The 57,177-nt window shown below is 66.8% G+C and carries 51 protein-coding genes and 3 pseudogenes (2 of these 54 running past the window's edge); 20 read left to right on the forward strand and 34 right to left on the reverse strand.

Going from position 1 to position 57,177, the window contains the following annotated elements; translation table 11 throughout:
- Positions 1-295, reverse strand: partial view of an ABC transporter substrate-binding protein gene (locus HWX36_RS20750; protein WP_175954235.1) — the start only. Its footprint begins 722 nt before the window's first position; only the first 295 of its 1,017 coding nucleotides appear in the window; its start codon is at positions 293-295; the stop codon falls past the left edge of the window.
- A 238-nt stretch (positions 296-533) separates the two neighbouring features.
- Here HWX36_RS20750 and HWX36_RS20755 point away from each other — a divergent pair, with 238 nt between their 5' ends.
- A complete protein-coding gene (locus HWX36_RS20755; RefSeq protein WP_175954237.1) occupies positions 534-1,199 on the forward strand; it encodes a response regulator transcription factor in 666 nt (221 codons plus the stop codon).
- Positions 1,186-2,634 (forward strand): sensor histidine kinase, encoded by a 1,449-nt coding sequence (locus HWX36_RS20760; RefSeq protein WP_175954239.1) that lies wholly within the window; start codon positions 1,186-1,188, stop codon positions 2,632-2,634. Before HWX36_RS20755 ends, HWX36_RS20760 begins: the two co-directional genes overlap by 14 nt.
- Positions 2,635-2,973: 339 nt before the next feature.
- Here the strand turns inward: HWX36_RS20760 and HWX36_RS20765 are convergent, their stop codons facing one another.
- From HWX36_RS20765 to HWX36_RS20795, 7 genes are all read right to left on the reverse strand, one after another.
- The gene (locus HWX36_RS20765) at positions 2,974-3,495 is read right to left on the reverse strand and encodes a hypothetical protein (protein ID WP_175954241.1); all 522 of its coding nucleotides are present in this window, start codon (positions 3,493-3,495) and stop codon (positions 2,974-2,976) included.
- Positions 3,496-3,512: 17 nt separating this feature from the next.
- On the reverse strand, positions 3,513-3,848 hold the full coding sequence (locus HWX36_RS20770) for a hypothetical protein (RefSeq protein WP_175954244.1): 336 nt from the start codon (positions 3,846-3,848) through the stop codon (positions 3,513-3,515).
- 564 nt (positions 3,849-4,412) lie between these two features.
- Positions 4,413-4,859 carry a hypothetical protein gene (locus HWX36_RS20775; protein ID WP_175954246.1) on the reverse strand — a complete coding sequence of 149 codons (447 nt, stop codon included), beginning with the start codon at positions 4,857-4,859 and terminating at the stop codon, positions 4,413-4,415.
- Between the two features lie 75 nt (positions 4,860-4,934).
- Positions 4,935-5,699, reverse strand: coding sequence for an ABC transporter ATP-binding protein (locus tag HWX36_RS20780; protein WP_175954247.1), 765 nt, complete (start codon positions 5,697-5,699; stop codon positions 4,935-4,937).
- Positions 5,696-6,553 carry an ABC transporter ATP-binding protein gene (locus HWX36_RS20785; RefSeq protein WP_175954249.1) on the reverse strand — a complete coding sequence of 286 codons (858 nt, stop codon included), beginning with the start codon at positions 6,551-6,553 and terminating at the stop codon, positions 5,696-5,698. Before HWX36_RS20785 ends, HWX36_RS20780 begins: the two co-directional genes overlap by 4 nt.
- Before the next feature lie 11 nt (positions 6,554-6,564).
- Positions 6,565-8,376, reverse strand: coding sequence for an ABC transporter permease (locus tag HWX36_RS20790; RefSeq protein WP_175954251.1), 1,812 nt, complete (start codon positions 8,374-8,376; stop codon positions 6,565-6,567).
- 22 nt (positions 8,377-8,398) lie between these two features.
- On the reverse strand, positions 8,399-9,592 hold the full coding sequence (locus HWX36_RS20795) for an ABC transporter substrate-binding protein (RefSeq protein WP_175954253.1): 1,194 nt from the start codon (positions 9,590-9,592) through the stop codon (positions 8,399-8,401).
- A 355-nt stretch (positions 9,593-9,947) separates the two neighbouring features.
- Between HWX36_RS20795 and HWX36_RS20800 the strand changes: the two genes are divergently transcribed.
- The 4 genes from HWX36_RS20800 to HWX36_RS20815 are packed head-to-tail and all read left to right on the forward strand — an operon-like array spanning position 9,948 to position 13,566.
- Positions 9,948-10,964 (forward strand): LysR family transcriptional regulator, encoded by a 1,017-nt coding sequence (locus tag HWX36_RS20800; RefSeq protein ID WP_175954255.1) that lies wholly within the window; start codon positions 9,948-9,950, stop codon positions 10,962-10,964.
- On the forward strand, positions 10,961-12,400 hold the full coding sequence (locus tag HWX36_RS20805; RefSeq protein WP_175954257.1) for an NAD(P)/FAD-dependent oxidoreductase: 1,440 nt from the start codon (positions 10,961-10,963) through the stop codon (positions 12,398-12,400). Before HWX36_RS20800 ends, HWX36_RS20805 begins: the two co-directional genes overlap by 4 nt.
- 45 nt (positions 12,401-12,445) lie before the next feature.
- Entirely contained in the window at positions 12,446-12,976 is a 531-nt protein-coding gene (locus HWX36_RS20810) for a hypothetical protein (protein WP_175954259.1), read from the forward strand.
- Entirely contained in the window at positions 12,973-13,566 is a 594-nt protein-coding gene (locus HWX36_RS20815) for a peroxidase-related enzyme (RefSeq protein WP_175954261.1), read from the forward strand. The genes HWX36_RS20810 and HWX36_RS20815 overlap by 4 nt, the downstream gene beginning before the upstream one ends.
- A 108-nt stretch (positions 13,567-13,674) precedes the next feature.
- On the opposite strand, the gene HWX36_RS20820 is transcribed toward HWX36_RS20815, so the two are convergent.
- On the reverse strand, positions 13,675-14,319 hold the full coding sequence (locus HWX36_RS20820) for a methyltransferase (RefSeq protein ID WP_244136486.1): 645 nt from the start codon (positions 14,317-14,319) through the stop codon (positions 13,675-13,677).
- A 420-nt stretch (positions 14,320-14,739) separates the two neighbouring features.
- On the reverse strand, positions 14,740-15,171 hold the full coding sequence (locus HWX36_RS20825; protein WP_175954265.1) for an Lrp/AsnC family transcriptional regulator: 432 nt from the start codon (positions 15,169-15,171) through the stop codon (positions 14,740-14,742).
- Between the two features lie 502 nt (positions 15,172-15,673).
- Here HWX36_RS20825 and HWX36_RS20830 point away from each other — a divergent pair.
- The gene (locus HWX36_RS20830) at positions 15,674-16,753 is read left to right on the forward strand and encodes an ornithine cyclodeaminase (protein ID WP_175954267.1); all 1,080 of its coding nucleotides are present in this window, start codon (positions 15,674-15,676) and stop codon (positions 16,751-16,753) included.
- 62 nt (positions 16,754-16,815) lie between these two features.
- On the forward strand, positions 16,816-17,817 hold the full coding sequence (locus HWX36_RS20835; RefSeq protein WP_175954269.1) for an arginine deiminase-related protein: 1,002 nt from the start codon (positions 16,816-16,818) through the stop codon (positions 17,815-17,817).
- Positions 17,818-17,969: 152 nt separating this feature from the next.
- On the opposite strand, the gene HWX36_RS20840 is transcribed toward HWX36_RS20835, so the two are convergent.
- From HWX36_RS20840 to HWX36_RS20855, 4 genes are all read right to left on the reverse strand, one after another.
- Positions 17,970-20,771 (reverse strand): Hsp70 family protein, encoded by a 2,802-nt coding sequence (locus HWX36_RS20840; protein WP_175954271.1) that lies wholly within the window; start codon positions 20,769-20,771, stop codon positions 17,970-17,972.
- 5 nt (positions 20,772-20,776) lie between these two features.
- Positions 20,777-22,618: an Hsp70 family protein gene (locus HWX36_RS20845; RefSeq protein WP_175954273.1), complete on the reverse strand. Its 1,842-nt coding sequence runs from the start codon at positions 22,616-22,618 to the stop codon at positions 20,777-20,779.
- Positions 22,615-23,202 (reverse strand): DUF2760 domain-containing protein, encoded by a 588-nt coding sequence (locus HWX36_RS20850; RefSeq protein WP_175954276.1) that lies wholly within the window; start codon positions 23,200-23,202, stop codon positions 22,615-22,617. The genes HWX36_RS20845 and HWX36_RS20850 overlap by 4 nt, the downstream gene beginning before the upstream one ends.
- 260 nt (positions 23,203-23,462) lie before the next feature.
- On the reverse strand, positions 23,463-23,903 hold the full coding sequence (locus HWX36_RS20855) for an Rrf2 family transcriptional regulator (RefSeq protein WP_175954278.1): 441 nt from the start codon (positions 23,901-23,903) through the stop codon (positions 23,463-23,465).
- Positions 23,904-24,043: 140 nt separating this feature from the next.
- On the opposite strand from HWX36_RS20855, the gene HWX36_RS20860 reads away from it, so the two are divergent.
- From HWX36_RS20860 to HWX36_RS20880, 5 genes are all read left to right on the forward strand, one after another.
- A complete protein-coding gene (locus HWX36_RS20860; RefSeq protein ID WP_175954280.1) occupies positions 24,044-24,958 on the forward strand; it encodes an NAD(P)/FAD-dependent oxidoreductase in 915 nt (304 codons plus the stop codon).
- 197 nt (positions 24,959-25,155) lie between these two features.
- Positions 25,156-26,082 (forward strand): LysR family transcriptional regulator, encoded by a 927-nt coding sequence (locus HWX36_RS20865; protein ID WP_175954282.1) that lies wholly within the window; start codon positions 25,156-25,158, stop codon positions 26,080-26,082.
- 128 nt (positions 26,083-26,210) lie between these two features.
- The gene (locus HWX36_RS20870; protein WP_175954283.1) at positions 26,211-27,341 is read left to right on the forward strand and encodes a DSD1 family PLP-dependent enzyme; all 1,131 of its coding nucleotides are present in this window, start codon (positions 26,211-26,213) and stop codon (positions 27,339-27,341) included.
- A 109-nt stretch (positions 27,342-27,450) separates the two neighbouring features.
- A complete protein-coding gene (locus HWX36_RS20875) occupies positions 27,451-28,422 on the forward strand; it encodes an ornithine cyclodeaminase family protein (protein WP_175954285.1) in 972 nt (323 codons plus the stop codon).
- A 19-nt stretch (positions 28,423-28,441) separates the two neighbouring features.
- Complete coding sequence (locus HWX36_RS20880; RefSeq protein WP_175954287.1) at positions 28,442-29,164, forward strand: HAD family hydrolase; 723 nt, start codon at positions 28,442-28,444, stop codon at positions 29,162-29,164.
- A 201-nt stretch (positions 29,165-29,365) separates the two neighbouring features.
- On the opposite strand, the gene HWX36_RS20885 is transcribed toward HWX36_RS20880, so the two are convergent.
- The 12 genes and pseudogenes from HWX36_RS20885 to HWX36_RS20935 form a co-directional block, all read right to left on the reverse strand.
- A complete protein-coding gene (locus HWX36_RS20885; RefSeq protein WP_175954289.1) occupies positions 29,366-29,644 on the reverse strand; it encodes a hypothetical protein in 279 nt (92 codons plus the stop codon).
- 305 nt (positions 29,645-29,949) lie between these two features.
- Positions 29,950-30,165 (reverse strand): RHS repeat-associated core domain-containing protein, encoded by a 216-nt coding sequence (locus tag HWX36_RS37275; protein WP_347879225.1) that lies wholly within the window; start codon positions 30,163-30,165, stop codon positions 29,950-29,952.
- Between the two features lie 21 nt (positions 30,166-30,186).
- A pseudogene (locus tag HWX36_RS37815) lies at positions 30,187-30,287 on the reverse strand (hypothetical protein); the annotation flags it as partial.
- 42 nt (positions 30,288-30,329) lie between these two features.
- On the reverse strand, positions 30,330-30,725 hold the full coding sequence (locus HWX36_RS20895; RefSeq protein WP_175954291.1) for a hypothetical protein: 396 nt from the start codon (positions 30,723-30,725) through the stop codon (positions 30,330-30,332).
- Positions 30,722-31,246, reverse strand: a pseudogene (locus HWX36_RS37280) (RHS repeat-associated core domain-containing protein); the annotation flags it as partial. The pseudogene HWX36_RS37280 and the gene HWX36_RS20895, both read right to left, overlap by 4 nt.
- 44 nt (positions 31,247-31,290) lie before the next feature.
- Positions 31,291-31,626, reverse strand: a complete 336-nt coding sequence (locus HWX36_RS20905; RefSeq protein WP_175954293.1) for a hypothetical protein — start codon at positions 31,624-31,626, stop codon at positions 31,291-31,293.
- The gene (locus HWX36_RS20910; protein WP_244136476.1) at positions 31,626-32,870 is read right to left on the reverse strand and encodes an RHS repeat-associated core domain-containing protein; all 1,245 of its coding nucleotides are present in this window, start codon (positions 32,868-32,870) and stop codon (positions 31,626-31,628) included. The genes HWX36_RS20905 and HWX36_RS20910 overlap by 1 nt, the downstream gene beginning before the upstream one ends.
- Before the next feature lie 93 nt (positions 32,871-32,963).
- Positions 32,964-33,356, reverse strand: coding sequence for a hypothetical protein (locus tag HWX36_RS20915; RefSeq protein ID WP_175954295.1), 393 nt, complete (start codon positions 33,354-33,356; stop codon positions 32,964-32,966).
- 3 nt (positions 33,357-33,359) lie between these two features.
- Entirely contained in the window at positions 33,360-38,240 is a 4,881-nt protein-coding gene (locus HWX36_RS20920) for an RHS repeat-associated core domain-containing protein (protein WP_244136477.1), read from the reverse strand.
- Positions 38,241-38,284: 44 nt separating this feature from the next.
- Positions 38,285-41,098, reverse strand: a complete 2,814-nt coding sequence (gene vgrG / locus HWX36_RS20925; RefSeq protein ID WP_175954297.1) for a type VI secretion system Vgr family protein — start codon at positions 41,096-41,098, stop codon at positions 38,285-38,287.
- A 138-nt stretch (positions 41,099-41,236) separates the two neighbouring features.
- Positions 41,237-41,854 (reverse strand): glutathione S-transferase family protein, encoded by a 618-nt coding sequence (locus HWX36_RS20930; protein ID WP_175954299.1) that lies wholly within the window; start codon positions 41,852-41,854, stop codon positions 41,237-41,239.
- Positions 41,855-41,942: 88 nt separating this feature from the next.
- Positions 41,943-42,311 carry a hypothetical protein gene (locus tag HWX36_RS20935; protein ID WP_175954301.1) on the reverse strand — a complete coding sequence of 123 codons (369 nt, stop codon included), beginning with the start codon at positions 42,309-42,311 and terminating at the stop codon, positions 41,943-41,945.
- A gap of 81 nt (positions 42,312-42,392) precedes the next feature.
- Between HWX36_RS20935 and HWX36_RS20940 the strand changes: the two genes are divergently transcribed.
- Positions 42,393-42,857 carry a MarR family transcriptional regulator gene (locus HWX36_RS20940; protein ID WP_175954303.1) on the forward strand — a complete coding sequence of 155 codons (465 nt, stop codon included), beginning with the start codon at positions 42,393-42,395 and terminating at the stop codon, positions 42,855-42,857.
- A gap of 31 nt (positions 42,858-42,888) precedes the next feature.
- Here HWX36_RS20940 and HWX36_RS20945 read toward each other — a convergent pair whose 3' ends face one another.
- Complete coding sequence (locus tag HWX36_RS20945) at positions 42,889-43,482, reverse strand: TetR/AcrR family transcriptional regulator (protein WP_175954305.1); 594 nt, start codon at positions 43,480-43,482, stop codon at positions 42,889-42,891.
- Positions 43,483-43,600: 118 nt separating this feature from the next.
- On the opposite strand from HWX36_RS20945, the gene HWX36_RS20950 reads away from it, so the two are divergent.
- The 4 genes from HWX36_RS20950 (at position 43,601) to HWX36_RS20965 (ending at position 46,987) form a co-directional block, all read left to right on the forward strand.
- A complete protein-coding gene (locus HWX36_RS20950; RefSeq protein WP_175954307.1) occupies positions 43,601-44,647 on the forward strand; it encodes a saccharopine dehydrogenase NADP-binding domain-containing protein in 1,047 nt (348 codons plus the stop codon).
- Positions 44,644-45,405, forward strand: a complete 762-nt coding sequence (locus HWX36_RS20955) for an isocitrate lyase/phosphoenolpyruvate mutase family protein (RefSeq protein ID WP_175954309.1) — start codon at positions 44,644-44,646, stop codon at positions 45,403-45,405. Before HWX36_RS20950 ends, HWX36_RS20955 begins: the two co-directional genes overlap by 4 nt.
- A 130-nt stretch (positions 45,406-45,535) precedes the next feature.
- Complete coding sequence (locus HWX36_RS20960) at positions 45,536-46,093, forward strand: carboxymuconolactone decarboxylase family protein (RefSeq protein ID WP_175954311.1); 558 nt, start codon at positions 45,536-45,538, stop codon at positions 46,091-46,093.
- A gap of 48 nt (positions 46,094-46,141) precedes the next feature.
- Complete coding sequence (locus HWX36_RS20965; RefSeq protein WP_175954313.1) at positions 46,142-46,987, forward strand: helix-turn-helix transcriptional regulator; 846 nt, start codon at positions 46,142-46,144, stop codon at positions 46,985-46,987.
- Positions 46,988-47,017: 30 nt separating this feature from the next.
- Here HWX36_RS20965 and HWX36_RS20970 read toward each other — a convergent pair whose 3' ends face one another.
- Entirely contained in the window at positions 47,018-48,229 is a 1,212-nt protein-coding gene (locus tag HWX36_RS20970) for an MFS transporter (protein ID WP_175954315.1), read from the reverse strand.
- Between the two features lie 70 nt (positions 48,230-48,299).
- Here HWX36_RS20970 and HWX36_RS20975 point away from each other — a divergent pair, with 70 nt between their 5' ends.
- A complete protein-coding gene (locus HWX36_RS20975; RefSeq protein ID WP_175954317.1) occupies positions 48,300-49,349 on the forward strand; it encodes an AraC family transcriptional regulator in 1,050 nt (349 codons plus the stop codon).
- 121 nt (positions 49,350-49,470) lie between these two features.
- On the opposite strand, the gene HWX36_RS20980 is transcribed toward HWX36_RS20975, so the two are convergent.
- Positions 49,471-49,638 (reverse strand): hypothetical protein, encoded by a 168-nt coding sequence (locus HWX36_RS20980; protein ID WP_175954319.1) that lies wholly within the window; start codon positions 49,636-49,638, stop codon positions 49,471-49,473.
- Positions 49,639-49,687: 49 nt separating this feature from the next.
- Positions 49,688-51,607, reverse strand: coding sequence for a DUF3857 domain-containing protein (locus HWX36_RS20985; RefSeq protein WP_175954321.1), 1,920 nt, complete (start codon positions 51,605-51,607; stop codon positions 49,688-49,690).
- 220 nt (positions 51,608-51,827) lie between these two features.
- On the opposite strand from HWX36_RS20985, the gene HWX36_RS20990 reads away from it, so the two are divergent.
- Positions 51,828-51,986 (forward strand): hypothetical protein, encoded by a 159-nt coding sequence (locus HWX36_RS20990; RefSeq protein WP_175954322.1) that lies wholly within the window; start codon positions 51,828-51,830, stop codon positions 51,984-51,986.
- A gap of 69 nt (positions 51,987-52,055) precedes the next feature.
- Here the strand turns inward: HWX36_RS20990 and HWX36_RS20995 are convergent, their stop codons facing one another.
- From HWX36_RS20995 to HWX36_RS21010, 4 genes and pseudogenes are all read right to left on the reverse strand, one after another.
- Positions 52,056-54,026 carry an APC family permease gene (locus HWX36_RS20995; protein ID WP_175954324.1) on the reverse strand — a complete coding sequence of 657 codons (1,971 nt, stop codon included), beginning with the start codon at positions 54,024-54,026 and terminating at the stop codon, positions 52,056-52,058.
- 351 nt (positions 54,027-54,377) lie between these two features.
- Positions 54,378-55,376, reverse strand: a pseudogene (locus HWX36_RS21000) (glucokinase); the annotation flags it as partial.
- Between the two features lie 39 nt (positions 55,377-55,415).
- Complete coding sequence (locus tag HWX36_RS21005; RefSeq protein ID WP_244136478.1) at positions 55,416-56,339, reverse strand: aldo/keto reductase; 924 nt, start codon at positions 56,337-56,339, stop codon at positions 55,416-55,418.
- A gap of 5 nt (positions 56,340-56,344) precedes the next feature.
- Positions 56,345-57,177: the 3' portion of a carbohydrate porin gene (locus HWX36_RS21010; RefSeq protein WP_208457809.1), read on the reverse strand. The gene runs 586 nt beyond the window's last position; the window shows 833 of its 1,419 coding nt (coding positions 587-1,419); its start codon lies off the right edge, out of view; it ends in the stop codon at positions 56,345-56,347.

Below are 57,177 nucleotides of genomic sequence, written 5' to 3' on the forward strand. Positions count from 1 at the left end.
CGATGAAACCCGGCGCGCCGGCGCCCGCGAAATCGAGCGTGCCGGCCATCATCGCGTCGTTGACGGAATTGCCGCCATCGAGCAGCACCCAGTCGACCGCGACGTCGCGCACGCCGTGGCGCGCCGCATGCCGCTCGAACAGCCGCTGCTTCTCCATCACGAGCAGCGGCAGGTACAGCACGCCATAGCCTTTGGAAATCCGCACCGTGCGCGGCTTCGCGCGCACGAGCGCCGGCGCGGCCAGCACGCCGAGCCCGGCGGCGATCAACGCGCGGCGGCGCGGCGACGTCGTCATGCGCGCGCCGCCGTACGGCGGGCGGCAAACGGCCACGCGAAGCCCAGCGTCGCGCCACGCCGCGCGTTCGTCGTGCCCATGACATGCTGCATGTTGCCGTCTCCTTGAATATTTCTGGTATTAATGCCGTCCTTGCATGCTGCATCCGGCTCGACACAGGTTATCGATCGAGTCTGAGAAAATGCTGACATCCCGGCCCCGGGAAAACCCCTAACCCACCCACCTGCGAAACGGCACCATGCGCATTCTCGTCGTGGAGGACGATGCCGAAATCGGCGCGGCGATCCGCAGCCGCCTCGTGCGTCTCGGCCATGCCGTCGATCTCGAAACCGACGGCGCGACCGCGCACGGGCTGCTGCGCGTCGAGCACTTCGATCTCGTCGTGCTCGACGCGAACCTGCCCGGCATGGACGGCTTCACGGTGCTGCGCCACCTGCGCGCATCGGGCAGCACGACGCCCGTGCTGCTCGTCACCGCGCGCTCGGCGATCGACGACCGCGTGAGCGGCCTCGGCCTCGGCGCCGACGACTACCTGGTGAAACCGTTCGATTATCGCGAGCTCGATGCCCGCGTGCAGGCGCTCCTGCGCCGCAACAGCGGCCATGCGAACGACGTGCTGACGCTCGGCGGCCTCGTGATCGACCGCAGCAGCCGCCTCGCGGAACTCGACGGCCAGCCGCTGTCGCTGTCGCGCCAGGAATTCGCGCTGCTCGAAATTCTCGCGAGCCGCCCGCAGCGGATCTTCTCGAAGGACGAACTGCTGAACCAGCTGTTCAGCTTCGGCAACGAGCCGACCGCGAACGCGGTCGAGCAGTACGTGACACGCGTGCGCAGGAAACTGCAGGGCAGCTCGGTCGAGATCCGTACCGCGCGCGGGATGGGGTACCAGATTGCGGCGCATTGACTGGTTCCCGAAGACGCTGTTCGGGCGCACGCTGCTGTTCATCGCGCTCGTCGTCGCGACCGGCGCGCTCGCGCTCGCGGCGATCGCGCGCTACTACGCGGGCGTCGCGGCCGAACGCGCGTACGACCAGTTGCTGGCGGGCGCATCGATCCAGGTCGCGGAAAACCTCTACGTACAAGGCGGCGTGCTCGCGCTGAATCCGCCGGTGGCCGCGCTGTCGACGCTGTCGCGCTACGACCTCGTCTACTACAAGGTGGTCGATTCGCGCGGCATCGTCGTGGCCGGCTACAACGATCTCGCGAGCCCCGCGACGCTCGCCGCCGCGAAACAGGGCCCCGCGTTCGCGAACGGCATGTACCAGGGCCACCGGATCCGCACCGCGACCATCGCACGCTACATGCCCGAGGAAAGCACGCCCGGCTGGGCGCTCGTGACCGTTGCGCAAACCACCAACGCGCGCCAGCAGCTCACGAACGACATGAGCATCAAGGTCTGGACGCTGATCCTGCTGATGAGCGTGCTCGCGATCGGTGCGAGCGGCCTCGCGATCCGGCGCGGCCTGCGCCCGCTCGCGCAGATCGGCGCGATCATCGCCGCGCGCGACCCGGCCGACCTGCGGCCGGTGGCCGTCGATACGCCGAGCGAGATCGACGCGATCATCGGGGCGATCAACGGGCTGATGCGCCGCCTGGCCGAGCGCATCAATGCGATGCAGCGCTTCATCGCGGATGCCGCGCACCAGATGCGCACGCCGCTCGCGCGGCTCGACGCGCAGATCGAGCTGCTCGACGGCGAAGCCGATCCCGCGCGTCACGCGGCGCGACTCGACGCGTTGCGCGCGACCTGCTCGGATGTCGGCCGGCTCACCGGCCAGTTGCTCAATCACGCGATGGTGATCCATCGCACCGAGGCCGTGCCGCTGCAACCCGTCGAACTCGTCGCGCTCGCGAAGGTCGTGCTCGGCCGCACGATTCCGCTCGCGGGCGAGCGCGACGTGGCCGTCGCGTTCGCAAGCGACGCGCCGCTCGCCTGGATCGACGGCGACGCGATCAGCCTGCAGGAAGCGCTGTCGAACGTGCTGCACAACGCGTTGCTGCACGGTCACGCGGACGACATCGTCGTCTCGGTCGCGACGAAGGGCAACGCCGGCGATGCCGTGACGCTGACCGTCACCGACAACGGTCGAGGAATTCCGCGCGAGCACTGGGATGCCGCGCTGCAGCCGTTCGTGCGGATCGCACCGGACGGCAGCGAACGGCGCACCGGGTCGGGCCTCGGGCTGGCGATCGTGCAGGAAGTGATGAAGGCGCACGGCGGGCGCGTCGGGTTTGCGTTCCCCGATGCGGGCGGGTTCGCGGTGGTGTTGACGTTTCCGCGCGCGACGGGAGTGGCAGTCGATAACATCGAAACCGGCGAACTGCCGCCGCGTGGATGACCGGAGAAGCAGGCGCCAACAGACAGTCAATCGCCTCCACTTCTCTCGCGGACAAGCAGAAACCGTCGGGAGTCGTCACTCGGAAATCTGCGACGGCAATGCGTCGGCTCTCACGAGCAACTTCTGACAAACTTATATTGAGCTCAACCGCGGCGCTTTTGATTCACCCACATCGCCGATTCCAATTTCGCTCTTTGACGTCCTATAAAATACCGACGACCACACGGGTGGTCGTCGGTTACTGGACCATACTGAACAATCTTGGTGAATCCGTCACCAGGATCAGCCAACGCATCTTCTCAACCACATCGGAATTGCGCTAGCCATTTTCAGTCAAGCTCATTGACTCAAGAGCAGATGGATGGCGCCGACTGGTGCCGAGGATCCACTCTTAACCGTCGTCGGGCCGGAAGTTGAGCCAGCCGAAAAACGGTCGCCATCGAAGGTCGCATAGACACGAATGGATTTTTCTGATTTTGGCATTACCACGTTATGTGACGCCTCAACCTGAGACGTATTCAGAAAAACCAATTGAACCAACTCACACGCCCCACTCGGCCCGCATCTTTGGGTTGTATCGTATCTATAGTAAGTGGATCCACGCGGCAAATCCGAAACCAAATAACTCCCCACCTCGGTATTATTTACATAAAAATGCAATCGGGAACTGGAGTTTTGAGAATTTGGCGATACCCGCTTGACAACGATGTCTCCCGTCAATTTAGCTTTAATCGTTACCGGTGCTCCCGGGCGCGGTGAGCTAGGCGTCACGGAGAGCTGAATATTAGTCGCGCTTGCGGCAAACACTGCTGCCGAACAGCAAAACGACATCACTGTTGCAATAATTAACTTGATAGGCATGATCTCGTGCCCATCTTTTAATTCGGGCTGGCAGAGATACCCAAAATTGCCGGGCGATCCGCAATACATCCTTGAACCGTGACGTAGATCGGCAGATCCGCGCTCAATGCGGTCAGCAAGAATGCTTGCTGGGAACGTCCCGATGCATCCCCGGCGGTCGCATATCCGTCACTCATACGGCACCCGTCCGGGTTCACGACAGGGGCAGCGGTCGACACGATCATTTGATCAGCACCCCAGTTAGTAAGCAGGCGCGTGATTTTCGCCGGTGCCGTGGATTGCGCTGAAAATGCGCTCAAAGATGTCGATGCAAGTGCCAGAGCAACTACCGATTTTACGATCGAATTATTCATATTTAAAATTGGTCAATTTGATTGGATTAATTGAATCGACACCTCCGATTCGGAAAATATTCTACTTTCATTACATGATCATTACAAGAAAATTTCACGCCGCTCCCCGGGGATCGTGCACCGAGTAAGCGTGGCCTGTACCAACGCCCGATGACAGCCTGACGGCCAGCAGTTGAGGGGGCTCGACACGCGATCACCCGGGCTCCACCGGCGAACGCAGTGCCTGTCAGGAAAAATTGGCTTTATCAATACTGCAACGGATGGTATCGATCAGCCTGAATACGCGTGCGGAGGAAGCCACCTCACAACAGATACCCACACATACGGCGATGCAAACGTTAAATCGATTGAATCGAGCAACTGTCGGATCTCTCGACAATGCATTGACAGAGCGCGATAGCGACGCAGTGCGGCCAAGTACGATGGGTATCGACACGATGTTCCAAACGAATTCGCTGCCTGCAAAATCCACCCACGCATGGGTGAACTTGACTGCACCGGGGTGCCACCCATGTTACGGGTGACGTTCCCGGCGAGACGTTCAATATCCGGCTGCGTACGTCCTCAATCGTCGCTGTCGTCATCGAAGCGGTTGCGCTCCATGTGCCGCGCGACCACCCGGTCCAGCTCGTCGTACTGACGATCGCAAAACAGCCGGCACAACGTATCGACGTCCGCGCGCGCGTCGACGTCGATCGTGTCGACATGCCGCTCCAGCTTGCCCTTGCCGATCCCGAACAGCCCCTTTTTCATCCGCATGGAAACGGCATTCAGCTGGAAGCCGCCCGCATGCGCATCGCTCAACGCGGTCACCCACAATTCCCGCCGATCGTCGGCATGCTGCAGCACGAGGGCCGGCAACGGGCCTTCCTGCGTATCGTCCCATTCGGCATGCTGCGCCGCCCACGGGAATGCATCGAATGCCTGCATGAATGACGGGTAATCCGTCGCCCCCTGCGGATCGAGTTGCTCGAAATCGTAGCCGACCTTCTGAATGGAATAAGTCAACATGGCGCGGTAGCCCCCGTGGCGTTCGAGTTCAGGAGAACGTCAATTTACGCTGAAATATAAGAAACGCCACACCCGCTACGCCGCTACGGCCTCCCCGCCGAGATACGCATCGCGCACGCGCTCGTCGTCGAGCAGCGTCTTCGCGGGCCCTTCGAGCACGACGCGCCCCGTCTGCAACACGTACCCGTAATGCGCGATCTCCAGCGCAAGGCTCGCGTTCTGCTCGACCATGAACACGGTCACGCCCTGCCGGTTGATCGCATCGATCAGTTCGAGCACCTTGTCGACGTACAGCGGCGACAGCCCCATCGTCGGCTCGTCCATGCAGATCAGCATCGGTCGCGCCATCAGCGCCCGCGCCATCGCGAGCATCTGCTGCTCGCCACCCGACAGCGTGCCCGCTCGCTGCGTCAGCCGCTCGCGCACCCGTGGAAACAGGTCGAGCACGCGTTCGTAGTCTTCCGCCACCGCCGTGCGGTCGCCGCGCGTGTACGCGCCCATCAGCAGGTTCTCGCGCACGCTCATGTCGCCGAACAGCCGCCGCGCCTCGGGCACGGCCGCGATTCCGCGTCGCACGCGCTGCGGCGTCGCGAGCGCCGTGACGTCGTCGCCGTCGAAGCGCACGACGCCGCGGCGCGGCCGTATCAGCCCGAGAATCAGTTTCATCGTCGTCGACTTGCCGCTCGCATTGCCGCCGAGCAGGCTGACGATCTGCCCGCGCCCGACCTCGAAGTTCACGTCGAAATGCACCTGCACCGGCCCGTAGAACGTGTCGAGGTGTTCGAGTGTCAGCAGCGCGTCGGTCATGGTCGTGTGGAGCCCTGAAGAAAGTGCGGTCATGCGGCCGCCTGTGCCGCGCGGTCGGCCGGCGCGCCGCCCGCATGGCGGCGGCCGAGGTACGCCTCGATCACGCGCGGATCGTGCCGCACGTCGTGCGGCGCGCCTTCGGCGATCTTCACGCCGTTGTCGAGCACCATCACGCGGTCGGACACGCGCATCACGAGTTCGAGCTTGTGCTCGATCAGCAGGATCGTCAGGCCGCGCGCCTTCAGCGACTGGATCAGTTGCAGCATCTCGGCCGTCTCCGTCTCGTTCATCCCGGCCGTCGGTTCGTCGAGCAGCAGCAGGCGCGGATGCAGCGCGAGCGCGCGGCCGATCTCCACGCGCCGCCGGTTCGCATACGACAGGCTGTGCGCCGGATGATCGATGCGCGGCGTGAGCCGCTCGCCGAACCCGGCGACGATCGCGCGCGCCTCGTCGCGCAGCGCGGCTTCCTCGCGTCGCACGGCCGCAGGCCGCACGAGCGCGCGCAGCACCTCGGCCGCCGCGCCGAGCGCGGGCCAGCCCGGCCGCGCCGCGCGCAGCCGCGCATGCGCGCCGATCAGCACGTTGTCGAGCACGCTCAGGTTGCCGAACACGCGGCCGTGCTGGAACGTGCGCGCGATGCCGAGCGCCGCCAGGCGTTCGGGCGCCGTGCCCGTGATGTCGCGGCCGTCGAACGTCACGCGGCCGGCATCGGGCCGGTCGGCGCCCGCGATCAGGTTGAACAGCGTCGACTTGCCCGCGCCGTTCGGCCCGATCACGCTCAGCAGTTCACCATCGGCGAGTGACAGGCTCGCGCCGTCGAGCGCGGTCACGCCGTCGAAGCGGCGCGTCAGGCCCTGCACGTCGAGCAGGGGTCGATGGGTGGTCATCGTGTTCCTCCTTACACCGTGCCGAGCAGGCCCTGTGGCCGGAACCGGACGAGCAGCAGCAGCACGAGGCCGTAGATCAGCATCCGGTAGTCGGCCGCCCAGCGGAACAGCTCGGGCAGCCCGATCAGCGCGATCGCGCCGGCGATGCCGCCGAGCACGTTGCCGAGCCCGCCGAGGATCACCATCGTCAGCGCGAGGATCGACACCTGCGAATCGAAGGTCTGGTGATTGATGTAGCTGTACAGATGCGCGGCGATCCCGCCGCTCACACCGGCCGCGACGCCGCCGACCGCGAACGCGATCGCCTTGTAGCGGTTCGGCGCGATACCGTGCGCACGCGCGGCGACGTCGTCCTCGCGCACCGCGCGCAGCGTGCGGCCGAGATGCGAGCGCAGCAGCCGCACCTGCACGAGCGCGAACCCGACGAGCACCGCGAACGTGAACCAGTACGCGGCACGGGCGGTCGTCGCCCATGGCAGCGGTGCGATGCCGGTGATGCCGAGCGGGCCGCGCGTGAGGCCGTCCCAGTTCAGGATCACGAGGCTCACCACTTCGCCGATGCCGAGCGTCGCGATCGACATGTAGTGCCCGCGCAGCCGGAATGCCGGATAGACGAGCAGCGTGCCGAGCACGGCCGTGATGACGCCCGCGCACGGGATCGTCACGGCCGGCGACCAGCCGAGATCCGACGACAGCAGCGCCGACGCATACGCGCCGATCACGAGCAGCGCCGCGTGACCGAGCGAGATCTGCCCAACCGTGCCCGCGACGAGCGTGAGGCTCAGCGCGAGCAGCCCGTAGAGCCACGCGTTGGTCAGCGTCTGCAGCACGTACGGCGACGCGCCGAGCCACGGCAGCACGGCCGCCAGTGCGGCCAGCACGACGAGTACCGGGCGCGGCACGCGCACGGCCTTCGCGGCCGCGAGGAAGGTGCCGGTCATCGGCTCGGGCGGCAGCATGCGGTTCGCACTGAACAGGCCGTTCGGCCGCCATACGAGGAACACGATCAGCAGCCCGAACGCGAACAGGTCGCGATAGCTGGTGCCGAACAGCGCGACGCCGTAGCTTTCGACGAGGCCAAGCAGCAGGCTGCCCGCGATCGCGCCCGGCACGTTGCCGAGCCCGCCGATCAGCAGTGCGACCACGCCCTTCAGCGTCGCCTGGAAGCCCATCGCCGGATCGATGCTGTTGTAGTACATGCCGACCAGCAGCCCGCTCACGCCGCCGAGCGCGCACGCAATCGCGAACACGGCCTGGTTCACGCGGTCGACGTCGACCCCCATCTGCAGCGCCGCGTCGCGATCCTGCGCGGTCGCACGCACGGCCCAGCCGAGCCGCGTGAAGCGCAGGAAGCCGTACAGCAGCGCGGCCGCCGCGATGCCGATGCCCGCGATCAGCAAGTCGAGCGAGCCGAGCGTCGCGCCGGCGATCCGCAGATGCCAGTCGGGCAGCGGCGTCGGCACCGCGCGCGGGTCCGCGCCGAACGCGAGCTGCGCGAGCTGGTCGAGGATGAAACTGATGCCGATCGTCGCGAGCAGCGGTGCGATGCGCGCCGCGTGGCGCAGCGGCCGCAACCCGATGCGCTCGATTGCGACGCCGAGCGCGCCGCAGCCGATGACGACCGCGGCGAGCGCGACCGGCAGCGGCAGCCCGAAGCGCGTCAGGCACAGCCAGCCGATGAACGCGCCGGCCATGTAGACCGAGCCGTGCGCGAAGTTGATCAGGTGCGACACGCCGAAGATCAGGGCAAGCCCGACCGCGAGCAGCGCGTAGATGTTGCCGACGATGAGGCCGTTGAGCGTGTAGTCGAGCCAGGAAGCCATCACGATGCGTCCGGGTTCCGAATCAGCGCGCCGCGAGCTGCGGTTTCGCGCCGTCCCACAGCGCCCACTGCCCCTGCTTCACGACGAGATAGACGGTGCGTGCGCCCGCGACGCGGCGCTTCTGCGGATCGAAGCGCACCTTGCCGAAGATCACGCTCGGCACGTCGCTGATTTTCGCGAAGCCGTCGTGCGCGGCCTGGCGCGTCGTGCCGTAGCGACGCAGCACCTCGGCCGACAGGATCAGCGCGTCGTATGCGCGCGCCACGAACGAATCGGGATCGGCATGGAATTTCGCGCGATAGCGCTGCACGAACGCCTGCACCTCGGGGCGCGGCTCGGCCGGGAAGAAGTTCGATTCCGTATAGACGCCGTCGACGGCCGCGCCGCCCAGCTCGAGGAATTTCGGCGAATACACGGAGCCGACCGCCGCGATCGGCAGCGTGACGCCGGACGTGCGCGCCTGCCGCACGATCTGCGCGCCGTCCGCGTAGTACGAGATCAGCACGATCGAATCGGGTTTCGATGCGCCGATCCGCACGAGCGTCGAGCGGAAATCCTTCTCCGTCGGCTGATAGCCTTCGGCCGCGACGACCTGCGCGCCGAGCCCGGCCACAGCCTTCGCGAAGATGTCCTTGCTGGTGCGGCCCCAGTCGGTGTTCAGGTACAGCACCGCGATCCGCTTGAAGCCGAGTTCCTTCACCGCGTAGCGCGCGAGCAGCGGCTGCTCCTCGGCCTGGCTCAGCGCGGTGCTCCACAGATAGTCGCCGCCCTTCGTGAAATCCGGATGCGAGTTCGTGAAGCCGAACTGGATCAGCTGCCCGCGCTGGTAGATCGGCGACGCGGCCATCGAAGTCGCGCTGGAAAAGTCGCCCAGCTCGATCGCGATGCGCGGATCGGCGACGAACTTCTGCGCGATCGCCACGGCCTGGCGCGGGTCGCTGCGGCTGTCCTGGAAGTCGACTGCGAGCGGCCGGCCGTGAATGCCGCCGCTGCCGTTGATCTCGTCGAGCGCGAGATCGAAGCCGCGCTTCCATTGTTCGCCGTACTGCGCGTCCTGGCCCGTGAGCGGCCCGCTCACGCCGATCACCACCGGCTCGCCCGACACGCCCGCCGCGAGCGCGCCGCCCGTCGACAAGCCCCATGCGGCAGCGAGCGCCGCCACCGTGCCCAGCACGCGCCGCCATGCACCGCGCGCGTCGTTCTCCGAAACGTTCATGCGTCCCCCAGCTTCAGTCAGTCAAAAAGAGTGAGGGCATGTAACCATCCGGTTCAGGACGATCCAACGAAGTTTTGCGCATATCGATATCGTGCGCGGCGCGAACGGGTGGCGGCTCGCGAACGCCCGCCTGCATGCCCCGCATCGCCCGACGCATCGGCATGCATCGCATCACGTTGATTCGATTGGCGTTTCGTTCTCGTCACCCGTCGCAGCCGACGCACGCACACGCACCACCGGCGATCGCAACGATCGGGCCTTTCGCAGTTTTCGCGCTGTCGATAGCAAGAATCATTATATGAATCACGCATGCTCGCACTCCTACAATGCGCAGATCGCATCATCGGAAGGTGTCATGGAGCTGCATCAACTCGAAGCCTTTTCCGCGGTCATGTCGGCCGGCAGCGTGACCGGCGCGGGCGAACTGCTCGGCCGCTCGCAGCCGGCCGTCACGCGGCAGATCCAGGAGCTCGAAGCCGATCTCGGCTACGCGCTGTTCGACCGGCACGGCCCGCGCGTCACGCCGACGCGGCGCGCGTTCCTGCTCTACGAGGAAGTCGAACGCTCGCTGGTCGGCCTGCGTGCGATCGAGGCGCGCGCACGGGCGCTCGGCGATGAAACCGCCGAACCCGTACGCATCGCGGCAACGCCTTCGCTCGCGGCCACGCTCGTGCCGGCCGCGCTCGCCGCGCTGCCCGACGGCGCGCAGGCGCCCCACTACCAGTTGCGCAGCGAATCGGCCGAGCATGTCGTGCACGAGGTGCTGGCCGGCACGGCCGATGTCGGCGTCGTCACGCTGCCGATGGCGCACGCGGGGCTCGACGTGCACTGGATCGCGCAGACGCCGTGCGTTGCCGTGCTGCCTGCCGGCGACCCGCTCGCGGCGCAGCCACGCATCGCGCTGCGCGATCTCGCACGCCGCCGCATCGTGACGGTCGCGAACCGGCACCGGTTGCGCCAGCGGATCGATGCGGCATTCGCGGCCGCGCGGGTCGACGCACGCGTATTCCTCGAAACCAACGCGTCGCTGAATGCGGTGATGGCCGCGCGTGCGGGCATCGGGATCGGCATCGTCGATCCGGCGACGGGCATGGCACTGCCGGTGGACGGCGTCGTCGCACGCCCGCTCGACGTCGACATCCCGTTCGCGTTCGGTGTCGCGACGCCGGCCGGCAAGGCGCGCACGTCCGCCGTCGATGCGCTGCTCGACGCACTACACCGTACGACGCGCGCGCTGCTCGACGACGTGATCTTTCACGACGCCGCCGCGCACGACGCGCTGCTGCGCGGTGACCGGCTGCGTGCCGAGCGCGCGCCGCGTGGCGCAACCCGCACGACGCGTGCACGCCGTACCCGCCCGGAGGCAGCATGACGACACGGCTCGATGCACTCCACGCGCTCGAAGCCCGGCTCGCGCAGGACCTGCGCTGGCTCGACCTGCCCGCGCCGTCGTGGGTGCCGCCGCGCGAGGCCGACGGCACACGCGTGCTCGACGTCGCGATCGTCGGCGGCGGCATGGCCGGGCTCGCGGCCTCCGCCGAACTGCGCCTGCTCGGCATCGACAACCAGTGCGTGATCGACCGCGCGCCGGCCGGCTACGAAGGCCCGTGGGTCACGTTCGCGCGGATGGACACGCTGCGCTCGCCGAAGCAGCTCGCGGGCCCCGCGCTCGGGCTGCCCGCGCTGACGTTCCGTGCCTGGTTCGAAGCGCAATACGGCCGCGACGCGTGGGACGCGCTCCACAAGATTCCCCGCACGCAATGGATGGACTACCTGCGCTGGTACCGGCGCGTGCTCGGCCTGCAGGTGCGCAACGACACCACGCTCGTCGCGCTGCGCCCGCGCGACGACGGCCTGCTTGCGCTCGACGTGCGCGGCAACGGCGAAGCCCGAACGCTGCTGGCGCGGCACGTGGTACTCGCCACCGGCCGCGACGGGCTCGGCGGACCGTACGTCCCGCCCGTCGCACAACGCGCGCCGCGCACACGCTGGGCCCATTCGTCCGAGCCGATCGATTTCGCGGCGCTCGCGGGCAAGCGCATCGGCGTGGTCGGTGCGGGCGCATCCGCGTTCGACAATGCGGGCACCGCGCTCGAGGCTGGCGCCGCGCGCGTCGACCTGTTCTTTCGCCGCACGGACATTCCGCGCATCAACAAGCTGACGGGCATCGGCAGCCCGGGCCTCGTGCACGGTTACGCCAATCTCGACGATGCGACGAAGTGGCGCTTCATGCATTACGCGCTGACGTCGCAGACGCCGCCGCCGCGCGACAGCGTGCTGCGCGTGTCGCGTCACGCGCATGCGCATGCGCATTTTCATGCGGGCAGCCCGATCGAGACGCTCGCGGAACACGCGGACGGGCTCGACGTGACGACGCCGCGCGGCCACTACACGGTCGACTTCCTGATCTTCGCGACCGGCTTTCATTCGGACTGGACGACGCGCGCGGAATTCGCGTCGTTCGGCGCGCAGGTCCGGCGCTGGAAGGATCGCTATCGACCGGAGCCGGGCATGTGGATCGACGAGCTCGCCGAGTCGCCCGATCTCGGCCCCGCGTTCGCGTTCCAGGAGCGCGAGCCCGGCGCATGTGCGGCCATCACGCGAATCCACTGCTTCAACCATGCGGCGAGCCTGAGCCACGGCAAGCTGTCCGGCGATATCCCGGCCATCAGCGCGGGCGCCAGGCGGCTCGCGCGCGGGATTGCGAGCCGGCTGTTCGACGCGGACCGCGACCGTCACTACGACGCGCTCGTCGCGTACGCGAACGCAGAACTGCAAGGCGACGAATGGCGCGACACCGACGCGTGAGCGCGCGTCCATCGATCACATTGACGACGAAGGGAACCCGAAACGATGACTGAATCCATCTCGCCGGCCGCCGCGCCGGACACGATCGACGCGATCGCCGGCCTGCGCGCCGGCGACGCCGTCGCCGCGCTGCGCCACGCGCGCGACAAGGTGCTGCTTCATACGCGGCTGAGCGAAGCTGCGCTGTTCGATCCCGCGTTGCCCGATCTTGCATTGATCGAAAGACTGCACGCGGCACGGTATGTCGCACACACATCGAACGCGCGGGCATTGGCCGACACTTATCGCGCACGACTGATCGACGCAGGCGGCACGCCCGACGATATCGCACGTGCGGACGCCGATGCATTCGACGCATTGCCCCGCCGCCTCGGCGCGATCCTTGCGCATGCGCGCCTGCTGACGCGCGCCCCCGTCGATGCGCGCCCGTCCGACCTCGACGCGCTGAAATCGGCCGGACTCACGACGCCCGCGATCGTCGCGCTGTCGCAGCTCGTGGCGTTCGTTGCGTATCAGTTGCGGGTTGCCGTTGCCGCGCGAGCGCTTCAGGCACATGTCACCAAGGAGGCCGCATGACGACGGCCACGCACGGCTTCACGTCCGACACGCTCGGCTGGCGTGCCTGGCTCGACACCGTGTCGCTCGACGCCGCGACGCCCGATCAGCTCGCCGTGCTCGAAGCGAGCCACCCGCAAGCGAAGACGTCCGACTATTACCTGCTGCTCGTCCATCTTCCCGAGATCCTGCGGCAGCGTTCCGGCGTATTCAACGCGATCATGTACGGCCCCGGCGGGCTGTCGCGCGCGGAGCGCGAACTGGCGAGCACGGCCGTGTCGCGCGTGAACGGCTGCGTGTACTGCGCGTCCGTGCATGCTCAGCGCTTCACGCAGCTCGCGAAACGCACCGACGCGATCGAGCAGGTGTTCGACGATCCGGCGACGGCCGGCACGACGGCGCGCGAACGCGCGATCGTCCGCTATGCGATCGCGCTGACGGAGCGGCCCGATACGGTCGACGCGAGCGATATTGCGGCGCTGGAAACCGTAGGGTTGACGCATGAGGAGATGCTCGACCTGTCGCACGCGGTCGCGATCTTCGCATGGGCGAACCGGTTGATGCTGACGCTGGGCGAGCCGGTGTTTCCGGAGCCGGCGGCCAGCGCCTGACGATGTGGCGGTACCTGCAGCTTTACACGGGATCGACCCGATCGCGGCGCGATACCCCGCGCCCATGTGTGCATCGGCGACGCGCATGGCGGGCGCCCGGCCTTCGCGTCAAAACACGCCCGGAATCAGCCGGTACCGCACCTTCTCCTTGTACGCGCGATAATCCGCATCTTCCGACAACACGCTTTCCTCCAGACCGATCCGCCCGATCTGCAGCAGCATCCAACTGGTGATCATGAACACGTTTCGTGCGCTGTAGTTGGCGAGCACGAAACCGATTTCGGACAACAAGTAGGCGGCATAGATCGGGTGACGCACGAACCGGTACGCGCCGACCGAAACCACCCCGCGATTGGCGGGCAGCAGACCGAACGAGCGCCCCAGTGACAGTTTCGCGAACAGCTGGCACGCAATCCCGCAAAACTGCACAGCCCCGCCGGCCCATTCAGGAATCAGTTGGGTACTGGCGTCCAGTTGATAGGCGAGGCAGTAGAACGAGCCGCCAAGGGAAAAGCACACCGCGACCGGATGCCAGTCGCGCCGCTTCGGCAATTTCGCGAATGCCGACAAGCCAACGGTCAATGCCGCGGAAACCAGCAGCAGGATCAACGTGATCCGGCCGGGATTCTGGCGCCACGGCAGATATGCCAGATACGCAAATATGCCCAGCGCGGTCACCGAACACACGCGAGCGCCGAGTTCGACCAGATTGATTGGCTCCGACGCCCCTTCCGCATCCGCGGCATGCGGCATCCGGGCACCCTGCGCACATTCTCCCCGCCTCCCGGCATCCTGTGTCATCTTATTGACCCCGTCATTTATCGCGTCTTTTTTTATTGCCGATTCAGATTAGCATGCCGAACCTGTTAAAGCGGACCCAAGTTTTGACTTTGTGACGCGGATTAGTGTAATTCCCGAGAAACCAGCCAAATGGAAAACCGGAAGGGTTGAATACCCCGGTTGCCGAACGGTACGCCGCGCATTCCACGCCACGGGCGGATGAAACGATTCCCGTTCTCCGGAAATTGACCGGCTTGTATTCCGACGGAATGGGGCCCCGGGTCAACGCCGTGTATGCCATGGCTGCGATCGCAACGGAAACGACGCCCGGCCGCGAACTTCGCATCGGCACACCCTTTTGTACGCCGCCGCGGCCTCGCCGGGATACCCGCGTCACGCCTTGTGCGTCGACAGCAAAATACTCGTCTCGGTATTCGCGATCCTGTCGATCAGCCGGATCGCGCCGAGCACCCGATCGAAGTGCTCGAGCGAATCGGCATGCAGTTCGGCGACGAGATCCCAGCGCCCGTTGGTGCTATGGATCGACGCGACGTTCGGATGCCCGCGCAGCACCTTCACCACTTCCGCGCCGCGATTGCCCTGCACGGCGATCGACATCAGCGCGCGGATCCTGTGCCGTTCCGCCGCCGGCTTGAGCCGCACCGTATAGCCGACGATCACGCCGTTCTTCTCCAGCCGCGTCAGCCGGTTCTGCACGGTCGCGCGCGCGACGCGCAATTCCTTCGCCAGCGCGACGACGGGCAGTCGCGCGTTGTCGCGCAGCAGCGCGATGAGCTGCCGGTCGACGTCGTCGAGCGTGATCATGTGTGGCGCTTCCTTGTTGATGAACGCAAACCGGCTGCCAGCGTGCCGGGAGCGGCACGTTCCGACCAGTGGGAATTGATCAAATTGACAAATTCGGCCAGCATTTTGACTAGTCTATCGATAAATCTGCCACTTTTGCCGCCTTTTTGTTGGCTCGACTCGCGGAAATAATGACGCTATCGACCGGCAGGACATGCCGCGCCGCCGCTTTCCAGGAGGCCTGGACACGCACCGATGCACCGCCCGGTCGACCGGAACGCCAGGGGCACCCGGACCGGCACCGAGTATTTAAAGCAGGGGACTCGAGTGGACGCTAAAGCGCCAACTCGAGTCGACCGCAAAAGGCATGCGACTCGAGCAAGCGCTAAAGCGCCAACTCGGATCGACCGCACAAGGCATGGGACCCGAGCAAGCGCTCAAGCGCCAACTCGGGTCGACCGCACAAGGCATGGGACCCGAGTAAGCGCTAAAGCGCCAACTCGGGTCGACAGGAGACAAACATATGACCCGCTTCCTCGACGTTCCCGCCACCGCCCGACTGATCGCCAGGACCGGCGTCACGACGTTCCTCCGCGAGCTCGTCGACACGCTGCGCGCCGACTACCTCCAGTGGGCCGACTTCGACAAGTCACCGCGCGTCGCGTGCCACTCGCGCGACGGCGTGATCGAACTGATGCCCGTCGCGAACGCGTCGCTGTTCGCGTTCAAGTATGTGAACGGCCACCCCGTCAACGCCGCGCGCGGGATGCACACGGTGATGGCGTTCGGCGCGCTCGCCGAAGTCGATACCGGCTACCCACTGCTGCTCGCCGAACTCACGCTGACCACCGCGCTGCGCACGGCCGCCACGTCGGTGCTCGCCGCGCAAGCGCTCGCCCGCCCCGACGCGCGCACGATGGCGCTGATCGGCAACGGCGCGCAGAGCGAATTCCAGGCGATCGCATTCCACACGCTGCTCGGCATCGACGAAATCCGCGTGTTCGACGTCGATCCGCGCGCGACCGACAAGCTCGTGCAGAACCTCGCCGCGTACCCGGCGCTGCGCGTCGTGCGCGCCGCGTCGACCGCCGACGCCGTGCGCGGCGCCGACATCGTGACGACCGTCACCGCCGACAAGGCGTACGCGACGATCGTCACCACCGACATGATCGAGCCCGGCATGCACCTGAACGCCGTGGGCGGCGATTGCCCGGGCAAGACCGAACTCGAAGCGGGCGTGCTGCAGGCGGGCCGCGTGTTCGTCGAATTCGAGCCGCAGTCGCGCATCGAGGGCGAGATCCAGCAGATGCCGGCCGACTTCCCCGTGACCGAGCTGTGGCGTGTGCTGCAACGCGAGACGACCGGCCGCGAACGCGCGGACGAAGTCACGGTGTTCGACTCGGTCGGCTTCGCGCTCGAGGATTACTCGGCGCTGCGCTACCTGTATGCGCTCGCGCAGCGGCACAACGCGGGCGTCGAGATCGCATTGATTCCGCCCGCCGTCGACCCGAAGAACCTGTTCGCGCTGATCGACGACCCGGCCGCGATCGCGCAGGGTCACGCGGCGTACATGACCGAAGCCGTCGCCGCATTCGCGCGCTGACCGTCACACCCGGGCGGCGCGTACCAAGCCGCCCGGCCCGTTGCCTTTCGCTCCCGCCTTCCATGAATCTCGTATCGATCCAGGCGCCGGCCGCCGTCGTGATGATCCGGCCGCACCGTTTCCTGCCGAACCCGCAGACGGCGGCCGACAACGCGTTCCAGCGCACGGCCGAAGGCGGCTCGACCGACACGTCGTCGGTGTCCGCCGCCGCACGCGACGAAGTCACGGCCGCCGCGCAGACGCTCGCCGATGCAGGCGTGCGCGTGCACGTGTTCGACGACCACGGCGAGCGCGACACGCCCGACTCCGTGTTCCCGAACAACTGGTTCTCGACGCATCCGGGCGGCCACGTCGCGCTGTATCCGATGCACAGCCCGAACCGCCGCCGCGAACGGCGTGCGGACATCGTCGAGATGCTGAAGGCCGAGTATCGCGTGCAGGACGTGATCGACTACTCGGGCCTCGAATACGACGACGTGTTCCTCGAAGGCACCGGCGCGATGGTGCTCGACCACGTCGCGCGGATCGCGTACACCGCGCGTTCGCGCCGTGCCGATCCGGTCGCGCTCGAACGCTTCTGCACGCATTTCAATTTCGAACCGGTCTGCTTCGATACGGCCGATGCCGACGGGCGACCGATCTATCACACGAACGTGATGATGAGCGTCGCGACCGAGTTCGCGATGGTCGGCCTCGACCTGATCGCCGACAGCCGGCGTCGCGCCGAGATCGCGCACCGGCTGACCGAAACGGGCCGCACGGTGATCGCGCTCGATGCGTCGCAGATCGCGAACTTCGCGGGCAATACGCTGGAATTGTCGGGAAGCAACGGGCGTGTGCTTGCGCTGTCGCGGCGTGCGTTCGATTGCCTCACACCTGGCCAGCGCGCGACGATCGAGCGCTCCGCACGGCTGCTGCCGCTCGACGTGCCGACGATCGAACTGGCCGGCGGATCGGTGCGCTGCATGCTCGCGGGGATTCATCTCGCGCGGCGGGCAGGCGCGCCGGATACGATCGCCGTCGAATCGGCCGCATTGCCGCGCGAGACGACGCCGCACGCGTGACCAGCAGGCTCGCCAAGCGAAAACGGCTGCCGATGCGATGCAATGGCAGCCGTTTTTCGTTCGAAGGGGATTGAATCGGCGAGCGTCGGCCCGCATCGTCAACGCAGCGGAATGCTCCGGCATCCGAACGATACCGGAGCCCGCCGCGCCGCTCACCCCGCCAACAGCTTCAACCCCGCCGGCAGCGTTTCGCCGAACACGCGCACCGTGTCGGCTTCGTCGAACGCGATCGCCTCGCGCACCATGTCGATCCACGCCGCCGACGCATTCGCGGCCGACAGGCGCTTGATCACCGCGTCGCGCGTATCGTCCGGCAGGTCGCGCGCACGGTCGCCGGTCATCCGTGCGATCTGCGCAGCCGCGAACGCGGCCGGTTCGACCTGTTTCCAGTCGAGCGCGAACAGCGCATCGAGCCAGCCTTTGGCGACTTCCGCCGGCACGACACTGTGCGCGCTGCCATAGAACGGCCGGCGCGCGCCGATGCGCCCGAGCGCCCACGCGCACAGCGCACGATCGGCCGGCTTCTGCAATTGCGCGACCAGCCGCCCGGCCAGCTCGACCTTGCGCGCGACGGGCAGCCGCTCGAGCGACGCGGACAGCCGCGTCATGTCGGCCGGCCCGACCTTGCCCGGATCGAACGGCAGCTTGCGCCGCTTGTCGTCGGTCGGTTCGAGGAACGCGATCGCGTCGCGCACCTGCGCCTGCGCATCGTCGTCGAGACCACCGGCCACGCGCCGCCACAACGTCCACCACTCGGACCACACCTGGGCATCGGTCACATACTGAATCCCGTCGTCGAACAGCGGCCACAGCTGCTCGATGCGCCACGCATCGAGCGGATGCCCGAACCCCGGACGCAGGCAATAGCCGGCGAGGTTCAGCCATGCCCGTTCGTGATCGGCCGAGCGCCGGCGCCGCCGCGCGCGCGCGAGCAGCGCGTCGAACAGTTCGCGCGCGAGCGCAACGTCCCACGCCTCGCGCGCGCCGAGCACCTGTTCGAGCTGCGCGCGCAGCCGGCGCGTGTCTTTCGGCGTGACGCCGGCGGCCTTGCTGCCGAACGAGCGCTCGATCAATTCGATCGCCTGGTCGAGACGCGGATGCCGCGCGAGCGCAGCGTCGTCTCCCTGCGCGGGCGCGTCGCCGCGCAACTGGAATTCGAGCCGCCAGCGGCGCGACGCATCGTCGGTCGCGATGCAATGCATTTCGAGCGTGCCGACCTCGGTCAGCGACGCGGTGAGCTTCACCGGCGTTTCGCGCGCATCGCTGCCCGCCCGCCGCTCGACGACCGTCGCGATCGGCGGCAGCCGCACGAAATCGCCGCCGTCGAGATCGACGAGATCACCGGGCCGGTACGCGGTGTCGGCCACCGTCGACACGAGGTGGAAACGCACCGGCTGCCCGAGTTGCAGCGCGAACGTGCGATCGTCGAGCCGGATCTCGTGCCCCTCCTCCGCGCCGCGCGGCAGCAGGCAAATGCCACGCGCGGCGGCGCCTTCGGCACCGTCGTCGAGCACGAGGAAATAGCTGCGCGCGGAACCGCCGCCGATGCGCGGCGCATGCCCGGCGCGCGCGAGCCCGTAGGCCACCGCGCCGCGCGCGACCGCCACATCCGGATGCGCGTTGTGCAGCACGTCGAGCGGTGCGCCACGCCACGCGCCGAGCGTCTGCGCGAGACGGCCGGCGAGCGCGCCCGCGCGGAACACGCCACCGTTGAGCAGCAGCGTGTCGGGCAGCGGGCCTTCGGCATGACGGTTCAGGAACGCGGCGACGTGCCGCGTGACGGCCGCATCGCTCGCATACGGCAGCCCGAATTCGACGATCGCGGCGCGCGCACGGCGCGGCAACTCGCCGGCCTCGACCTGCGGGAAGAACCCTTCGACGACGATCTGCTCGACTTCCTGCCGCGTCAGCTCGGCCGAACGCGCGCCACCGACGAGCTTGCTGCCCGCGCCGAGCAGCGTGACGTTGACGGATTCGGGTGCGTCGTCGCCGAGCAGCCGCTCCTTCGCGGCGCGGCAACGCTCGACGAGCTGCGACAGGCTCGCGGCGGACAGCCGCGTGCCGGGCTCGGTCAGCCGCGACTCGACCAGGCGCGCGAGCGCGAGATCCATGTTGTCGCCGCCGAGCATCAGGTGGTTGCCGACGCCGACGCGCGTGAACGTCGGCTCGCCGTCGTCGCCCGGCGCGACATCGACGAGCGTGAGGTCGGTCGTGCCGCCGCCGACGTCGCAGATCAGCACGCGCCGCGCGGCCGCGAAAGTGTCGCGCAGCGTGTCGCGCTGGCCGTACAGCCAGTCGTAGAACGCGGCCTGCGGCTCTTCCAGCAGCCGCAGCGCGGGCAGCTTCGCGCGCCGTGCGGCCTCGACCGTCAGTGCGCGCGCGCCGTCGTCGAACGACGCGGGCACCGTCAGGATCACGTCCTGCTTCGCAAGCGGCGCATCGGGGAAACGGGCGTCCCACGCGTCGCGCACGTGCGCGAGATAGCTCGCGCTCGCATCGACCGGCGACACCTTGTCGACGCCGTCGGCCGCGCCCCACGGCAGGATCGCCGCGAGCCGGTCGACCGACGCGTGCGACAGCCAGCTCTTCGCGCTCGTGACGAGCCGGCCCGGCACCTGCGCGCCGAGCGTGCGCGCGTAACGGCCGATCACGGCCGGCAGCGCGTCACCCGCGCCGCTGTCACGACCGGCTGACCCGCCGTCACGGCCGCCGCCCGAACGGGTGGCCGCGTCGCGTGTGCCGGCCGCCTGCCACGGCAACTTCAACGCGTCCGCCGCGAGCTCGCCGGCCGCCGGGTGATAGCGCACCGACGGCAGCAGCGGCTGCGCGGCCACCGCGCCGGGACCGACCAGCTGCTCGACGTCGAACACGCGAATCGCGTCAGAACCGGCCTCGACGTATGCGACGACCGTATTGCTCGTGCCGAGGTCGATCCCGACCGTATAACGCTTCATCGCGCTCAGGCGGCGCCGCGCACGTCGAACTCGACCTTCCAGCGCTCGTTCGTGCCGCTCGGGATCGCCTCGAGCTCGAGCGTGCCGGCTTCGGTCACGCGCGCATGCAGCTTCACCGGCACGACCTCACCGACGGTGCGCCCTTCGGCGGGCAGCGTCGCCTGGATTTCTTCCAGTTCCTGCAGCTCTTCCGGCGACCAGTAGTCGAGCAGCGTGCCGACCTGGTCCTGGCGGCGCACCGACGAACCGAAGAAGCGGAACTGCACCGGTTCGCCGACGACGAGGCCGAACTCCTGCGGCGGCAGCGCCGCGTCCGAGCCTTCCTCCATCCCGAACGGCGCGACGCACAGCGCCTGCACCGGCGGTTCGAGCCCCGGCACCGCGGGCATCGCCGATTCGATCGCGACGTAGTACGCGCGCGCCGTGCCCCCGCGAATGCGCACGCCACGGCCGCGCTTCACGTAGCCGTAGTACGCGGCGCCACGCGCGACCGCGAGATCGAGATCCGCGCCCTCGAGCAGGCGCGCGGGCGGCGCGCCTTCGGCGGCGAGCCAGCCGTTGAGCGTATCGAGCACGCGCTGCGTGAGCAGCGTCGACTTGAACACGCCGCCGTTGAACAGCACGGCCGTCGGATGCAGGAACGTCGCGCCCTGCGGCAGCGTGCGCTGCACGCCTTCGAGCGAGTCGAGTGCTGCAACCTGGCGGCCGAGGAACGCCGCGAGATGGCGCGTGATGCCCGCGTCCTGCGCATACGGCAGGCCGAGCTGCGTCAGGCCGACGCGCGCGCGGCTCACCGGGCGCGCAGCCGCGTCCACCTGCGGGAAGAAGCCTTCGAGGATCGTCTGCGTGAGTTCCGCGCGCGTGAGCTCCGTGCGGATCGACCCGCCGATCAGCTTCGAGCCGCGGCTCGGCACGACGAGCGGCACTGCGTCGGCCGTCGGGTCGGACAGCAGCGTTTCCTTCGCGGAACGGCACGCATACGTGAGCGCGCGCAGTTGCCACGGGTCGGCCTGCGTGCCCTGCTGCGCGAGCTTGCGCGCCACCACGTGCGCAAGCGCGAGGTCCATGTTGTCGCCGCCGAGCAGGATGTGCTCGCCGACCGCCACGCGATGCAGCTCGAGATTGCCTTCGCGCTCGACCACCGCGATCAGCGACAGGTCGGTCGTGCCGCCGCCGACGTCGACGCACAGGATCAGGTCGCCGACCTGCACCTGCTTGCGCCAGCCACCCTGGCTCTTCTGGATCCAGCTGTAGAGCGCGGCCTGCGGCTCCTCGAGCAGCGTCATCCGCGAGTAGCCGGCGGCGCGTGCGGCCTCGGCCGTCAGTTCGCGTGCGGCCGGGTCGAACGATGCGGGGATCGTGACCGTCACGTCCTGGTCGGCGAACGGCGCGTCGGGATGCGCGTGGTCCCACGCTTCGCGCAGGTGTGTCAGGTAGCGGATCGAGCTTTCCAGCGGCGACACGCGCGACACCTCCGGCGGCGCATCGCTCGGCAGGATCGCCGCGCGGCGGTCGACGCCCGGGTGGCACAGCCAGCTCTTCGCGCTCGACACGAGGCGGATCGGCGTGCCGGCGCCGCGCGTGCGCGCCATCTCGCCGACCGCGAAGCCGCGCGAGGCTGTCCACGGCAGCGTCAGGTCGCCCTGCGTGAGTTCGCTTTCATGCGGCAGGTAGAGGAACGACGGCAGCAGGTCGCGCGATTCCAGCGCGCCGGGCGCGGTGAGCTGCGCAATCGGCAGCACCTGCTGCGTGATGGTTTCGCCGTCGCTCGCGGCGCTGTCGACGTACGACAGCGCGCAGTGGGTCGTACCGAGATCGATACCGATCGAATAGCGCGGATCGCTCACAGTTCCACCTCCGCCGGTGCGATCACGGACGCGTCGTGGCTGCCCGTCAGCTTCGGCAGGCGCACGTCGGCCACGCGCCAGCCGCGATGGCTGACCGTGCCCGTGAACGGCGCGGAACCGACCACGTTGCCCGTCACGCGCACGGCCGTTGCGTCAAAGCCGACCGGCAGCGTCACGCGGCTGCCTTCGGCTTCGTCGCGCACCGGCACGATCGTGAAGTGTTCGCGCAGCGCGGCGCGGCAGCCGTCGTGCACGAGGCGCGCGGCCGCGCCGATATCGGCGTCCGCGTAGCCGGCGATGTCTTCCTCGACGAAGTCGATGAAGCGCGCATCGCGCTGCAGCAGGCCGAGCAGTTGCAGCGCGGCCTGCGGGCTCGCTTCGCGCAGCTCGGGCGCCGGCGCCTTCACGGGCGCGGCGGCAGGCGCCGGTGCCGTTGCGGCAGCGGGTGCCGGCGCGACCGGCGCCGGGGCGCCATCGCGCACGCGCAGCACGCCGGCCGCGAACTCGCGGTTGCCGAGCACGGAGAAGAACGTGCCGACGGCAAGCGACAGCCGGCCGAAGAAGGACAGGTTGGATTCGGGCATGGGGTCTGGACTCCTGTGGGCTCGCGACACGGCGAGCAATCTTGCCTGGGCGCCCGGCGGCGGCGTGCGGATTGCGCACTGCCGCCGCCCGGCGCGTGATTCGGTCGCGCCCTCGCGGGTGCGGAAAACCCGTATTTTGCCCTGTGGCGGGCGAACCGGGCAGAAGTTGGGGGACAGAACATTGCGGCACGACGGTTTTGCCCGCGCCGGATCGTGCAGGATTGCTCGTCAGGCGCGATCGATCGGGATGCTGCGGCGCGTCAGCGCGTGTAGCCCCGCAGCGCGGCCTTCGCTTCGAAATCGCGCGACAGCATGCCGAGCGTGACTTCCCCGAAGCGCGCCAGCAGCGACGCTTCGGCATCCTTAAGCGTCGCCGACAGATGCGCGTTGACCGCCTGTTCGACCAGGCATTCGGGCTCGTCCTCGGCTACCAGATCGGAGAACAGCGGCGGCTCGCCCACCGCGCGATAGACGTCGAGCAGCGTGATGTCGTCGAGCGCGACGCTCAGCACCCAGCCGCCGCCGTGCCCTTTCTCCGACTGCACGTAGCCGCAGTCGCGCAAGCCGCCGAGCAGGCGCCGCACGACGACCGGATTCGTGGCCAGCATCGTCGCGATCGCCTCCGACGTCAGCGGACCGTCGGCCTGGTCCATGTGGATCAGCGCATGCAGCATGCGCGACAAGCGGCTGTCGGTTCTCACGGGCGGGGCTCCCCTCTCTCGAAACTTTTGAAGTTGCGTGAATGATACCATCGCCCTATCATGCAACTTCTCGTGTTCCATGAGTTGGGCGCCATCGGGGCATGCCCGTCATTCACGCAGGTTCAGGAAAGGAGCAGGGGATGCATGACCATCATGAAGTGATCGTGATCGGCGGCAGCTTTGCGGGGCTGTCGGCCGCGATGCAGCTTGCGCGGGCGCGCCGCCGCGTGCTCGTGGTCGACGCCGGCCGGCCGCGCAACCGCTTTGCCACGCACGCGCACGGCTTTTTCGGGCAGGACGGCAAGCCGCCCGCGCAGATCGTCGACGAAGCCGCCGCGCAACTCGCCGCGTATCCGACCGTCCAGCGGATCGCAGGCGACGTGCGCACCGCCGAGCGCGATGCGCACGGCCGCTTCCACGTGACGCTGGCCGACGGCCGCCGTGCGAGCGCCGACCGGTTGATCCTCGCGACCGGCATCCGCGACGAACTGCCTGCCCTGCCGGGGCTCGCCGAGCGCTGGGGCGTCAGCGTGCTGCATTGCCCGTATTGCCATGGGTACGAGGTGAGCGGCCAGCGGCTCGGCGTGCTCGCCACGCATCCGCTGTCCGTGCATCAGGCGATCCTGCTTCCGGACTGGGGCCCGACGACGTGGTTCACGCAGGGCCGGGCCGAAGCGAACGACGAAGAGGCCGCGCTGCTCGCCGCGCGCGGCATGCGTATCGAGCGCTCACCGGTCGTGGCAATCGTCGGCGATGCGCCGCGTATCGAAGCATTGCGGCTCGCCGACGGGCAGGTCGTGCCGATCGATGCGCTGTTCGTCGGCGCGCGCACGGTAATGGCAAGCGATCTCGCGCAGCAACTCGGTTGCGCATTCGACGAAGGGCCGCTCGGCATCGCGATTCGCGTCGACGCGTGGAAGCAGACGAGCGTCGCCGGCGTGTTTGCCGCCGGCGACGCATCGAGCCTGATGACCAATGCGACGTTCGCGTCGGCGTCGGGCGTGGCGGCGGGAGTCGGTGCGCACCGGTCGTTGATTTTCGGGCTGAACGCTTGACGGGAATGCGTGCAGCCGGGAGTGACGCGATGCGCGGCGCTGTCGTCGCGTGACAAAGGCCGACCTGTCGGGCCCGACACGGGCCCGCATACGGTCGTGTCATCGCACGCGTTTGCCGCGATCCGCAGCCGCGTCGATGGATTCGCGGCGTGATGTGCTGTTTAATGCTCGGCAACGCCAGCATTAAGAGACATGAAATGCTCGACCTCGACGACCTTCGACTCGTACGCGCGATCGGCACGTCGCGCTCGCTGGCCTCGGCCGCACGGCTGCTCGATCTCACGCCGCCCGCGGTCACGATTCGCCTGCAACGGATGGAAACGCGATTGAACGCACGGCTCGCCGTGCGGCAGCCGAAAGGGATCGCGTTGACCGACGAAGGGCAGCGGCTGTACCAGGAAGCCGTCGACATTCTCGAACGCGTGGAGGCGCTGCCGGTCAGCATTGCGGGCGACCACGGCGACGTCCAGGGCACGCTGCGCGTCGTCGCCCCGCTCGGCTTCGGCAGAAAATACGTCGCGCGGATCGTGCGCGACGTGCAACGCGCGCATCCGAAGCTGGAAATATCGCTCCACCTGTCGGAGAGCCCGTTGACCAGTGCGTCTGGCGCCGACGTGGTCGTCCATGTCGGCAGCCTCAAGTCGTCGTCGTGGATCGGGTATCCGCTCGCGCCCAACGAGCGCTTTCTGTGCGCGAGCCCGGCCTATGCACGTCGCATCAAGCAACTGAACCATCCGTCCGACCTGGCCCGCTACGACTGCCTGTGCCTGCGCGAAAACGACGAGGACATCCCGCGATGGCGCTTCTCGCCAGGCGGCAACGCCAAGGACGAGCCGCGACGGTCTACCGTGATCCGCGTCAGCGGCGCGCTGTCGTCCAACGACGGCACCGTCATCACGGAATGGGCGCTCGCCGGGCTCGGGATCGTCGAGCGCTCCGAGTGGGACGTCGCGCCGCTGCTGGCGAACGGCAAGCTCGTGCGGTTACTGCCCGACTGGCGGCTGCCGCCCGCGCCGGTGACGGCGCTGCTGCCATCGCGCACCGGCCGTTCCGCGCGGCAACGGGTATTTCTCGAAGCCGCGACGCGGTTCCTGAGCCCGCCGCCATGGCGCGGCGACGCATGAGCCGCGCCCCGGCCCGCGCGATCCGGTCGATTAAACCGCATTTAATGCCGGATTAGCCGTGCGTTAAACACGACGCCCGTCGACGCCTCTACAGTGTTCGCATCGGCAACCCTCAGAGGCAACGCATCGTGGACCTTCAAACCCTCAACACCCCGGCCGCCCTGATCGACGTCGGCCGCATGCGTCGCAACATCGGCCGCATGCAGGCGCATCTGGACGCGCTCGGCGTCAGGTTCCGGCCACACGTCAAGACCACCAAATGCGCGCACGTCGTCGATGCCCAGCTCGCGGCCGGCGCGCAGGGCATCACGGTGTCGACGCTCAAGGAAGCCGAACAGTTTTTCGCGCACGGTATCCGCGACATCGTCTACGCAGTCGGCATGGTGCCCGCGAAGCTGGGCCAGGCGCTCGCGCTGCGCCGGCAGGGTTGCGACCTGAAGCTGGTCGCCGACAGCCTGCCGGCCGCGCACGCGATCGCCGAATTCGGGCGCGCGCATGACGAGCGCTTCGACGTATGGATCGAGATCGACGTCGACGGCCACCGCTCGGGGATTGCACCCGACGCCGACCTGCTGATCGACGTGGGCCGCGCGCTGGTCGACGGCGGGATGGTGCTCGGCGGGGTGCTCGCGCACGCGGGCTCCAGCTACGAGTACGACACGCCCGAAGCGCTGGCGGCGATCGCCGAGCAGGAACGCAGCCGCACCGTGCGGGCAGCGGAGCGCCTCCGGGCCGCCGGGCTGCCCTGCCCGGTCGTGAGCATCGGTTCGACACCCACCGCCCTTGCGGCAAAACACCTCGACGGCGTGACCGAGGTGCGCGCCGGCGTGTACGTGATGTTCGATCTCGTGATGCACAACATCGGCGTGTGCGGTCTGTCCGACATCGCGCTGTCGGTGCTGACCACCGTCATCGGGCACCAGGAAGAGAAAGGCTGGGCGATCGTCGACGCGGGCTGGATGGCGATGAGCCGAGACCGCGGCACGCAGCGCCAGGCGCGCGATTTCGGCTACGGGCAGGTCTGCACCGAACACGGCGACGTGCTCGGCGACTACGTGATGAGCGCCGCGAACCAGGAGCACGGGATCGTGTCGTGCGCAGGCTCGCCCGACGCCGGCATCGCGCAACGGTTTCCGATCGGCACCCGCCTGCGCATTCTGCCGAATCACGCGTGCGCCACCGGTGCGCAACATCCCGAGTATCAGGCGATCGGCAACGACGGCGGCGCGTTGACGTGGCCGCGCTTCTATGGGTGGTGAGCCAAACCGTGCGTCCACGCCGCCACGCCGGTTAATTGACTATTTATCCAAATCTGGACAAAATTTACATGATCCCGATTCACCTTGCGCCGAAAGCGCTTGCCTGAACATGCCGACAGACGCCCGACTCCTGCTCCTCGACCGCGATACGGTCGAACCCGCCCTCCAGGCCGCGCAAGTGACGGCGGCGGTTCGCGAAGCCTTCGTGCTGCACAGTCAACGGGCCGGGCGCGTGTTCCCGGTGGTCCGCGAGAAACTGCACACCGGCGGCGTGTTCGGCATCAAGTCGGGCGATGTCGCGAATCAGGATCTGCTCGGTTTCAAGGCGGCCGGATTCTGGCCCGGCAACCGGGCGCTCGGCGGCGAACCGCATCAGGCCACCGTCGCGCTGTTCGACCCGGCCACCGGCCGCCCGCTGTGCATCATGGACGGCAATGCGATCACCACCGCGCGAACCGGTGCCGCCGGCGGCCTCGGGCTGCAACTGCTCGCACGTCGCGACAGCACGCGAATCTGCGTGTTCGGCACCGGCGTGCAGGCGCGCGTGCAGCTCGACTACGCACTCAGGCTGCTGCCGCAACGTTGCGCGGTGCGGTATGTGAACTGCAGCGGCGAGCCGGACCCGGTGTTCGAATCCGCCTTCCGGGAACGATGCGAGATCCGCGTGGCGCGCGACCGGAACGACGCGGTGGCCGATAGCGACGTGGTCATCACGGCAACGCCTGGCGGCGGCCCGCTGTTCGATGCGGATGCGGTTCAGCCGGGCACCCACCTGACCTGCGTGGGCGCCGATACCGCCGGCAAGCGTGAGCTGCCGGCAGGCGTGCTGGAACGCGCGCGCGTCATCGTGGACGATCAGGACCAGGCGCGCAGCATTGGCGAGTGCCAGTGGGCGCCGGATTTGCCAGGCACTGAAATCGGTGACATCCTCGCCGGAACCGCGACGGTCGACCGCGCGCCGCACGAGATCACCGTCTTCGACATGACCGGGCTTGCGCTTCAGGACCTGACCGTCGCACGCTTCCTGTATCGACAGGCCCTCGAAAACGGCACCGGACGCTCCATTCCGTGGCCTTGGTAAACGACCTTTTTCAACCGCCATGCGTCTCGCCAAAGTATCCGCCCTCTCGTTCGACCTGGACGACACCCTGTGGCCGTTCGGGCCTTCCGTCGTACGGGCCGAAGGGGAGCTTCGCACGTGGCTGATCGAGCACGCGCCCGGTACCGAAAGCGTGCTGCCCACGCAGCAGGCGCTGAGCGACTTGCGTGAGGAATACGAACGATTGTGCCCCGATCTCGCCGGCGACTTCCGCGCGATGAGAATCGGTTCGATCCGGCTGGCGCTGGAGCGGGCGAACGAAGATGTCGCGCTCACCGACCGTGCGTATGCAGCCTTCTATGCCGCGCGCAACCGGGTCGAATTCTATGAGGATGCGTTGCCGGCGCTCGCGTGGTTGAGCGCGCGGTTTCCGTTGATCGCGGTGACCAACGGCAACGCGGATCTCCGGCTGACCGGCGGCGGCGAATTCTTCCGTGCGACGCTCAGCGCGCAGGCGTTCGGCGTCGCGAAGCCGGAGCCCGGGATATTTCATGCGGCGGCGGAGGTGCTCGACGTGCGTCCGGCGGAATTGCTGCATGTCGGGGACGACTACCACCTCGATATCGTCGGTGCATTGAATGCGGGGCTTCAGGCGGCGTGGGTAGTGCGCGAACCTCAGCCGGAAGTGGAACGCAAGACGCAGCATGCCGTGTCTGCACACCTTACCCTCCGCGACCTGTCGATGCTGTGTCGCGCGCTCGGGGGGGCCGACAAGCTGTCGTGACAGCATGCGGGCGGAAAGGCGCGTCTTCGCCGACACCTGTACTCCCAACCACATATCACGAAGAGTAACGCTCACGGCACAAAACACGCCCCTCATCGCAGCCACATCACGCCCCAGCCTAATCGGTAGTGAGCCTTTACCGGTGAAGCATTGCAAAATTTCCTCAAGACCGAAGGGCACGACCATCGAACCGAGTGGTACTTACGGCGCCACCCCGTCCTTGACGATTCTTTGTGCCGCTGCCTCGATATGTCTCCTGGAAACACTATCGACGATCACGACCCCAGACATATAAAAGAACCCGTCATCACGGATACTTTCGGCTGCATCCTGAGTGAATCTAGCCATATCGTAAAAATTCAGCTTTACATTGCCTCCCTCGTACAGGACAAGAACACCCTCTAAAAAACCTTTTTCTTCGTGTTCGAATTCAGCAAGCTCATCGTACCAACTGGGGTACTTGATTTCAATTTCTCTCATTTACATCCCTAACCTTTCCTTGATTTTCTCTAGATCATCCTTGCAGTCGTCCTTGACCATGGGATTTGCCGACGTTATTTCAAAGTGTGCGGAATCCTTACCCCGCCGAATTATTTGCAAATTGCCCGGGACGGATTCTGATTCAATCTCGTGGGGAACAACCCCCCTGGATGAACAACTCTCTGGGTTATCGCACACTGACGCACCATGTGTAGGCTGGACCTTGCCATCCCGCACCTTGTACTCGCCCGGCCGCGGTTCAAACGATGGTTTATTCCCGAATTTCGCCCCTCAATAGTATTTCGTCAAACCAAACGGATCGACCCGCCGCACTGGATTAGGCGCATATTGATAGACGTTGATCCAGCCAACCCAATCGGATCCTTGCTAACGAACCGCCCACTATTCGGATCGTAGTACCGGTAACGGTTGTAATGCAGCCCCGTCTCGTCATCGTGATACTGCCCCTGAAACCGGATCGGGTTCGTCGTCTCGTTCCGCTCCGGCACCTCCCCAGCCACACCACTTTCCCCGACTCGTCCAGCAGTTCCTGCGGTGTCCCAAGATGATCGTTCTGGTAGAACAGCGTCGCATGCCGCGTCTTAGCAACTGCAGGCACGGGGCCGCACATCAACGGCAGCATCCCGGTTCAACGAAGATATACTCGCAAATCACTTCGCCACCACTAAACCTTAGTATCAATCCCATCCGGCCCAACATAATTGCTCACTTCGATATTACTTAAATCGAAATCCGGGTCTGGCTCCCTCCCAATCAACACAAAAAACAGATCACGCACAAATCTCTCCTTATCTTCCACCTCATCCAAAGGAATCTCTTGCGGCAGCAACCCCCTCCAATTCGCCTCCCATGAATGCGATGCCAATACGTACTCCAATGCATCAGAAACCATAGATTGGGACACCGGCCAAAACCTCGCAAACCTTGACCTCATTTCCTTGTAAAGTCGATCCAAATCAGGTTTACTATTTATATAAAAATTATCCAAATCATCACCCCCCATAGCATAGAGATAATAATATAATGGCGAAATGTAACTAAAATTAATGACCTTCTTCATAGACTCGGCAACTTTGGAAATGCCGTGACAATATTTCCATCTCGACGAACAACGGTAACCTCTGATGCGCTCAATGTTGTGCCACCTCCCTTGCGATACCCTTCTCCAATAGTTCTCCCCATATCGAACGTTACTGAATTCTCTCCACTCGTGTTCATTTTTACCGTCCCCCGTTGGATGGCATCCAACTGATCCACATTGCTCGTAAACCGCGTCGAATCCGTGGGGCGAGGGCGTTTAGGGCGCGGACAATCGGGCGGAATCCCTATCATGGCCCGATGCGGTTGCTGAACCAGAGTTGTACCTGCACCATGGCGAGAATAGGCGTGGCCTCCACCCTTTGCATCGATATCTTGCAAGATATTGCCCGCACGGCGGTTCGTACGATTCCCTGCTAAACCTAAAGGATCAATCCATTCGGTGCTGTTCGGTGCATATTGATAGACGTTGATGCCGCCGGCGAGCCCGATCGGGTCTTTCGAGACGAACCGTCCGCTACTCGGATCATAGTACCGGTGCCGGTTATAGACGAACGAGGGGCCGCTGACGCGGCCATCTCATTAATTTAAAGGCAATCCGAAACCAACTTAACCAAATCAGCGAATAACGCGTCAAGCTCCATACACAAATACTCTGGACTCCCGTCTAATTTAAAGATATCTCCAGAAATCACTTTTCCTTCTTGATCCGTCAGATCGGCGGTTACCCTATATTTATCACCCAAACCTGTTAGATCAAGTGTTAGATCGATCTCCTTTGGGTAGAAGCTTACGTATGCCGTGCCGCCGAGAGAGTTCTGGTAAAATCCTGAATTCGAAGACTCAATTTTTACCCTCTTTTCAATAGCACATTTTACCCTTGCCACATAGTCTGACAAATAAGATTGGATATCAGTCGCCATCACTTTTCCCCCCGACCGGTGACTGCTCCCAATATACCTTCTGTCAGAGAATGCGTCGAGCCACCTCCTCTGGACTTCGCCCAGTCTGTTAATTTGGAATCGGTCGGATCGTTTATCGGCCGAATGGTCACGTGACCATTCGGCTTATCATGCGTCGCTTGAAGCCCGCACGAACAAAGCTTGCCGACGTCCAGCTCGACATATTTCCCGCTGTCCAATCCCGCTTCCGAAGTGGCTGCCGACAAGCCCGGCTCTTTCCCATCGACTCGGGTCGTGTCTTTTCCTAAGCGCGGAGTCAGGCTATCGGGGGTCCCCGATGCATTTCTAAAGACAGTTCCGCTAGTTAGAACCTTAGGTTCAAAACCGGTCAACCCAAGCGGATCAACCCACCCCGTCGGATTGGGCGCGTATTGATAGACGTTGATGCCACCGGCGAGGCCGATCGGGTCTTTCGAGACGAACCGTCCACTGCCCGGATCATAGTACCGATGCCGGTTATAGTGCAGCCCCGTCTCAGCATCGAAGTACTGGCCCGCGAAGCGGATCGGATTCCGAATCCCCGCCTTCCTCGCCGCCTCGCCGATCGCCTCCTTCGCCTCGCCCCACGCCCGGTAATGCGCGCTCCACGCCAGTGCGCCCGTGCCGTCGCTCAGCTCCTGCGGCGTGCCGATCTGGTCGCAATGATAGTACGCCACCGAGGTCAGCCGCGGTGGCACCTTGTCTCCGCCCGCCATCGGCCCGCTCTCCTGCAGCAGCGGCGTAAAGCTGCCCGGCTCGTACACGTAGTGCGTGGTCATGCGCTGTTCCCACGCCGTCTCGTACGCCAGCGTGTCGCCGTCCCACCCGTACAGCGTCAGCCCATAGCCGTGCGCCTGCTTCAGCCGCTGGCGCTCCATCTGTGCATAGCTGCTGCCCGCCATCGGATGCGCACGCAGCCGTGGCTCGGTCACCTTCGCGATCCGCCGCCCCAGCGCGTCGTACACGTACCGCGCGTCCATCTCCTGAGTACGCGCCGACACCATCCGGTTGAAGCTGTCCCAGCCGAACACCGTCTTCGTGCTATGGGTGGTGCGTTCGCATAGGTTGCCCCGCTCATCGTACGCGTAATGCGTGCCCGCGTAGTCCTTCAGCAGGTTGTCGAGCAGCGCCGGCTGCCGGTTGACCGCATCCAGGCCACGGTCGTCCCGCTCGGTGGTCTTCAGCAGGTTGCCGGCCGGATCGAACGCAAACGTCTCGACGCCCAACGACGACTGCGCGCGTGTGAGCCGTCCCACCGGAGTACAAGCTGGTTGCACGTGCAACAGGTGCAACGGTGCAACAGCCTTACGCAGCAACTATCAAATCTTCAACCTCTTTTTAGCCGCCTCTGCGACTATCTCATCGTCGTCAGAAGCAAGGCGGGCCAATATATCTTCTGGCACCTTTGCATTACAGGCAATCCTATGCCTGACACTGGCATCGGAATCACATGCCAAGCGCTCAAAAATAGGACGACTGATCCTTCGTTTTGTCGCCACATCCCAACGAACTTCGTTGTCTTCACTTAACGACAGGCGTTCCAATACGTTCATTGAGATTGTGTTATTGAAAGCGACTTGACGAGAAAGTTCGGGGTACTTTGATAGAACCTCGAACCATACATCGTCGGATGCCGAATCATGAATTTTTGCAAATTCTTCCTCGCTGTCGCTTTCAGCATATCGCTTGAATTCATCGGCGCTATAGATCATCAGTCACCCCCCTTTGGCATCCCGGCATTTCATGTTCTTCATTGACATTGATTTGCCAGTTTCGCCTTTGTGCTTTCCCATGTAATCGCCGTAGATATCAGCATCTTGCTTATGGACGAGATCGTTACCTACCTGCGCCATCACCTTCCACGCTGAGCCGCCATGCCCCTCTGTATCGGCAGACCACCACAACTCGGTATCAGGGTCGCGGTAATACTTGACACTTGTCCCGTTCAGCCTCCCTTCGCAAATTCGATCAACCCGATTGACTTCCCACTCTTTCCTGCAGGGACATTTCGCGTTCTGATTCGGCTTGCTTGATGCTGGCTTTCTACCTACTCCGCCAGGCATTTTTGCCAGGCCCAAAGAATCAACCCACTCAACCGGATTGGCCGCGTACTGATAGACGTTGATCCCGCCAGCGAGCCCAATCGGGTCTTTAGATACGAACCGTCCGCTGCCCGGATCATAGTACCGATACCGGTTGTAGTGCAGCCCCGTCTCGTCATCGTGATACTGCCCTTGAAACCGGATCGGGTTCGTCGCCTCGTTCCGCTCCGGCACCTCCCGCCACACCGTCTTCTCGCCGCCCCACGCCCGATACCGCCCCAGCCACACCACCTTCCCCGACTCGTCCAGCAGTTCCTGCGGCGTCCCGAGATGATCGTTCTGGTAGAACAGCGTCGCATGCCGCGTCTTCGCCGGCACCTGCACGAACCGCCCGTCCGTGCCTGTCGCAATAAACGCCGCCTCCACCAGCGTCTCGTCCAGCCGCGCCAGCGGCACGAACGTGCCCGGTTCGTGCATATACAGCGACGCACCCTGCCACTGGTACCGCTCGCCGAACGTATGCATCCGCTGCGCCACCGGCACCGAGCACGCATCGTCCGGATCCTCCCGCACCACCTGCGTCGGACGATGCGTCGCCCGCTCGCGCTCGCCCGGCTGCAGCGGCGGGATATGGAACCGCTCCTCCATCAGCAGCACATCGCCGTCCCACGTGAACACCGTCCGATCGATGCTGCCGTCCTTTCTCCCCACGTCCTTCAACCTGCGACGGCCGAACGCGTCATAGGCGAAGCTCACGCGCAAGTCCGGCCGCACCGTACCCGGCTCGGAGGCCCAGCCGCCCGCTTCGTACTCGCCCCGCCCGATCTCGTTCTCCACCGGCGGCTTCGCGTAGCGATCGGCCCGTCTGAGCCGGTGCGCCGCGTCGTAGTCGTACAGCCACGTCACCCCGCCCGGCTCCGTCTTCCGCACCAGATTGCCGTGCGCGTCGTGTTCATAGCGTGTGCGATTCAGCTCCTTCAGCACATTGCCGATGCACTTCGGCAGCGACTTTTCCCAATTGGTCAGTGCGTTGAACTCGTCGGCCATCTGCAGGCGCCGCGCGACCTGCTCCGGCGACATCCGTTCGCCCGGGTGCGCGTCCTGCCACGCCTGATCCTGCGCAATATGACGCCGCATCCGCGCCGTCACCGACTCGATCGTTTCGTCGCTCGGGCGCGGCGGGATCTTCTCCGGATCCACCGGGTTGCCCGCCGGGTCGAACGCAAACACTTCCTTCAGGTCCGGCGTGGTCGCCTTCAGCAAGCGCCCGGTCGGGTCGTACGTGTAGTCCGTGACGCCGCGCGTGCGATCCTCGATGCGCGTCAGTTGGCCCACGGCGTCGTAGCTCAGTTGCCGGCTGGCGATCCAGTCGGCCGGCCGCGCGTAGGTCTCGCGGCGCACGATCATCCGCTTCAGCCGCCCGACCGGATCGTATTCGCGCGTCTGCTCGAAGCTGCGGTATCGGCGAATCGTTTCGCGATGCAGCGCATCGCGCTCGACATCCACCAGCGGCTGGCCATCCAGCAGCACCCCGTGCAGGTGGCCAGAGCCGTAGCGCAGCCAGTCGATCGTGCGCGTGTTCGGCAGTTGCGTGCGGATCCGGTTGCCGAGTGCGTCGTATTCGTGCCGGGTCACCGCCGTATAGGTGCCGTCGGTACCCGGGTAAATCGTCTGTTCTTCGGCGATCAGGTTGTCGGCATCGTCGTAGTGCAGGTACACGCGGCTGCCGTGACCCTGTGCGGTCGTCAGGCGGCCGCGGGCGTCGTAATAAAAGCGCTCGGTCACGTGGCCGCGACCGCCCGCGCCCTTCGTCTCCCGACACGTCAATCGACCGAGCGGGTCACGTGCGTAGGTCGTCTCGATGTCACCCACCTGCGAGCCGCTCAGTTGCCCCGCGTCATCCCACACGTAACGGGTCGTACTGTCGTCGAAATCCGTCTGTTCGACGAGGCGCCCCAGCCGGTCGTAGCCGAACCGCGTCCGGTCGCCGTTCTCGTTGGTCAGCGTCTCCAGCCGCCATTGCCGGTCGTATCCGTATGCCAGTTCCCGGCCCGCGGCATCCTTGCGCCAGGTCGGCTGTCCGCGCGCGTTGAACGTGTATTCGGTGACCTGGCCCGCGCCGTCGCGGTACGTGCGCAGGTTGCCTTCGCCGTCCCACGTGAAGCGCTCCTCGGAGCCGTCCGGATGCGTGACGCCGACGATCTGCCCGCGCGCATCGCAACGGTACAGCGTCACGTGACCGGCGGCATCGGTGACCCGCGACGGGTGGCCGCGTTCGTCATAGCCATAATGCGTCGTGTGACCGGAACAGTCGGTCGCCTCGGCCAGCCGCCCGCCGTGGTCGTAACGGAAGCGCTTCACGCCGCCCTTCGGGTCGGTCAGCGACAGCAACTCGCCCCGGACGCCCCATGCGTAGCGGGTGGTGCGGCCTGAGGCGTCCGTCACCGAGATCGGTCGACCCAGTTCGTCATAGGCCGTTTGCGTGACGCGCCCGTCCGGGGTAGTCACCTTGATCGGCAACCCGTTCTCGTCATAGTCGGTACGCGTGGTATTGCCGAGCGCATCGGTTTCGGCCGTCAGCCGCCCCTGTTCGTCGTAGGCGAATCGCTGCGTATGGCCCAGTGCGTTCTTCGTGCCGACCAGACGATTGTGTTCGTCCCATTCGTAAGTTTCGGTCGAGCCGTCCGCGTGTTCGACCAGCACGATCCGGTTGTGGAAGTCGTAACGATGGATCGTGGCGTGGCCATCCGCATCGGTGACCTTGGTGTACCAGTGGTCGCGGTGATACTCGAAGTGCGTGTCGTCCTGGACATGCTGGCCTTCGTTGCCGTGCCACGTGCGGACGCATCGAGCGTCGGCCGGCGCCGGCACGCCCTCGCGCCGCCCCGGCCAGTCCCATGTCAGGTTCGCGGGGTGGCCGTTGAAATCCGTATAGCGCGTGAGCAGGTGCTGCTCGTACGCATACGTGCGCCGGAAGCCGAGCATGTCGATGTGGCCGCTCAGGTCGCCTTCGGCGCTGTACGTGTAGTGCGCCAGGGCCTCGTTGGCAAGACCCGGCACGCCCGCGCGGTAGATCGCCGAGACGCGGCCGTCGACGTAATCGATACGGATCGCATTTGCCGCGCCGTCGCTGATTGCGGCGAGTTCGCCGGCCGCGTTGTAGGTGACGGTCAGGCCGAGGCCATCGCGGTTCGTGCGGGCGATGAGGCGATAGCGAGCATGCGTCACCGGACCGTGCAACTCATAACGTTCATGCGAGCCATCGGGGTACGTCAGCAGTACATGTCGTCCGTCCGGACGCTTCACGGTGAACTGTTCGGTCGGCACCTCGACCGATTCGCCGACCGCCACCGGCGGCAGCGGCACCGCTCGGTTGTCGGGGTCGAAGAACGTCAACGCACCGTCACGCTCTTCCAGCGACAGGTGATACGCGCTACTCCAGCGCGCGCCGAGTGGGCTCGCATCGTAGGCGGCGAGGCTCGACCGGTAGCGTCGGGTCCACACGATCGGCACGATACCGTCGAGCACGAAGTCCGTCTGCTCGAGGTTCTCGTCGCCCATCGCGTAGTTGACCGGCTTGCTGCTGCCCGTCTTCGGGCACCCGCAGCCGTCCTTTGCCGGCAGTGTGCTCGGCTCCGCTCCTTTCTGCGTCGAATCGCGGTGCTCGCCCGGCTTCCGGTGCGGCTCGCGCATCGTGCCCGGCACGGCCTGCGCCACATGCGACGGAATCCTGCGCGCCTTGCGAGCCTTGATCTCCGCGGTGATCTGCGCGGCCATGAACAGCAGGCTGCCGGCTTCCTCCACGTTGCCGAATGCCCGGTCGAGCATCGGTTCCGTATCGCGATCGAACGCGTCCAGCCACGCGACGATCGCATCGCGCTGCCCCGACACCTTGAGCAACTGGTCGATGCCGATCAGCGCGATCTCCTCCGACGACGGCACCCACGACAGGAAGCCCGTGTTCTTCCTGATCCGCCCCATCTGTTCGGCAGTCGACACGGGATTGAGCACGAAGCGGCGCACCGTGCGCGATGCGTCGCGCACGCCTTGAACGATGCTGGCTTTCCACTTCCGTAGATGCGTATCGAGCTCCGCCATGAACGCGAGCACGTCGCCGCCGGCCGTCGCCCAGAACAGATCGACCAGCACCGCCGCGCCGGCGCCCTTCGCGAACGCGAGCAGCACTTCCTTGACGACCGCGCGTGCCGGCCGCGTGGCGTTGCCCGCGGCCGGCACGACCCCGATCGCGTCGATCGCGAGGATCCCCCAATTGAGCACCTTCTTCGTGCCGCCCGGCTCGCTGCAAATGCGGTAAATGTCGATGCCGACGTCGTACAGCGACATCGCGTTGCCGACGAACGGCACCATGTAGAGGCACTGCACGAAGATCTCGAGGCCGGGGTTCTTGACCGACTCGGTGCCGGCGGCGACCAGCTTCGGCGATGTTCCCGGCGCGGGAACCGGACTGACGATGACACGCCGGGCTTCGGCGTTCTGCCGGATCGCCTGCGGGATCGGGCGCTGAGGCGTGGAGGGGGCTGTAGTTCCGGCCATAAGTTGTTATCTGTTTCGAACGGGAAGCGGACGCGACGCGCGAATCAGCGCGACACGGTGGTTTTGACGAGGCCCGGCGCAACATCCGGTATCGCTGCCGTGGCGCGATTGGCGGTGGCATTCGCAACCGGCTGGGCAACGCTGTCGAGTGCGGATCGAGCGAGCGCGGCGGCATCGCCTGGCGCGCCACTTGCCGCGACGCCCAATGCCGCCGACTGAACGGAAACCGCGGACTGCAGCGCCTGCAAGACTGTTCCGGCTCCCGGTATTGCCGCCGCCATCGCCGCGCCGACGAGACTGGGCACGGCCTGACCCGCATCGCCACTCGCAGCCGGAAATGCCGGCATCCCGTTCGGGTCGCCCCACTTGCGCGCAGCATCCTGAAGATCGTGGTCTTCCTCGCGATACTCGACCGAGCCGCCGCCGCGCGGCGCATTCGCCACCGTGCCCCGGCCATTGGCATCCAGCAGCCCCTCTCGCCACGACCCGTCCGGAAACGTCACGCGATACGGTGCATTCCTGACCGGCTCGCCATTCGGATACGCATGCCAAAGCTGCATGCCGGTTTGCTCCTGTTCGGGCATCAGCGGCAGCGCCTGTCGTCGCGTCGCGGCCGGCTCGATGCTCAGCGGCCCCTTCACCTGGATTTCGCTCGCGCTGCCGATCTCCACCCGCCCGCCCGCGAGCCGGATATAGGCTCCGCCGCACATCAGCGTCAGCGCCTTCTGTGCATTCAGCGTCACGGCGTCCGACGTGCTCGCGATCGTCACACCCTTCAGCGCCGTGAGTTCGAGCGCATCCGTTTGCGCCTGCACGTCGACCTTGCCCGCGCCCGCGTACAGCTTCATTCCCTGCGCGTTCGCATACATCGACACCGCGTTTCCGGCAGCGACCGTGTAGTTGCCGCCGATCGCTGCATCCGCATTGCCGCCGGTTGTCGTGAAAAGATGTCCGCCGGCCGCCAGTTGCAGATGCTCGCCACTGGTGATCGCGACGCCGTGCGGCGCGGATGCGAGCAGCACGGCCGCTTCGAGATCCTTGATCCGCGATTCGAGCAATGCCTGCTGCGCGTCGCATGCGGCCACCGTCGCCCGGGCCTTCTCGACCGCGTCGGCCAGACTGCGCATGCGTGACCGGGCCGCGTCGAGTTGCTGGCGGGCCACCGTCATGTCGAAGGCCTTTCCGCGCGCATTCGACTGGGCGTCGGCCGTCAGGAACAGCCCCTTGCCGGCACGCACGACACCACGTTCGTCGGTTCGGACCTCGAACCCTTCGCCACGCGTCTCCTTCCGGTTGTCGACGAGATGCCCGAGATTGACCTGTGTCTTGCCGCCATAATCGGTCGACAGCTTGATGCCTTCTCGTCCCGTCCGGTCCTCGAAACGAAGCTTGTTGTTCGCTCGCGTGCGAATCACATTGCGTGTATTGAAGCCGTCCCGGCTCGTCACCAGGTCGACCGCCTGACTGTCGTGATGCGCATGCGCGATATACGGACGGTTAGGATTCCCGCCGGCAAATGCAATGGCCACCTCGGTATCAGCCAGCAGCGGAAAGTGGAACCCGGTCTGGTTGCCGCCCGCGAACGGCTTGGCGAGCCGCAACGGCACGCTTTCGCCGCCAACCGGCCATTCGTCGAAGTCGAAATCGAAACGGACGGTGTAGCGACCGTCGTTCGTCAAATGCGCATACGGCGATGCATCGGGCGTCGTGACGCGCGCCGACAACGTGCCCGCAATCGTCGGCCACCGTCGCTCGTCGCACTTCAGGCGGAACGGCCGGCCGCACGGAATCGCCTTGAACGTGTTGATGTACGACGCATCACGCCCGCCTGCGTGACGCACGGAAACGATGACGATCCCGTGCGGCGCATCGGCCGGCCTCTCGTCGAGCTTCGCGACGAGCCCCGGCGCGAAATCCACCACCGAACTCCTCCCGGAATATACGACCTGCCAGGCAACCGCGGCCTCGTGACGCAACTGCGCTTCGTATCGGGCTTCGTCGCCGTCCAGATGGTGTGTGCCGAACACATAACGCCGCCCCCACGTGGTCGAATCATCGCGAGCGATATTCGCTTCGGCGTTGAAGCGGTCGTAGGCTTTTTCGGGGTTGTAATCGGCGACCTTGACCGACTGCGGAATGGTTTCGCTCAGCGACTCGAGCGACAGCACCGCCTCGTGGCCCGTTTCGAGACCGCTCGCCTCTCGGTACGGAATGACGACATCCGGACGATACATATAGGCATCGATGTCGTCGCCGAAATGCAGTTCGTCGCCATGCTGTCCCGCACGGAAGAAGCAGAACAGGCCCGCCTGCTCCATCAGCAGGCGGACGTAGTCCCAGTCGGACATCCGGTATTGCATGCGGAATGCGAGACGCGGATAGGCGCGCCGCAGCTTGAACGAAAACTGGTGGGAGCGGAATTCGTGCCGCCGCAGGATCGACTCGACGATCTCCGGCACGGACTGCTGCTGATAGATGCGCGACGCCTCGGTCAAACGCAGGCGCGCGACGAACGGTTCGACGACGATGCGATACGACACGAAATCGCGCGTCTTGCGTACCTGTCCGAATGCCGTGATACAGCCCGCGAAGGTACGGACGCCATCGGCGCCGCCGCCGATTCCCGCCGGCTCGATCGTGAAGGTTGCGGGGCGATTGAGATAGTCGGTGCGCGCGAGCGAATCCGGGCTCGTCAGCGTCAGCTCGATTCTGTAGGGCTCGCCGAATTGCTCGTCGAGCACGAACGACATGATCGACAAGTCCCGTGCCCGAGGCGCGCCCGGCACCTCCAGGAAATACGACTGACGACCGGTGATCCACTGCGCGAACGCACCTTGCACTCCTCGTTCCTGGGCCATGATTTCCCCTCAGCAACCGTCTTTTTTCTCGGAAGCTCAAGGGATAACGGATGGCCGCGTTCGCGTCCAGCGAACGGCAACGGTCTGAAACAATGTTCGTGGTCGATCACGCCGTTTGGCATGACCGACCACCGCGCGTCACGCCGCCTTGCGCGCGTCCGCGATCCGCTGCGGCGCTTTCGGCCGCGCATACAGCCGTTCGAGATACGCCCGCAAATTCGGAAACGATTCGATCAGGTTGCACTCGCCCGCCCAGTCGATCAGGTAAGCCGTCACGCAATCGGCGACCGTCAACGTATCGCCGACGATGAACTCGCGCCCTTCGAGATGCTTGTCGAGAATCTCGGCCATCGTCTTGAAATCCTCGCGCGCCAGTTCGATGTCGGCCGGCGAGCGCTTCTCCGGCGGATAGATGAACGAATGCCGCGTGATCCGCCACAGCGGCTGCTCGAGCTCCGTCACCGCGAACATGACCCACCGGTAGGCCTCGGCCCGCCGCGCCGGATCGGCCGGCAGCAGCGCCTTCTCCGGGTACTTGTCCGCGAGATACAGCACGATCGCGGCCGATTCGGGAATCACGAGGTCGCCGTCCACCAGCACGGGCACCTTGCCGGCCGGATTGAGGCGCAGGAATTCGGGCCGCTTGTGCTCGCCCTGAAGCAGGTTCACCGAGATGAACTCGAAATCGGCATCCAGTTCCTTCAGCCCCCACAGCGCGCGTTGCGAGCGGGTGCCGGCAAATCCGTAAAGCTTCATCGCCAGTCTCCATCCAGAATGTCGGGAAAACGTCCGCATGCCGGCCACCGCGCATCGCCGATACGCGGCGCCTGGCCTCGCGCGTCGTTCACGCGCCGGGAATCGCCAGCACCGGCATCACGTCGATCGCCACGCCCGGGAACAGCGTGAAATGCGGATGGCCTTCGAACAGCGCGGCCGCCGCGTCGTGCGACGCGGCCCGCACGACGGTAAAGCCGCTCATCGCGTTCGCCGTGTCCTTGACGCCGGCCGCATCGATGGTCTTCGTCTTGCCGAGCGGCCCGCCCATCTCGACGATCGCGTCGCGATGCCGGTCGACCCATGCGTGCCATGCGGCGATGCCGTCACGCTCGCGCGTGCGCCGCGCCTCTTCCGGCAGCGCCATCCAGGCCTTCATGGCCGGACTCTCCTTGCCTCCGAGAAACACCGCGAGATACAACTGCTGTTGAGCACTCATGCTGCCTCCTCCGGTGACGGACGCGACGGGCTGCCGCGCCTCGACCTTGACACGATAGGTTGATATCAACACAATTGCAACATGGCACGAAAAGAAAAGCTCCCTTTCGAAACGACGCTGATGGTGCGCGATTGCTGCCTGTGCCTGCACATGCAGCGCGCGGCGCGCAATCTTGCGCGGATCTTCGACGATGCGCTGCGCCCGCTGGATCTCACCAACGGCCAGTTTTCGCTGCTGATGTCGCTGAACCGGCCGCAGCCGGCGCCGATGAAATCGGTCGCGTCGCTGCTCGCGATGGACCGCACCACGCTCACGGCCGCGCTCAAGCCGCTCGAGCGGCGCGGCCTGGTCACGATCCTCCAGGATCCGGACGACGGGCGCAGCCGCCTGCTCGAACTGACGCCGGCCGGCCAGCACCTGCTGGCCGAAGCGTTTCCGCTGTGGCAGCAGACGCATGCCGAGATCGAACGGCCGTTCGCACCGGGGGAAGTCGATCAGTTGCGCGGCCAGTTGCGCGCGCTGGCGGCCGACCCGGCGCGCGACTGAACCGGCGCGCGGTTCGCGGCGGCGGCAGCGCTTACTTGCGGCCCTTCTTCGGCAACAGCAGGTGCGCGAATGCCTGCAGGAAGGCCACGGGCCCGTGCGCATGCAGCGCCTGCCCGCTGCTCAGCGCACCGTCGATGACGGTCGCGAGCCGCAATGCGAAAGTTTCCGGTTCGTCGACGCCGATCGCCCCCGCCAGCTCGGTCAGCCGGCGCCGCAGCTCCTGCTTGTGCGCGACGGCCACCTTGCGGGCCGGATGGTTGCCGTCCGCGTATTCGGCGGCAATGTTGATCTGCGGACAGCCACGATAGCCGGGGCGCGCAATGCGTTCGCCGATCCATTGCAGTTGCGCGTCCAGTTCCTCGCGCGGGGTGCGCCGGTACTGCGCGGCCACCGCATCCCAATGCGCCCAGAAATCGGCGTCCTCACGCAGCAAGAACGCTTCGATCAGGTCGTCCTTCGTCGCGAAGTGACGATAGAGGCTCGTCTTCGCCACACCTGCCTGCGCGACGATCAGGTCCACGCCGACCGCGCGCGTCCCCTCCCGGTAGAACAGCTCGCTGGCCGTTTGGAGAATGCGTTCGCGCGTATCGGGCGCGTTCCCTGGTATGCCTGTGTCCTTTTTCATCCCGACCCGGCCTGGCTGGCCACCCACTTCCGCAACAGTGATCCGATCATAGCACCGCGGGCTTGACGACGCTACAGGTCTGTACTATAAAACATACCGTTCTGTATCGGAGTTGATCATGGATGATCGAATGACGGTTGCAGTCTATGGCGCCACGGGTCACACCGGGCGGTTTGTCGTCGCCGAGCTGGCGCGGCGCGGCCTGCGCGCGATTCGCATCGGGCGCGATGCCGCGCGGCTCGCGGAAGACGGCGGCGACGCGACGCTCGTGCGCGTCGCCGCGATCGACGATCCGGCCGCGCTCGACGCCGCATTGCGCGGCGCGGATGCGGTGATCAACTGCGCGGGGCCGTACCTCGATACCGCGCTGCCGCTGGCCGATGCCGCGCTGCGGGCCGGCCTCCCCTATCTCGACCTGACGGCCGAGCAGCCGTCGGTGCTGGCGCTCACCGAACACTGCGATGCGCGGGCGCGCGCCGCCGGCGTGACCATCGTGCCGGCCGCGGCGTTCTACGGCGGCCTGGCCGACCTGCTCGTCACGGCCGTCGTGGACCAGCACCAGCCGATCGAGCGCGTCGATATCGCGACCGGGCTCGACCGCTGGCACCCGACGCGCGGCACGCGCGTGACGGGCGAACGCAATCGCGCGGTGCGTCTCGTGCTGAAGGACGGCAAGCCGACGCAGGTGCCGTCGACCGCACTCGAACGCGCATGGCCGTTCCCGCCGCCGATCGGCCGCGTCGACGTGACATTGCTGCCGTTTTCCGAAGTGATGACACTATCGCGTCACCTGCGTATCGATACGATCGAATCGTGGCTCGCGACCCTTGCGCTGCGCGACGTGCGCGATGCCGCCACGCCGCCGCCCGAGCCGGCCGACGCGCTGGGACGCTCGGCGCAGCGGTTCGCGATGGACGCGATCGTCGTGCAGGGCGGCACGACGCACCGCGCGACGGCGTCCGGGCAGGACATCTACGCGGTCAGCGCACCGATCATCGTCGAGGCAGCCGTGCGCCTGATCGCGGGCAATACCGCGGTGTCGGGCGGCGTGCGCAGTCTCGGCGAGCTGTTCGACGCGCGCGATTTTCTCGCGGCGCTCGATACGGTGGCAGTATCGTTCGGCACGACGACCGACCCCGTTTTCCACAAGGAGACACAAGCATGAGCAGCAATGAGAAGGGCGCGTATTTCCGTTCGCTTCACCGCGCAGGCCAGCCGCTGGCGCTGTTCAACGTGTGGGACGCCGGCAGCGCGCGCATGGCGGCCGACGCGGGTGCCGTCGCGCTGGCAACCGGCAGCTGGTCGGTTGCGGCGGCCAACGGTTTCGTCGACGGCGAGCAGATGCCGCGCGCGCTGATGATGGAAGTGCTCGAGCGGATCACGCGCGCGACCGACCTGCCCGTCACCGTCGATCTCGAAAGCGGGTACGGCGAGCGGCCGGAGGATGTGGCCGAGACGATCGCGCTCAGCATCCAAGCCGGTGCGATCGGCTGCAACCTCGAGGACAGCTTCCCGGCGACGGGCGAATTGCGTGACGTCGATGCCGCGGCGGCCCGTCTCGCGGCCGCACGGCAGGCTGCGGATCGCGCGGGCGCCGACTACTTCATCAACGCGCGTACCGACGTGTTCTTCAAGGCGCCGGCCGACTCGCACGACGAACGCCTGCTCGACGCCACGCTGGCCCGCGCACGCGCGTATGCCGCGGCCGGCGCCGATGGCCTGTTCGTACCGGGCCTGCGCTCGCCGGCGCTCATCCGCGCGCTGACGGCCGCCTCGCCGCTACCGGTGAACGTGATGCGCGTCACGGAGACGCCGACGCTCGCCGAATTCGCGGAATACGGCGTGGCCCGCATCAGCCACGGGCCGTATCCGTACCTGCAGGCGATGAAGACGCTGGCGGAGATGGTCAGGCAAGGCGGCTAGCCGCTTCGCGGAGCGCACGGCCTCGCGCGCATCGAACGATGACATCGCATGTAATTGGCGCGCGACACGGCCGCTCCTACGCTTCGGGTGTCGCGCCGCCATTCCGGCGGCGCTCCCCCCCGGAGACATCATGTCCGCCTATCCGCTTCACACCATCGACTCGGCACCGGCCGCATCCAAGCCCGTCCTCCGGCAGCTCCAGCAAACCTTCGGCATCGTCCCGAACATCGCGGCGGCCATGGCCGCGTCGCCGGTGCTGATCAACGGCTTCATCGGCCTGTTCGAGCGCGTGCACGCCAGCAGCCTCACCGAGCCGCAGATCCAGACGCTCCTGCTCACCAACGCGGTCGCGAACGCGAGCGAATGGCCGGTCGCGTTCCATACCGCGCTTGCGCTGAAACAGGGCGTGACCCGCGCCGACGTCGACGCGATCCGCCGCGGCGACCTGCCGGGCGACGCGAAACTGGCCGCGCTGTCGGCCACGGCGCGCAAGCTGATCGACACCCGCGGCCGCCTGGCCGATGCCGACCGGCAGGCGTTCCTCGACGCGAGCTTCAGCGACGAACAGTTGCTGGAAGTGATCGCGGTGGTCGCCGCATCGACGATCACGAACTACGTCGGCAGCGTGACGCGGCCCACGATCGAAGCGCCGTTCGACGCGTTCGCGTGGCATGCGAACGCCGCGTGAGTCCGATATAGTCGATCGCGTCGCTTACGGAACGCCCTGGGAGGCACGATGAACGCCAGCCGCCGCGAGCCGCACGCGCCGCCGCGCGAACTGGGCCAGCTGCTGCGCTACTGGCGCGACGTGCGCGGCGTGAGCCAGCTCGCTCTGTCGCTCGACGCGGGCATCTCGCAGCGCCAGATCAGCTTCATCGAAAGCGGGCGCAGCGTGCCGGGCCGCGACACGCTGCTGACGCTCGCGCAGACCCTGGACGTGCCGCTGCGCGAGCGCAACGCGCTGCTGCTCGCGGCCGGCTATGCGCCGGTGTATTCGGAAGCGCCGTGGGACGCGCAGGAGATGAACGGCGTGATCCGCGCGCTCGAACGGGTCGTGCGCCAGCACGATCCGTTTCCGGCGATCGTGATGGACCGCCACTGGAACGTGCTGATGACCAACGACGCGGCACCGCGCTTTTTCGGCTGCTTCATCGAGCTGGCCGCGCGCGACGGCCCGCGCAACCTGCTGCGCCTGATGTTCGATCCGCACGGCATGCGGCCGTTCGTGGCCGACTGGGAGACGGTGTCGCGCAGCCTGCTGCAGCGCGTGCATCGCGAATCGGTGGGGCGCGTGATCGATGACGACACGCGGCGGCTGCTCGACGACCTGCTCGCCTTTCCCGACGCCCCGCGCGACTGGAAAACGCCGCCGGCGCCGGCCGCAGCGCCCGGGCTGCCGGTCATCCCGATCGGCTTCGTGCACGAAGGCGTCGTGCTGCGTTACTTCTCGCTGGTCACGACGGTGGGGACGCCGCAAAGCGCCGCCGCGCAGGAACTGCGTATGGAGTGCATGTTCCCCGCCGACGAAGCGACCGAGGCGCGCCACCGGCAACTGCTCGACACGCACGCGCCGGTGCGCTGAGCGGCGGGCCGGGCGGCCCGCCGGCGCCGGTCATTCCGCCAGCGCGGGCACCACGCCGACCCGCTTCGGCACGCCGGTCACGATCGTCGCAACCGCGACGGCCAGCACGACGGCGGCGGCCACGAACACGCCGGCCGCGCCGTTCGCGTCGAATACGACGCCGCCGGCTGCCGCGCCCGTCGCGATCGCCAGCTGGATCGCCGCGACGATCAGCCCGCCCGCACTCTCGGCTTCGTCGGGCACGGTGCGCGTGACCCACGTCGACCAGGCGACGGGCACGCCGCCGAACGCCATCCCCCACAACGCGACGAGCACCGCGTCGATCATCGGCGCGCGGCCGAGCGCGACGAGCGCGACGCCGAGCACGACCATCAGCGCGGGCATCCCGATCAGCATCGGCCGCAACCGGTGTTCGAGCACGCGGCCGGCGAGCGACGTACCGACGAAGTTCGCGATGCCGTAGCCGAGCAGGATCGCCGACAGCCCGTTCACGCCGACGCCCGCAACCTGTTCGAGGAACGGCCGCAGGTACGTGAAGAACGCGAAATGCCCGGTGAACACGAGGATCGTCGCGAACATCCCGAGGCCGACGGTCGGCCGGCGCAGCACGTCGATCAGCGTGCGCAGCCGTGTCGTGCCGCTCGGCGGCATCGACGGCAGCGTGACGACCTGCGACACGAACGCAACGCCGCCGAGCACGGCCGCGATCAGGAACACGTTGCGCCAGCCGATCAGGTGACCGAAGTAGCTGCCCATCGGCGCGGACGCGATCGTCGCGACCGCCACCCCGCTGAAGATGATCGACAGCGCACGCGGCACCATCGCCGTCGGCACGAGCCGCATCGCGGTGGCCGTCGCCATCGTCCAGAAGCCGCCGAGCGCGATGCCGAGCACGACGCGGCCGATCAGCAGCGTCGTCAGGTTGGGTGCGAACGCAACCGCCAGGTTCGATGCGACGAGCAGCACCGAGAACGCGAGCAGCACGCGCCGCCGGTCGATCGTGCGCGTCAGCGCCGAGATCAGCAGGCTGGTGACCAGCGCGACCGTCGCGGTGGCGGTGACGGCCTGCCCGGCCACGCCTTCGGTCACGCCGAGGCTGTCGGCCATCGGCGTCAGCAGGCTCGCGGGCAGGAATTCGGCCGTGACGAGCCCGAAGACGCCGAGCGTCATCGCGAATACCGCGCCCCAGGCCGGTTCGCGGGGGGCCGCCGTCGAGGCGGCCGTGGAGATTCCGGGATTCATGCGTGGTTCCGTGTTGGCTAGGGAAAATACTGATGAGGGCGTATCGTAAGGAACCACGTCAGGACGGTCTATGACATACAATCCGTTCTTGTTGATCGATCGTCCGAATCTCGATATGTCCGAGCCTCTGCTTCCGCCCATCCCCGATGCGCACGACCTCGTCAGCGAGCTGTTGCTGGGGATGCGCCTGAGCGGCGTCCAGTACCGTCGCATCCAGGTCGCGCGGCCGTTCGGGCTGAACTTCGGCCATGTGACGGGCCGCGCGCAGTTCCATTTCGTCGGACGCGGGCCCGTGCTGCTGCGCGACGCGTCGGGCGACACGATGCGGCTCGAGGCCGGCGACGCGATCCTGCTGCCGCGCGGCGGCATGCATGCGCTCGTGTCCGACCCCGATGCGCCGTGCCGCGAGATCAACGGCTTCGAGGCCGCGAAGATCTGCGATACGGTGGCGTCGGTGGCGCCGGCCGGCGTGTCGCCCGCCCGTTGCGCGACGACCGAGCCGGGCGCCGGCGATGCGCTGATCTTCAGCGCGTGCATGGAGCTCGATCTCGGCGGCATGCAGCCGCTCGTCGGCACGATGCCCGAGTTCATGCACGTCGGCACGCTGCTCGCGCGCTACCCGGAAATCCGCCCGATGCTCGATGCGATGGAACGCGAGGCGTGCTCGGCGCGTGCGGGCTTCGCGGGCATCCTCGCGCGGCTCGCGGATGTGGTCGCGGCCTTCATCGTGCGCGGCTGGGTCGAGTGCGGATGCGGCGATGCGACGGGCTGGGTGCAGGCGCTGCGCGAGCCGAAGCTCGGCCGCGCGATCGTCGCGCTGCACCGCGACCCGGGCCGCAACTGGAGCGTGGCGGAACTCGCGACCGAAGCCGGCGTGTCACGTTCGGTGTTCGCCGAACGCTTTCTCGCGGCCACCGGGATGACGCCGGTGCGCTACCTGACCGAGCTGCGGATGCGGCTCGCCGCGCAATGGATCACGCGCGACCACGAAGCGATCGAGGCCGTCGCGTACCGGCTCGGCTACGGCTCGCTCGCCGCGTTCAGCCGCGCGTTCAAGCGCGTAGTGGGCAAGCCGCCGGGCGCCGTGCGCGCGGACGGCGAGGTGCGTGCCGAAGCGTAATGCGTGATGCCTGACGCTTGACGTGCGACGCTGACCGGGGCCGCTACGCGTTGCTTCGTTCCGAAGTCGCACATTCGCCGGCGGTGCTCAAGTCGCCGCCGCGCGTGACGTCCTTCCGCTTTCAGCCGCTGCGCGCGTCGAGCTTGTCGACCAGCGCCGTCGCGCATTGCACGGCGAGCGCAGCGCACTGCTCTGCATCCACAGGCGCGCCGTTCGCGACGGTGCCCTGCACGATCCGGCCCAGCAAATCCTTCGAGAGATCGGCGATCTCGTCGTCCCGTTCCGTCATGATGTCCTCCTGTGCGTCGGCCGATGGCGGCGACGCGCCCACTGCCCGTTCAACGCCCCTTCGCCCGCACGACGATCTGCGCCTGCGTGTCGCGTTCGATGCGTTCGAGCGACGCGCGCAGCGCCGTGAATTCGTCCGCCGTACACACCTGACGGCCAAAATTCGCCGTCATCCGCCGCGTGACCTGCACGACGCGCGCGGCCGCGTCGAATACGTAATGCGACGTGAAGTCGACGAAGCGGTCGTGCACGGCCGTATCGGCCGGCAGGTCGGTCACCGCGACGCCGGCCGGCAGCGCAATCTGGCCGGTCTCGTCGAACGTGCCGCCGATGCAGCCCCACGGCTGCGTGCGCACGGGCTCGGCGAGCCAGTTCTCGACCTGCGTCGCGATGCCGCCCGTCAGGCTCGACAGCGCGGGCAACGCGGTCGTGCCGTCAGGCCACACGAAATGATCGAGCGTGCCCGACATCGTCACGTCGAACGGCCCGCCGGTGACGCGCCGGTCACTCGTCGACAGTTGCGCGCGGCCGCGCAAGCCGCTTTGCCGCAAACGGTCGTTCGCGAGCTGCGCGATGACGTCGGGTGTCGCGCGGCGAAACAGGTTGCGTTCGAGTTCGGCCGTCCAGCCGTCGTCCTCGACGTACGCGTGAAAATGCGTGGCGTCCGGCCCGGCCGCATCGATCCCGATCCGCGCGATACGGCCGCGCGGCTGCGTGGCCGGGGTGCGCGACAGCACGCCCGTGTCGACCAGCAGCGCGGGACGATCCATCACGATCGGCGGCAGATAGCCGAATGCGATGCCGGCCGTCGTCGTGTCCGCATAGCGCGCGAGATCGGGCAGCCACGTGATCGCGTGATTGATCGCGCCGCCGCCGTAGCCGGGCACCGACGGCAGCGTGTAGACGGATCCGAGATTGAGCAGCACCGGTTCGCTGCGAATGCCGACCGCCGCGAGCAGCGCGCCAAACAGCGCGACATGATCCTTGCAGTCGCCGTAGCGGTTGCGCAGGATGTCCGTCACGCGATGCGGCGCGGCAGCCGTTTCGCCGAGAAACAACCCGACGTAACGGATGTTCGCCTGCACCCAGTCGTACAGGATGCGCGCCTTGTCGCGCGGATCGGCGACACCCGCGGTGAGCGTGCGCGCCAGCTGCGCTACGACCGGATCGTCCGCGCCCGGATCGACGGCCGCGTCGCGGTAGCGCGCGGCGAACGCCGCATAGTCGGGCAGCGTCGACACGACGAGCCGGTCGCCGTAGGTCGCGTAGCCGACCGCGCCGTTCTCGATGCGGTCGTACGGGCCGTGCCGGTAGTCGAATTCGTAGCGCGTGCGGCCGTTCGCGGTGACCGGCGGCAGCGCGACGTAGCCGCGCGCATCCGCATACAGCGGCATGTCGGCCGGCACGTCGAAGATCAGCCGCTGGCTGTCGACCGGCTCGCGCGACGGCGCCACGGTATAGCCGAAGTAGCCGCGGTTGACCGGCTTCGTGCGGGTCTTGCGGAACGCGACGCGCGTGCTCGCCCCGGCTTCGACGCCGGGAAACACGACGGTGCGCAGCAGCCCGTCCTGGAATGTCGGCGCGCCGGCCGAGCGCGGTTCCTGCACGTCACGGATGCCGTCCGCACCGACCGGATGCACGACGCCGTCGCGGTCGATCGTCTCGGCCGCGAGCAGGTCCACCTTCTCGAGATTCTTGTCGAACCACACGTAGCGCTGCGCGATTGCATCGATACCGTTCGCGTCGTTCGCGCGCAGCGTCGAATCGTCATGCTCGTCGAGCGAGCCGTCGTGCTGGATCACGAATTCGTGGACATCGCTGACGACCGTGACGGGCGCTTCGTCGGCGACGTCGTTCGCCCCACCCACCGACGGGCCCGTGCCCGGCGGCGCGCCGACGGCGTTCGACGCGCCGAACGCGGCAGCGCACGCCAGCACCCAGCCGGCCAGGCCGACAGAAAAGCGCACCACATCGCACCTCGTCGCGGTTCACGGAAAGCGCGGTCGTGCAACGGACAGAGTCAACCGCGCGACCCGCGTGTCGGCCAGTGTGGGCGACGCATACGCACGCGTCAAGCCGGTGCACGCCGACCTACAATGAGACGTGAAAGCGTCGTCGTATGCGGCCGCCGGCATTCGCTCGATCGCCGAACGCCGGAGAAGGATCGTCCGCCCGCGACCGGGAGGCACCATGGAAAACGGGATCGTGGAAGTCGTCGTGCTGCTGGCGCTCGTCGCGCTCGCCGTGCTGTTCGTCGTCAAGCGACCGGGGCGCGACCGGCTGAGGGCCAAATTCCGTCACCCGCCGCTGCGGCGGCCTCACCGCCCGCATCGGCATCATCAGCCCTGACGGCTGCTCCCGGCAGTCGCCCACGCGCTTGCCGCGCCACATCCAGGCGAGCGCGGACGCGCCGCACCGCTACCCGACGTTCATCGGCAACAGCACCATCTGCTTGCCTTCGACGTGCAGGCGCGCCTGCAACTCGACGGGCGTCTGGTTGTGCAGCCACGCGGTGAGGAAATTCACCCGCCGGAAGATCAGCTTGCTCGCGAAACACACGGCGTTCGGGTACTCGTCGAGCGTCGACGACGCGAGGTTCATGAATTCGACCAGGGGATTCGTGCCGAACGCGATCCGGTAATCGGCCGCGATGCCGTTGCGGCGGCAGTGCGCGACATAGTAGTCGAGCGCTTCGGTGATCGAGTGACGCAGCCGTTCGAGATGCTCGTGCCCGTCGTACGCCTTCGCGTCGACCTCGCCGACCGCGAGGAAGATCACGTTGCGGAAGTGGCCGGGAAACAGCCGGTTGACCCACAGCAGCGCGTGCATGCTCGCGCCGCGATGCTTGCCGACCAGCAGCACGGCCGTCGGTTGCGACGGATCGGGCTTGCCCGGCGCGGTAGCCTCGTCGACTTCGGGCGGGTTGCCGGAGAACAGCGCATCTTCCTTCGCGAGCTGCGCGCGCGTGTATGCGTAGTGGCGGTTGATCATGAAGCACAGTGCGATCACCGCGCTCGTCACGAGCACCGTGAGCCAGCCGCCCGCCGTGAACTTCTCGATCAGCGTGATGACGAGCACGGTCGCCGTCACGCTCAGCCCGAGCGCCGACAGGAAGAAGTGCTTGAACCAGCCCTGCTCGCTGCGATGGCGCCACCAGTAAGTGCACAGCCCGAGCAGCGACAGGCTGAACGTGAGGAACACGTTGATGCTGTACAGCACGACGAGCACGTCGACGCTGCCGTGCGTCCACAACAGGATCAGCAGGCTCGACAGCCCGACGACGATGATCCCGTTCTGCCGCACGAGGCGCCCCGACAGATCACGGAAATGGCGCGGCACCCACGAATCCGACGCCATGTTCGACAGCACGGCCGGGCCGTCGAGGAAGCCCGTCTGCGCGCCGACCATCAGCAGCCCGGCCTCGAACGCGAGCACGGCCGCGAGCAATGCATGCCGCGCGAACGCGGAGCCGAGCCCGAGATGGTCGATCACGCTGCCGAACACGACCGCGTTGAGCGTCTGGCCTTCGACCGGCCGCGCGTGCCACAGCATGTACAGCAGGATGATGCCGCCGGCCGTGAACGCGAGCGACGTCGACATGTACCACATCGTCACCTTGCCGTTCGGCACGCGCGGATCGGCGAGCATGTTCACGTTGTTCGACACGGCCTCGAGGCCCGTGTAGGTGCCGCCGCCGAGCGAGAACGCGCGCATCAGCAGCGCAAGCACCACGAATACGCCAAGCGACTGCGACATCCCGTGCGCCTCGTGCACGGCATCGGGCACGATCATCGCGAGGTTGCTGCCGTGCACGGCGACGCCATAGACGATCAGCGCGAAGTGCAGGATCACGAAGCCGACGAAGATCGGCAGCAGCACCATGATCGATTCGCGCATCCCGCGGAAGTTGAGCCCCGTCATCAGCAGGATCAGCACGATCTCGGTGGTGAGCTTGAACGCCTGCGCGCTCACCGGCAGCAGGCTGAAGAATGCGTCGACGCCGCTCGCGAGCGACGTCGCGACGGTCAGCACGTAGTCGACCAGCAGCGCCGCACCCGACACGAGCCCCGGCTTCGACCCGAGCAGCGACGTCGCGACGCGATACCCGCCGCCGCCCGTCGGGAACAACTCGATCACCTGGTTGTAGCCGAGCGCGATGATGAACACGGTCGCCGATGTCGCGAGCGCGAGGAACAGGGCGAGCGGCGTATGGTGCGCCAGCGCGAGGAACGCCTCTTCCGGGCCGTAGCACGACGACGACAGCCCGTCGGCGCCGAGCCCGACCCAGGCCAGCAGCGGCGTCACGGCGATCGCATGCCGCGTGCGCGGGTCGAGCGGGTCGAGCGGCTTTCCGACCAGCAACTGCCACACTTTCTGGAATGTGGTCACGACTCCTCCGGAACGCACGACGCATCGGCGACATTGCTCTAAAAGTAAATGAGTTCCGGGACGACTTCCAGTCGGCGTATTCCATAGGGCGGCGTCGCGTACCACCGACTTTCTTTCAAAGTGCCGACGCCTTGCAGACAGTCACGCTACAACCACGCAAGCCGGACATGACGGCGCGGCTGCGACACGCTCGTGTCGCGCGCGGCGGCGGCGCGGCCGATCGACATGCGACAGCACACGCATGCGCGCCGTTGCGAGTGCTCATCCGGTCCATGCTCGACGGCAACGCACGGCATCGCGCCCCGCCCCTGTGGTCTGTGCATCGCGTCAGCCGGCCTCGCCCAACGCGCGAGCGAGCAAGTGCGACACGCCGACGAAGGCCGGATGCGGCGCGGTGATCACAAAGGTCGGAATCCTCGCGAGATAGCCGGCAAAGCGGCCCTTCGCCTCGAAGCGGGCACGAAACGGCGACGCATCGAACCATGCCCCGAGGCGCGGCACGACGCCCCCGCCGATATGGATGCCGCCGGTCGCACCGAGGGTCAGCGCCAGATTGCCCGCGAACGTGCCGAGCATCCCGCAGAAGCAATCGAGGGTCGCCATGCAGCGTGCGTCGCCGGCGAGCGCACGTACGATGATGGCTGCCGTATCGGCCGCGTCGGCCTCGGGTGGGTCGCAGCCGTCGCGCGCGGCGAGCGCCGCGTGAATCACCGCGATGCCGGGGCCCGCGACCAGCCGCTCGAACGACACGTGCGGCCAGCGTGCCCGCGCGTAGTGCAGCACGTCGGCCTCGCGTGCGTCGGCGGGCGCGAACGACACATGCCCGCCCTCGCCGGACAGCGGCACCCATGCGTCGCCCGCGCGCACGAGCGCCGAAACGCCCAGCCCCGTGCCGGCGCCGAGCACGCCGATCGTACCCGCGGGCGACGCGTGCCCGACGCCGACCTGCCGCCGCTGCCCCGCGGACAGATGCGGCACGGCCATCGCCAGCGCCGAGAAGTCGTTGAAGACGTGCAGCGTGTCGAACCCGAGCGCGCGGCGCGTCGCATCGATCGAGAAGCGCCAGTCATGATTGGTCATGCTGACGATGTCGCCGTCCACGGGATTGGCGATCGCGATCGCCGCGTGCCGCACCCGCACGCCGCCCGCGTCGTGCAGGAACGCGCGCACCGCGTCGTCCACGCCGGCATGGGCGCTGCATCGATAGACGCGCACGTCGCCGATCCCGCCGAGCGCGGTCTCCAGCGCGAAGCGCGCGTGCGTGCCGCCGATGTCCGCCAGCAAGCGGGGTTCCCCGGCACGCGTGCCGCACGGCGCGACCGGATGACCGCTCAGGGTCGCTTCGTTCATCGTATCTCCCGGATTGTCATCGTGTGTCGATCGCAACGGTCATGGCACATCCGCGCCGCGCGCCGCGTGCAGCAGTTCGAACCATTGTTCGCGTTCGAGCGTCATGCGCGTCGCCGCCACGGCTTCGCGCAGCGCCGCGATCCGGCTCGACCCGACGATCGGCAGCGGCCGGCACGGCAATGCGAGCAGCCACGCGAACAGCACTGTCGTCGCGGACACGCCGAGCGCGTCGCCGATCCGCGCCGCGGTCGCGCGCACGCGTGTCGCGGCGGGCGATGCCTCCGTCAACAGGCGTCCGCCCGCGAGCGGCGACCACAGCATCGGCGGACAGCGCCAGCGCTGCGCCTGATCGAACGTGCCGTCGTCGAGCGGCGCGAGATGCAGCAGCGAGCATTCGACCTGGTTCGTCGCGAGCGACGACCCGTGCGCCGCCATCCGGTCCTGCAGCAACTCGGCCTGTGCCGGCGTAAAGTTCGATATCCCGAATGCCCTCACCTTTCCGTCACGCCGGAGCGCATCAAACGTCGCGGCGACTTCGTCGGCATCCATCAGCGGATCGGGACGATGCAGCAGCAGCAGGTCGAGCCGGTCGGTGCGCAGCGCGCGCAGCGACTGCTCGACCGACGCGACCACATGCGCGGCCCGCGTGTCGTAGTGCTTGATCCCGTGCGCGGGCCGGCGCGCGGACACGAGCCGGATCCCGCACTTCGTGACGATCTGCATCCGCTCGCGCAGGTGCGGCGCATCGGCCAGCACGTCGCCGAACAGGCCCTCGGCCGTGTAGTCGCCGTAGATGTCCGCATGGTCGAAGCTCGTCACGCCGAGTTCCAGCGCCGCCTCGATCAGCGCACGGCGCTCGCGGGCCGACAGCGCCCAGTCGCCGATCCGCCACATCCCGAACACGATGCGCGAGAACGGCGCGGCATCGGCACCCATCGATATCGTCGTACAGCGTTCCGTCATCGTGCTCACCACCACCATTCGACCTGCGCGCCGACCGTCGAACCCGTGCGCGACGTACCGAAGATGCCCGTCGTCGACAGCGGATCGCCGGGCGCCGCCGCATCCTGCGCGGCCTGGTTCCAGCGCGCATACGTGTAGAACACGCGGAATTCGGGCCGCGACCAGAACGAGCGGTCCATCGCGAGCGTCAGCGCGACGCTCGCCTTCAGCAGCGTGCGCGTCGGGCCGCCGGACGGCGTCACGCGATCGTGCCCGAGGTCGCCCTGCAGCTTGATGTGCTGCGTGAACGCATACACCGGCCGCACACCCATCGATATCCAGGTCTGCGACCCGCCCGACGGCGCGATGTCGCGCTGGTAGATGCCGACCACCTGGCCGCTGAAGTCGCGCGTCGCCTGCCAGTCGAACGCATCGAGCACGCGCAGGCTCTTGAAGCGGTTGTCGTTGGTCAGCGTTCCCGTGTAGCCGAGGCCCGTGCCCGGACCGACGCCGTACTGGAACGCAAGCTTGTTCTTGCCGCCGAGCAGGTTGGTCTGCACGTGCTGAACCGTGAACGACCAGCCGCCGTGCGCGTCCTGCAGCATGCCGCTCGAATTCAGCACCGGCGCGCGGGCCGGAATGTACGACAGCCCGAACTGCAGCTCGCCGCCCGGATTCGGATGCACGCCCGACAACTGGAGGTCGTGCCGAGTCGCGTAGTTGGGCTGGTCGATATAGTCCTCGCGGAACAGCGCATAGCTGAGCTTCAGGCCGCCGCCGATCGGCACGTTCTCGATGCCCGCGCCGAGGCCGCTCGGATTCCAGTAATAGAAGTCGTTCATGTGGACGTCATTGCGCC

Source organism: Burkholderia sp. BCC0405, assembly GCF_902833075.1.
Lineage (GTDB): Bacteria > Pseudomonadota > Gammaproteobacteria > Burkholderiales > Burkholderiaceae > Burkholderia.

Bases quoted from the DNA above. Each gene is read 5' to 3' on its own strand.
- HWX36_RS20755 (WP_175954237.1), top strand. From the start codon at position 534: ATGCGCATTCTCGTCGTGGAGGACGATGCCGAAATCGGCGCGGCGATC.
- HWX36_RS20765 (WP_175954241.1), bottom strand. From the start codon at position 3,495: ATGCCTATCAAGTTAATTATTGCAACAGTGATGTCGTTTTGCTGTTCG.
- HWX36_RS20770 (WP_175954244.1), bottom strand. From the start codon at position 3,848: ATGAATAATTCGATCGTAAAATCGGTAGTTGCTCTGGCACTTGCATCG.
- HWX36_RS20775 (WP_175954246.1), bottom strand. From the start codon at position 4,859: ATGTTGACTTATTCCATTCAGAAGGTCGGCTACGATTTCGAGCAACTC.
- HWX36_RS20780 (WP_175954247.1), bottom strand. From the start codon at position 5,699: ATGACCGCACTTTCTTCAGGGCTCCACACGACCATGACCGACGCGCTG.
- HWX36_RS20785 (WP_175954249.1), bottom strand. From the start codon at position 6,553: ATGACCACCCATCGACCCCTGCTCGACGTGCAGGGCCTGACGCGCCGC.
- HWX36_RS20790 (WP_175954251.1), bottom strand. From the start codon at position 8,376: ATGGCTTCCTGGCTCGACTACACGCTCAACGGCCTCATCGTCGGCAAC.
- HWX36_RS20795 (WP_175954253.1), bottom strand. From the start codon at position 9,592: ATGAACGTTTCGGAGAACGACGCGCGCGGTGCATGGCGGCGCGTGCTG.
- HWX36_RS20800 (WP_175954255.1), top strand. From the start codon at position 9,948: ATGGAGCTGCATCAACTCGAAGCCTTTTCCGCGGTCATGTCGGCCGGC.
- HWX36_RS20805 (WP_175954257.1), top strand. From the start codon at position 10,961: ATGACGACACGGCTCGATGCACTCCACGCGCTCGAAGCCCGGCTCGCG.
- HWX36_RS20810 (WP_175954259.1), top strand. From the start codon at position 12,446: ATGACTGAATCCATCTCGCCGGCCGCCGCGCCGGACACGATCGACGCG.
- HWX36_RS20815 (WP_175954261.1), top strand. From the start codon at position 12,973: ATGACGACGGCCACGCACGGCTTCACGTCCGACACGCTCGGCTGGCGT.
- HWX36_RS20820 (WP_244136486.1), bottom strand. From the start codon at position 14,319: ATGCCGCATGCCGCGGATGCGGAAGGGGCGTCGGAGCCAATCAATCTG.
- HWX36_RS20825 (WP_175954265.1), bottom strand. From the start codon at position 15,171: ATGATCACGCTCGACGACGTCGACCGGCAGCTCATCGCGCTGCTGCGC.
- HWX36_RS20830 (WP_175954267.1), top strand. From the start codon at position 15,674: ATGACCCGCTTCCTCGACGTTCCCGCCACCGCCCGACTGATCGCCAGG.
- HWX36_RS20835 (WP_175954269.1), top strand. From the start codon at position 16,816: ATGAATCTCGTATCGATCCAGGCGCCGGCCGCCGTCGTGATGATCCGG.
- HWX36_RS20840 (WP_175954271.1), bottom strand. From the start codon at position 20,771: ATGAAGCGTTATACGGTCGGGATCGACCTCGGCACGAGCAATACGGTC.
- HWX36_RS20850 (WP_175954276.1), bottom strand. From the start codon at position 23,202: ATGCCCGAATCCAACCTGTCCTTCTTCGGCCGGCTGTCGCTTGCCGTC.
- HWX36_RS20860 (WP_175954280.1), top strand. From the start codon at position 24,044: ATGCATGACCATCATGAAGTGATCGTGATCGGCGGCAGCTTTGCGGGG.
- HWX36_RS20865 (WP_175954282.1), top strand. From the start codon at position 25,156: ATGCTCGACCTCGACGACCTTCGACTCGTACGCGCGATCGGCACGTCG.
- HWX36_RS20875 (WP_175954285.1), top strand. From the start codon at position 27,451: ATGCCGACAGACGCCCGACTCCTGCTCCTCGACCGCGATACGGTCGAA.
- HWX36_RS20880 (WP_175954287.1), top strand. From the start codon at position 28,442: ATGCGTCTCGCCAAAGTATCCGCCCTCTCGTTCGACCTGGACGACACC.
- HWX36_RS20885 (WP_175954289.1), bottom strand. From the start codon at position 29,644: ATGAGAGAAATTGAAATCAAGTACCCCAGTTGGTACGATGAGCTTGCT.
- HWX36_RS20895 (WP_175954291.1), bottom strand. From the start codon at position 30,725: ATGAAGAAGGTCATTAATTTTAGTTACATTTCGCCATTATATTATTAT.
- HWX36_RS20905 (WP_175954293.1), bottom strand. From the start codon at position 31,626: ATGGCGACTGATATCCAATCTTATTTGTCAGACTATGTGGCAAGGGTA.
- HWX36_RS20915 (WP_175954295.1), bottom strand. From the start codon at position 33,356: ATGATCTATAGCGCCGATGAATTCAAGCGATATGCTGAAAGCGACAGC.
- HWX36_RS20920 (WP_244136477.1), bottom strand. From the start codon at position 38,240: ATGGCCGGAACTACAGCCCCCTCCACGCCTCAGCGCCCGATCCCGCAG.
- vgrG (WP_175954297.1), bottom strand. From the start codon at position 41,098: ATGGCCCAGGAACGAGGAGTGCAAGGTGCGTTCGCGCAGTGGATCACC.
- HWX36_RS20930 (WP_175954299.1), bottom strand. From the start codon at position 41,854: ATGAAGCTTTACGGATTTGCCGGCACCCGCTCGCAACGCGCGCTGTGG.
- HWX36_RS20935 (WP_175954301.1), bottom strand. From the start codon at position 42,311: ATGAGTGCTCAACAGCAGTTGTATCTCGCGGTGTTTCTCGGAGGCAAG.
- HWX36_RS20940 (WP_175954303.1), top strand. From the start codon at position 42,393: ATGGCACGAAAAGAAAAGCTCCCTTTCGAAACGACGCTGATGGTGCGC.
- HWX36_RS20945 (WP_175954305.1), bottom strand. From the start codon at position 43,482: ATGAAAAAGGACACAGGCATACCAGGGAACGCGCCCGATACGCGCGAA.
- HWX36_RS20950 (WP_175954307.1), top strand. From the start codon at position 43,601: ATGGATGATCGAATGACGGTTGCAGTCTATGGCGCCACGGGTCACACC.
- HWX36_RS20955 (WP_175954309.1), top strand. From the start codon at position 44,644: ATGAGCAGCAATGAGAAGGGCGCGTATTTCCGTTCGCTTCACCGCGCA.
- HWX36_RS20960 (WP_175954311.1), top strand. From the start codon at position 45,536: ATGTCCGCCTATCCGCTTCACACCATCGACTCGGCACCGGCCGCATCC.
- HWX36_RS20965 (WP_175954313.1), top strand. From the start codon at position 46,142: ATGAACGCCAGCCGCCGCGAGCCGCACGCGCCGCCGCGCGAACTGGGC.
- HWX36_RS20970 (WP_175954315.1), bottom strand. From the start codon at position 48,229: ATGAATCCCGGAATCTCCACGGCCGCCTCGACGGCGGCCCCCCGCGAA.
- HWX36_RS20975 (WP_175954317.1), top strand. From the start codon at position 48,300: ATGACATACAATCCGTTCTTGTTGATCGATCGTCCGAATCTCGATATG.
- HWX36_RS20980 (WP_175954319.1), bottom strand. From the start codon at position 49,638: ATGACGGAACGGGACGACGAGATCGCCGATCTCTCGAAGGATTTGCTG.
- HWX36_RS20990 (WP_175954322.1), top strand. From the start codon at position 51,828: ATGGAAAACGGGATCGTGGAAGTCGTCGTGCTGCTGGCGCTCGTCGCG.
- HWX36_RS21005 (WP_244136478.1), bottom strand. From the start codon at position 56,339: ATGACGGAACGCTGTACGACGATATCGATGGGTGCCGATGCCGCGCCG.